Here is a 57,671-nt window from a genome sequence, read left to right on the forward strand (position 1 = left end):
CACTGCGAAGCAAAAGCTCAACCGATTCTCGTTTGAACTCAGCAGTATATTGCCTGCGTATAGTTTCTGTTACCATCTTGACTACCTCCTCGGACAATGTATGTCTTCTCGCTCTGTCCACTAAAATGTAGCAACTTCAAGCGAGCTTTGCTCTCGTCTTACTTCGTTTCGAATCCTCGCCTGGCAATTGCATCCCAAGTGTGCTTCATGTCGCGTCATCTCGAGCGGCCTGCAGGGGCGAAGCGCCCTCGGTGCGTAGACCTGAGTCGAGAGATAAATTTCTTCATAAACATTATCTTAAATTTGCCTCACCACATTAGGGCATGTTTTTACTCGTATGCATTGCCCATCGACTCCGCTCTGCGTGAAATCCGAGGAATCTCAAACAACAATTCAACAGGCAGTTTCTCGACAATTTTGTCGAATTCGACGTTTTATGTCGAACAGTATCACAATTCAACCATTCAACTCATGGCACGTAATTACAATAATAACAGTAATATAAATTGCATTATGAATGATCTGTGATTGCTGGCACAGAGATTGGACTATAGAGGGCAGCTTTTTAATGACAGAAACGTTAACAAAGGAGAAACGAATATGAAAAAGCAACTCTTAACGGTGATGATGATGGCAGTAGCCATCAGCTTGTTCGCCATTGCCAGCCCAGTGTATGCCCAGGGTGGTCAGTGGGGACATGGTCATGGAGATTTCGGTGGCGGGGGCAATGGACCTGGTGAGTTCATCGATGAAGATGGTGATGGGTATAATGACAATGCACCAGATGATGATGGTGACGGAATTCCCAACTATGCTGATGAAGACTATGTGAGACCAGAAGATGGCCAGGGCAATGGTAATGGTAACGGACCTGGCGAATTCATCGATGAAGATGGCGATGGATACAATGATCTTGCACCAGATGATGATGGTGATGGCATCCCCAATTACGCTGATGAGGATTTTGTACGTCCCCATGATGGTGAAGGACGTGGTCACGGTGGTCGTCGGCCTGGTTTTGGTGGAGGAAACGGCCCCGGAACAGGCGATTGTCTTCCTGATCCTGCTGCCCGCCAAAAATCTGCAGGAAAAGTTAAAAGCTCTAATTAGTTCTGGTTAAGAGGGGGAGGAGAAATCCTCCTCCTCTTGAACGAACACACCGCAATTATGCTAACAAAAATTCCAGAAAACGAAGTGATTGGATTATCTTCCCAACAACGATTCAAGTTCCCGGGAGATTCTCAGGAAGGAAGCAGGAGGCAATTAAGTATGCAGATTCAATATGAGAAGATGATCTCATCTATTGCTGCCACTATCGCTACCATATGTCTATTGTTTTCCTTCAGTACAATCAGGGCCAGTGAAATCACTTACACCTTTGATAATGCTCTGGGTAGTGCAGACTACCTGTTAGGCAGTAAACTGGTACCGGATGCTTCTTACAGCTCAAGTGCATTCTCTCTCAGTTCAATTCTCTCAGACAATTCCAGAGCTTATATTGATGTCTCACACTCACAGATATATCCCCATGCTGAATACTCCAATTCAAACGCCGAGCTTGGTCTTCAACTTCGCTATTTTGAAATCAAAGATAATCAGATTTTTGCGGGTCTATTTGCGTATTTAAACAGATACCATGATACCTATAGCTATTACAACAGCAGCGGATTTGGAATGTATTTGAAATGGAAGTATTATTTCAAAGCTTCACAACTGATCATTGGCGGCTATGATTTGAACTTCAATCGTTTTGAGGAAGTTTCCGAGGCTTCAAATACAGATCATGAGATCTACTTAACCTACAACCAGTCTTTCCAGACTAAGACTTCGGTGAATATCCGAACCTCTATGGCGTATCAGAATTTTTGGCCGCAGACGGTGGTTAGTGATCAGTTGCCAGGTAGATTTGCCCGTACCATCGAAGTAGATTCAATACCTGATAATTATCTTTTTATCTCAGAAATAAGATTGAGTCAGGCACTTGGACCTAAGCTGGGCGCAACCCTTTGGATGGATTTTCAATCACTGATTAGTGATGAGACCAACACGCTGGCACTACAGGATGGGATGAACAACCCATTTATAGACCGGTTCAGGAGTGAAGGTCCTTCGGCTTCCTTCCGTTTACTTTATAGATTTAGTTTGCGACAGAAGCTCAAAGTCTATTTCCTAATGGATGAGAAAAACTATAGAGATGTTCCAGTGTATGCGTTTGACTTCGATAGTCAGAATTATGTCATTGAGAATGATGACTATGTTGATCTAGGGTTTGGCCGTTCAGATAAAAAGCAAAAGGTTCAATTGAGCTGGGCTCTGGATTTGGCTCAGGATCATAACAACTGGTTTTCAGGGATTGAATTGCTGGTGAATACAGGTTGGACCCAAAATAAATCAAATGATCCTCTATATGACTACGAGAGTATGAACTATGGGATCACCCTTAATATTAATAACTAATGGAGAACGATCATGAAACAAAAAATATTTATACTTATTTTGCTTTCATTGACAATTGCAATGGCCCAGGGTCGCCGCGGTGGTGGCTCTCGTCTAACCTGGGATGAAAGCTTGAATTTGACCACAGAACAAATGCAGCAAATCACAGAACTTCGTGAGAGTATGCAACCTGCCATGCAGGAAATTCGTCAAACCACGCGTTCGCTGGAACAGGAGCTCAGACTCCTCAATAACAGTGAAAATGCTGATGCTGATAGAATTGCTGAACTTGAGGCAGCCATTGAAGCCAACCGAACAGCTATGGATGCTTTGATGTCAACGCATCGCACTCAGATCAGATCTCTGTTGACACCAGATCAACAATTGATTTTTGATCAGCATGAATTTGGCCCCCGTGAAGGTCGACGTGGACCTCGAGGACCTCGTGGTGGCAATGATGATATGGGCGGTGGTCACCGTGGGAATCGTCCGGGAAGAGGGAATAGGCCATAAGCTAGTAAACGTTGTCCTCTCTTGAGGACTTCCTCCCTGTACACGAGCCCCGATTTCTCTGGGGCTCGTGTTTTTAATTACCTATAAATGGAATACTTTAGCAAGACCGTAGCTAAAATCGAGAGTGTATGCATCTATTCAATAAAATCATAATTCTGTCAGTATCTGTTTCTGGTTTAATCGCCCAATCATTGCCAACAGAAACCAGCTCCCTGTTTTCGGGCTCAGGGTCTTGTGCTGTGTGCCATACACAGGCAGGTCCCAATACTGCGGCCTTACAAGACAGCCATGGAAAAGATGTATCTCAAACTACCTACTGGCGATCCACCATGATGGCGAATGCAGCCATTGATCCACTCTGGCGGGCCAAAGTGCAGGCAGAAATAGCTTCTAACCCTCACTTGCAAAGCGTTATTGAAGACAAATGCACAAGCTGCCACGCCCCCATGGGTAATACCCAGGCAGGCTATGATGGACAGTCAGACTATACCATTGCTGAAATGCTGGATAATCCCCTGGCCATGGATGGGGTGAGCTGTGCAGTCTGTCACCAGATACAGGATCAAGACCTGGGAGAAGGGGAGAGCTTTTCAGGTCATTTTACCATGGATGATAGTCGGCTGATTTATGGTCCTTTTAGTAATCCTGTTGTGGGACCCATGGTCAGTATGGTGAATTACACCCCAACTATGAGTCCTCATATCTCCAGCTCCGAGATTTGTGCAACCTGCCACACCCTTTTTACACCCTATGTGAATGATGAGGGTGAAGTTGTTGGGGAAGCTCCTGAACAGGTACCTTATCTGGAATGGTTAAATAGTGATTATCCTGAATTGGGAATTGAATGCCAGACCTGTCACATGCCAGCTATTGAAGAAAATATCATATTGTCAAATCGGCCACAATGGTTGGGATCTCGTAGCCCGCTTCATACACACGAATTTGTGGGCGGAAATGTGTTTATGTTGAAAATGCTGAGAAATTTTGGGGATGAGCTAGGTGTCAGGGCCTCAGCGGCTCATTTTGATTCAACTATCGATAGAAGTATAAGACTTCTGGAGCGACAATCAGTGCGATTAAATCTTACCGCTGTCTGGAATAGCATGGCGGATTCATTAACTATCGAAGTTGGTGTTGAAAATCTTTCCGGTCATAAATTTCCTACTGCTTATCCCAGCAGAAGAGCCTGGTTGGAGCTTAAGATTGAGGATCAATCCGGAAATATTGTATTTCATTCAGGTGCCTGGGATACTACTGGCGAAATTGTTGGACTGGATCCGGGCTACGAACCCCATCACCAGACTATCACTCAACAGGATCAGGTACAAATATATCAGAACATACCCAGGGATGTGAATAGTGACAAAACCTATACACTCCTGAGAATCGCTGGATATTTAAAGGACAATAGAATCCCTCCTGCAGGATATCTATCAGATGGTGTAGCAGCGGATTCTACAAGAATTGAAGGGCTGGCGACCCAAGACCCCGATTTTAATCGGAATGGCCTTGAGGAGGGTACAGGAGGCGATAAAGTACACTATAGCGTGAGTGGTCTCAGTCCAGATGCATCTTATTACATCAGTGCCACCATGAATTATCAGACTATCGCTCCACGCTTTGCACAGGATCTATTTGACTACGATTTACCTGAGGTTGAAGTATTTCAGTCCTATTATGAGCAAATGGATCTATCGCCCATCACCATTGCTAGTGTTGAACAGACAATTTCAACTAGTGGGATAAAAGCTCACACCCCTGAATCTCAGCTGATGGTGCAAGTATACCCAAACCCATTTAATCCAGAAACGAATATTCAGGTTTCACTTCCAGAAGATGGTAATATTAAATTGAGCATCCACGATTTGCAGGGTAAGCAAAGGATAGAGATCCAACGAATCAATCAAAGTAGAGGGATGCAAGAATACAGCTGGGATGGAAAAGATTCACAGGGGCTGAATCTTGAAGCTGGAATTTATGTGGTACAGATAGAATTCAGGGCGACGGGCTCACCAATTGCCTCGCGTGCAAATTCTAAGATAGTATATTTGAAGTAGTTTAAGGCGTGGCGTAGCGATTAACCCAATCAGCGCTGCAATTCTCGCATTCTCAGTAAGGATTATTCTCTCGCGTGTCGTATGATCCTACTGGAACTGAAGGCACCAAAGACACCAAAACCACCCTCAATACCAAATCCCTCACCGATGCCCCCTTCTCCGATTAATATATTAGAGATATCCTGGGGATCACCACCACCCTGAACAAAATATTTATCATAGTTTTCATCAACAAAACGAACTCTGATATCCATTTCCGTGACCAGATCAGGGTTGCTAAATTCCTCAAAACAGTAAGGATCTGTACTGGATGTCCAGGTTGTATCACCTGGCTCAACCGCACTTTGCTGCTCCATCCCACACAAGTAAAAATCATAGTTATGATCATTGGAATACCCTGTGGCAACAACGGTTGTATAATCACCTGCAAAAGCCCAACTGACCTGGAAAGGCTGTCTCATTGAAACGGTATCTATGGTTGTAGATTCATATATAACTGGACGAGGTGGTGTAGTCAGGCTACCAGTGACAGCCAATCCATCTGGGGTGTTGATTGTGAGTGTATATTGGGTGTTAATCTGGGGAGTAAACTGACCAGTTGTATCAACATAGCGCGCAAGATCAGATAGATAGTCATCTCGCCAGTATGAGTATTCGTTGACTAGATGTGGGGGTTGACGACGGAACTCAAAATTCTGAGTTCCATCTGAAATGATTACAGTAGCATCTTTAACGATATAAAGCGGTTCAGTAATAGTTTGTATCCAGGGTTCCTCGAACCAATGGGTATCACTTTCAAACATCCCAGTATCTTCATTGTACCATTCATAGACATTATAATAAATCGTATCCATCCCAATGGCTCTTTCATCAGGACCTGATGTATCCAAAGTCTTATGTACGACAACAAAACTTTCCAAGGAATCATCAAGACTGATTAATCCAAAAATATTGAGCTTCTCCTCGTTATCCGTATCAATGGATTCCCATCCCCAATTTCCACAGGAAATAAGCACAAAGAGTAAAAAGAGAGTAATTGTAACGACTAAAACACTATGCTCTTTGTGCGGCGCTACTCGTTGTATTTTATTAGAATTCATATTTCACCCCAAAACTTGGAAAGAAAGGGAACATGGGGATACCCGCTCTCTGTACCCCTTTGTTTTCATATTGACCAGTACGATAGTTATAGTCGCCACGATTCTGATATATATAGGAGAAAATATTTAAATGATTGCTTACATTCAGAATCTGGAAATACCATTCCCTGGTTCCATAACGCCATGGCTTTCTCTTTTTCAAGCTGACATCCACACGGAAATACCCTGGATATCGTTCACTATGCCGCTCACCATATAAAAAGGTATTGTCTGCCCAGAAATCATCTCCCAATCCCCAGGACTGCTCATACCATGCTTCACTCCTGCCAATAACGGGTGTATAGGGGTTCCCTGTGGAGTAGGTAACTGCAGTACTAAAGTGTAAAGCTGATGAAAGTGCCCAGTCAGCCACGACGTTTACCGTATGTGTACGATCAAATTTGGGGTAATACCAGTCCTGGTTCTCAAATTTACGTTCAGTGACTGCATAGGTATAACCCAGCCAACCTCTAACCCGACCGGAAAGTTTTTTTACCAAAATTTCAAGTCCCTGAGCATAGGCATCTGTATCCCAGAATTCATTAAACTCATCTATCCGTAAACCTCCCTCTTCATCGATTTGCAGGAGATCACCAGGTTTAAGAGTCAACAGGTTGTCAAATGATTTGTAATAGGCTTCTGTACGAAAGAGGAGGTCCGTATCTGATAAGAATTCCAGCCCAAGTATATAATGATCAGAACTGGGAGCTTCATATTCCTCAGGGACACCATACCAGATATCCAGAAATCGCAGGTTTTCATCGGGAGGATTGGCAACCGTCAAAAATTGGTGATAGCGACCAAAGGAACCTTTCAATGAAACCTGCTCGGATAACATATATTTTAGACCCAGACGGGGATCCATATATAGCTTCGAATGGGGTGAATATTTAGACAGTCTCAAACCAGATTGAACGGATAGTAATGGATTAACACGCCATTTATCCTGAATAAATACAGCCGACTCTATGGGTGTGTTGTCCATCCACATCAAGGTGTCGAGATATTTCTCAGTCACACCATCATAGGTATCATCAAATCCAATCATCATGCCCAGATTGAAATTCACTTTTTTCAATTGAAATCCACTGGTGATGGTATGATCATCACTCATTAACCAGGTCAGATTGCTCTCAATACTGTGGTCGTTGATGCGGTCAAATAAATCAAACCAGTACCTTGAATTCCAGCTCGCTGTGTCATAGGCATCCCGGTAATAACCCTCTTCCTCATAATCAATATTGATTTCAAACCTAAAACGACTATTGGCGATGGCAGTTTTGGCAATCAGCTTGGGAGTTATAATCCAACGCCACTGCAGACTGTTGGTGAAATTACCCCAACGCCAATCCATTAAGGTCTTATCCGTACTTGAGTAGTCTTCTTGAAAGCTCTCATCATAGGCATAATAGTCATCTGAATATGTGTAGGTATTCTTAAAATAGAGTACATCATCGCCGTAGAAAGAGCTCCAGGTTAGTCGATGATTATTGCCAATATCCAGATTGACCTTGCCCTGGAAATCATAAAAATAGTAGGGGATGATATTGTCGGGAGCACTCTCTGCTTCCCAATCACTCAGGTTTGGCTTGACCAGGTATTTCCAGGCGGTATTGGCAATCAAATCAAAATAAGTTCTGCGCCCGGCCAGCATCCAGGACCCTCGTATGAATTCAGACTCGCCGGTGGGTAGAGGACCTTCCATCAATATTTTACTGGAAATAAGCGAGATGTTGGCATTCCCACTAAATTCCTCAGTGTTTCCCTCACGGTTCACTATATTCAGGATGGATCCGAGCCGTCCACCATATTGGGCAGGAAAACCCCCGGCATGGAAATCAGCTTCTTTTATGGCATCTGTGTTAAAAGTTGAAAAAATACCACCAAGATGCATAGGATTATAGACCGTGATACCATCCAGCATAATCAGGTTTTGATCTGGTGTAGAACCACGGACATAGAGCGCCGAGGAAAAATCATTGAGAGATTGCACACCCGGCAGCAATTGCAGGGCTCTGAATACATCGGCCTCTACGAAGGAAGGAGCCACTTCAATGGCCCGGCGATCTAAGGTTACCGTACTGGTGGTGACCAGCTCCTTGAATTTTTCTCTCTCAGCACTGACTTCAATTGTTTGACCCTCGATAATGACCTGATCCAATCGAATATCCAGACGAAGATTCAGATCTGCAGGCAGGTCGATGGTCTGCTCATATTTTGAATAACCAATGATGGAAACAATGAGTGTATGGGTCCCAACGGGAAGATCGCTGACTACAAAATAGCCCTCTACATTGGATGTTGCACCGCGATTTAATGCTGGCAGAATCACATTGGCATAGGGCAGTGGCTCTCCAGTCTCATTTTCACGGACAAATCCGTGAATGCTTTGCCTGGCATATGTCAGCGAAAACAGAGACAACAGCAACAAGGTGTGAAGGAGTAGTCGCGTTGATTTCATACATCGAATATGGGAGTGATATTTACAGATTCAATGCAAAGTTGAGGGAGTGACCAATTTGTTTTGAATCATTGATACCCTGCCCAGATCAAAAAATTAGATCTCTGGACAAATTCGTCAAATCTCCCATTTTTTCCTTTTCTCTTCACAAGGTTTAGAGTGCATATTATTGCAGTTCAAAAATCGAGGGAACATGTCACCTGTAGCACAACGATTAAGGGAATTTCGAGCAGCTGTTGGTCTCACCCAACGTGAAGTTGCCAGCCTCTGTGGGCTTGGAAAAAGGACTATCATTTATTGGGAAATGGGTGAAAGGGAAATCAAGTGCACCAAACTTGTGCCCCTCTCAGAAGAGTATGATCTTGATTTTAATTGGCTGATTCTTGGGAAAGGCAGCATGTTTAATGAGATGACTGATCCTGCAGTCGCTGAACATGAGGAAGAGGATGAGGGGATTGAAGACTCACCCGAACCAGTCACTGAGCCAGTTGAGCAGCAATGGGTAGATACCTCCCAACCATTTCAGAAAGAACAGGAAGATGTGCTTCCACTGATCCAACGACTACGCAGGAAGTAACCACGCCAATACGTACTAAGTTTTAAAAGTTTCTCCCCCTAACTCAAATGTCCGTTATTGATGTGCCCTTTTCGGGGTTTACATTGCCTCGATTTTAACAATGGAGCGAGCATGCGACTGAAACGAACAATGACCTGTGGTCAAGTTACAGCTGAAAATGTAAACGAAGAAGTCATCCTCAATGGATGGATTGCCAAAAACAGGGATCATGGTGGTGTGATTTTTCTGGATCTTCGTGATAGGTATGGTAAAACACAGGTAACTTTTAATCCAGATCTGGATGCAGAACTTGCTGCCGAAGCCAAGCGGCTCGGTATGGAGGATGTTGTTGCTGTTCGAGGCACTGTCCGCCTCCGTCCTGACGGCAATGTGAATCCCAATATGCCCACAGGCACCATCGAAGTCGTCGCAACACAGCTTGAAGTATTGAATGAAGCCCAACCTCTCCCATTTTTGGTCTCAGACCGTGAAAGTGGCAGTGAGGATCTCCGTCTTGAGTATCGCTATCTGGAATTACGTACTGCTGAGCTGCAGAAATTAATGGCCACCAGATCCAAAACGTATCAGAGCGCGCGCAGCAGATTAAATGCTGAAGGTTTTATGGAGTTTGAAACTCCCGTTCTCATGAAATCCACCCCTGAGGGCGCCAGGGATTACCTTGTACCCAGTCGTATTCACAAGGGTAAGTTTTATGCCCTTCCTCAATCTCCGCAGACCTATAAACAATTGCTCATGATTTCTGGATTTGATAAATACTTCCAAATCGTGAAATGTTTCAGGGATGAAGATTTGCGAGCAGATCGTCAACCAGAATTCACCCAGATAGATATAGAAATGTCCTTTGTTGACCAGGATGATGTTCTGGGTGTAGCCACCCGCCTCGCTCGCGGCATATTTAAGGATATTCTTGATTACGATTTGCCTGAAGTATTTCCCACAATGAAATACAAAGATGCCATGGAAATGTATGGCAGTGACAAACCAGATATTCGCTTTGATTTACCTCTGGTAGAGTTTGCTGACTACGCAGAAAAAACCGAGTTTGGCGTGTTCAAGGACAATCTGGCAGCCGGTGGACGGGTCAAAGCATTGGTCTTGAAAAATGCAGCTGATAAATATTCACGCAAGGCAACGGATGGTCTCACTGACTGGTTACGTACCTATTATGGGCTAAAGGGATTGGCTTTAGTAAAAATGGACCAGACTGCATTTAGTGCAGGTATCAGCAAGTTTTTCCCCGAAGCACTGCAGCAGGAGGTAATCAATGATCTCAAGCTGGAACACAATGATATCCTGTTCTTCGTGTCTGACACGGAAGCCAGAACGCTCCAGTCTCTGGGTGCCCTTCGCATTGAGTTGGCTAAACGTGAAAATCTGATTCCAGAAGGGCTTATCAAGCCGCTCTTCATTCTGGATTTCCCCTTGTTGGACTGGGACGAGGACAGCAAACGCTATATCGCCATGCATCATCCCTTCACATCACCCAATCCTGAGGATGTTGAATTAATGCAGACTGCCCCAGGAGATGTGAGAGCCCAGGCCTATGATCTGGTGATTAATGGCTATGAAGTGGCAGGGGGATCAATCAGAATTCACACCCGCGAAATGCAGAGCCGGATGTTCCAGCTCATCGGTATGGATGAAGCAGAAGCTCAAGCCAGATTTGGATTTCTCCTCAAAGCCTTTAAGTATGGTGCGCCACCTCATGGTGGGATCGCCTTTGGGTTTGATCGCCTGATAATGTTGCTGGCTGGCACAGAGAATATCCGTGATGTCATCGCCTTTCCCAAGACGACTTCGGCATCTTCATTGATGGATGAAGCGCCTTCGCTGGTAGATGCTCAACAACTCAAGGAACTTCATATCAAATTGGTAGAGTAATTCGACTGAGTTGAACCAGCTTTATAGTTCCATAAAATTGTTTGATTATGTATAACATTTCAGGTTGGTATTGAATAGATTCCTCAATCACTGACATGAAATGCCATATTATTTACTTATTGATGATCAAGGGATAGTTCAATGAGACGGAAATCCATCCAGCTGATTCTATTTCTGGCAGTCCTAACTGTACCACTCTTGGGTGAATACTGGCAGCAATATGTCGAGTATAATATGGATATATACTTAGACTCAGAACAGAAAACACTCAAAGCAACTTCTGAATTACTCTACGCGAATCATTCGCCTGATACGCTTGATCAGATTCTCATGCATCTCTACCCCAATGCCTTCAATACGGGTACCATTGCGGAACAAGTGTGGAGTGGGTATGGTCAATCATTTGACGATGAAAAGGGCTGGACGGGTATCCGCATTCAAAAAGCAGCCAGTGATTCAGTAGATCTTTCGTTTCTCATTCGAGATGATACTATTTTAGAAATAGAACTTAATCAGCACCTAATTCCAGGGGATACACTTGTATTCAACCTGGACTGGTTATTCATTATCCATCCCCATATCGATCGTGCTGGTTGGGAAGCCAACCAATTTGATTTCGCCCAATGGTATCCAAAATTTGTGGTCTACGATGAGCATGGATGGCACGATGATCCTTTTGGGGATTGGGGAGAGTTTTATGGTGAGTTTGGAAAATATATAGTCAATCTGAATGTTCCAGCCGCGCAAATAGTTGCATCAACCGGAGTCGTCATAGATGGCGACCCAGGCTGGGATTCTGTGAGAGTTGATACTTCACAAGTATGGGAGGATTGGGTCGAAACATTCAAAGAGAAAAGAGATACTTACCTGACAGACATGGATAGCACCGAGCGACGCCAGGTAAGCTTTCTGGCAGAAAATGTACATGATTTCGCCTGGTCCTGTTCCCAGGATTATGTGTATGAGCACGGCATGTGGAATGGGATTGATGTCCATGTGTTATTCGACCTTGAAGGTGGTGAAGACTGGACAAAAGATGTGGTGAGATGGGGTCAAAACTCACTGGAGTGGCTATCTGGAAAGTTTGGTATGTATACATGGCCCCAGATTACCCTTATCCAGGCTTTGCTCAGTGGTGGCATGGAATATCCCATGCTGATCATGGATGGGTCAGACAGTGAGAGTCTTGCAGTACATGAGATTGGCCATAATTGGTTTTATGGAATTTTTGGAAATGATGAATTAGATGATCCATGGCTGGACGAAGGATTCACCACATTTCAAACTCGCTGGTACATGGAACATTATTATCCAGAAAATGGATATGAACTTTCACGCGAATATATCACATCATTTGAGTCAGATCATTTACATCGCGAGATGTATGAAGAGGCAGAGCTAAAACCGGCTATTAGATATATCCTGTCCACGGCCAATGAGCCCATGGCAACCCAAAGCTTCAATTATTCATATTATGGTTCTTATAGCAGTAACTCCTACGACAAGGCCTCAATAATGCTGGCTATGCTGAAAAATTATTTAGGAGAAGAACGCTTTTTAGCTGGTATGAGACTTTACTTCTCTCGCTGGGCACTCAAGCATGTAAATGAAGACCGATTTGTCAAAGCCATGGAGGATGGTTGTGGGGAAGAATTGGATTGGTTCTTTGATCAATGGCTACGCACCACCACTTTTGTGGACTATAAATTGGTTGATTGGTCTGTGGAGACCCATGATCAGGATCATTTTACAACAGAAATAAATGTCGATAATATGGGCGGTATGTTTGTTCCCATCACAGCAACGATTTACAGCGAAGCAGGTGAGACCGTCTCTGCTCCATTAACCAATTTTCGGCATCGCTCAACCGGTACAATTATTGTGGAATCCAATTTTCGCCCGGTTCGAGTCTATCTTGATGCTGAAAATACCTTCTTCGACCTTGACCGACGCAACAATGATAGTCAGCGCAAGCGTGCTTTTCGTTATGATTATAAAGGCTGGGATGCCTACCCCGATGATAGAAATCTCTATCTCTGGAAACCAATTTTTGGTTATAACGACACTGCTGGACCTGGTTTAGGTATAAACATTAAAAGAGTCTATAGAAATACGGGAAATTTTACACAATTGGCCCTTGATTATAATTTGGAGTCGGGCAATCCTGATGTCTCCTTAAACTTCAGTCAACTTCAAGTCGGTCTTCCTTTCCAGGCAACCTGGTCTGGTACAGCAAAAATCTGGCGCTCCATGGTTTTCAGCTCTTTGGCCTACGAAATGAACTGGGCTAAGAAATACTGGAGGAACCCGATCCACTTTGTAACGCTTAAAATTGAAACAACTGATGCTAAACACGCTGAACTAGCTTCATCCGACCAGATCGGACTGACAAGACTGGGTTTACAGTATGAATTACAGAAAGTTATGTTCTCCGGAGACTATGGCTTTAGTGTGAGTTTCTTTACTTCCCCGGCTAGTTTGGGGAGTTATGGAAAGGATTTTAATCAACTAAACTTCATGAGTAGCTGGAGTAAGAGTTTTACATATTTCCACTTTAATAATCGCTCAAATTTTTTGGCTAATTCAAGGGCAACTCCGAATCTCATCAAGAGTCGGGTTGCATCACAGGATTTACGATCTGTCTATTTGGATAGGGGAGCTACCAGTCTTTATGGGATAGAAGATGCCGAGATGATTGGCTCTCATTATTATCTCAGAGGTGGCGGGCGAATGAGAGCTTACACTGACTCTTTGGATCAACCCAAGAATTTTATCTGGTCAAACAATTTGGATCTAACCTTCAAAAGCATACCCCATATGCCAAAATCATTGGATGTGGGGATATTTTTTGATCTGGGACAAATTACCGACGATGCCAGGGACTGGGATAATGTTGGTGATGTGGGGTTTGCACTCACCTATGGGCCGAAATGGAAACGCACAAGTTGGATTTCGACATGGTTTCGTCCCTTTCATATGAAATTTGAACTGAGTATTTTAAGATATGAAGATACTGGCTGGGTTAGCACACTCAATTCAAATCAATGGCTTTTTACCATTTCCAATTAAAGAAAAATACGGAACCACAGATGATTAAAAATTTATACACACTCCTCTTCTTCCTATTTGCAGTCCAAACTGGAGTCGCTCAGGAAACCTATGATAAAATCAGAATTTGGTCTGACGATACCCCTGAAATTATCTCTACCCTCCTTAGACAAGGCGTGGACCCTGAAGGCCTGGATGTTCGACCTGGTGTGTATGTTGACGCTATTGTAAATCAGGTTGAAAAGCTGGATGTGGAAAGTCAGGGATTGGTTGTAGAGGATTTGATCCTGGATATTAGTGCTTATTATGCCTCTCGTTTGAGTCAGGGAGCTTCAAGGGAACTGGGTTATGGGAGCATGGGCGGTTACTTAACTTTTGAAGAGATAGTGGCCAGTATGGATTCACTTCATTCAAGTTTCCCGGAGATCGTCTCGGCCAAGCAAAGCATCGGGCTTAGTCTTGAAGGACGGGATATATGGGCTTTCCAGATATCAGATACTCCTGATTCAACAAATGGTGACCCGGAAGTTTTCTTCAATTCCCTCATTCATGCACGTGAACCGGCTGCCATGATGACTCTGATGCATTTTGCCTGGTCTCTGGCAGAGCAATACAATCTGGACCCAGCCCTGTCATATCTGGTGAATGAAAGAGAAATATGGTTCGTACCTGTCGTCAATCCAGATGGGTACACCTATAATCAACTAACCAATCCAAATGGTGGAGGAATGCACCGCAAAAACCGACGTCCAGGATGTACCAGCTCACCAGGTGTCGATTTAAATAGAAACTGGGGCTTCCAGTGGGGTTTTGATGATGAGGGCTCCAGTCCTGACCCATGTGGAGCTACCTATCGGGGAGATGATCCTTTCTCTGAACCCGAGACCCAAGTTGTGAGAGATTTTGTCCTCGGACATGATTTTCAGACCGTATTCAATTACCATAGCTATGGCAATTTACTCATTAAACCCTTTGGCTACGATGAATCGGTGGCATTACCCACACCAGACGGCGAGATATATGCCCAAATGGGCCCAGATCTTGTCAGAGAAAATAATTATCTGTTTGGAACCGGCACAGAGACAGTCGGCTACATAGTGAATGGTGATGCTGTAGATTACATGTATGGTGAATTGGGCATTATTAACTTCACCCCGGAGGTCGGCGCTGGATCAGAGGGAGGCTTTTGGCCACCTACAGGGCTGATATTTGAACTGGCTGAGGACAATATTGGTATGAATGTTCATCTCGCTGGGTGTGCCGGTAGCTGGATAGAAGTGAAAAATTTTGAGTTTCTCACTCACAGTCCTCTGGAATATGGTGATATTGTGAACTGTGAACTCAGCGTCATGAACAAGGGCCTCGGCTCGGAAAATACTACGGCTATGCTATACATAAGCTCGCCAGACAACAGCATTATCCCATCACATAATTCCATTGATGTTTCAGGCCTATCATCTCAGGCCATGCATGACTATGGAACCGACAGTTTAAGCTTCGAGATCAACGCCCAATCTGGTGAAATTGCTCAGCTTGTATTATCCATTGAAATGGCTGGTTATGAGATCGGGGTAGATACACTTCAGTGGATCATTGGGCGTCCTGATACGATATTTTTTGACGATTTCGAAACAGATGCCTCAAATTGGATCTCTGAAACCTGGGGGATTGAAATCGGAGCTGATGGGCTGAGGCGATATATGACAGATTCTCCATCAGGTTTTTACGATGCGGAAACCACCTCAGATATCATTCTCAGTGACCCCCTGGATCTTAGAGGATATAGTAATCCAGTCCTTCAATTTGATGCCAGTTGGGATATAGAATTCGGCTGGGATTTTTGTCAAGTATTGGCCTCGGCTGATGGGGGCATAAACTGGTCAGCCCTGCGTGGTGAGTTCACGACTCCTGGAAATGGAAGTTCTGTCCAGCCGCTGGGAGAACATGGGTATCATGGAACTCAGGGATGGATTGAAGACCAGCTCTCACTATCCCAATTTGAAGGAACCCCCTCTCTCACATTGGCCTTTCAATTGGTAAGTGATACGTATTTTGAGGGTGATGGATTTAAAGTCGACAACCTGGCTGTACTGGGTTGGGGATCTGGTTTTGTTTTAGGTGATGTTACCAGGGATGGTGAAATCAATGTATCTGATGCTGTTTTTCTATTAGAAGCCATCATATCAAACCTTGAACTAGATGACGAGCTTCAAGAATTAGCTGACACCAATAGGGATACCTTCATTGACATCAGAGACTTGGTTATTCTGGTTGAATTGATACTGGAGCAATAAGTGAAACATCGTTTTTGGACCCTGGCATTTCCCCTGATATAAGCTTTACATAATAAAACTAGAATTGTTTAAACAGCATTTGTAATAGTTGAGTATTGCAAGCTATATTTGGCCGTTTTTCAGGAGGGGGGGTAATTACAATGGGGAAGGCTATATCGCTTTGCGACAATTTGTTTTTATATTTTTATCAACCATTTTAATCTCTTGCTCCTCAACTGATATTCCTGCAATACCTGACACAGCATTCCCAGTAGAAATCAATATTGAAAATGCCGATAGCCTCTGGTTATTGAGGGCTGACAAAGCAAATGCGGAATATGCTCTAGAACTTTTTCGGCAGCTATCAGAATCTGACTCAACATCTATTCAGCTCTGGGCAAAACTTTCCAAAGCCTATTATTTTCGTGGCCAATATTTGACTGAATCGCCACTGAAAAGAGATAGTCTTTTCCTGAGGGGTTATGAAGTCAGCCAGACAGTTCTCAGGCAGAATAGTGACTACCGAAATCTTCTCTTTTCAACGGGTGAAGAGAGTATGGCGGTACGTGGACTCGACAAAAACTCCCTTGAAGCGCTTTATTGGGGTTTGGCCAACTATGGACAATGGCTGGCCACAAAAAGTAGTTTGGTTAGAATGGGACAGCGAGAGCACATATGGGCAACCCTGGAGCATATCCATGACCTGGATTCGACGTTTTACTACGGAGCATACTATCGCTATAAAGGTGCTTTATTGGGACGAGATCCAGAAACAGAAAATGATACAACTGGTATGCGGAAAGCTTTTGATGAAGCAATCAGAGTTTCACCCAACTATCTGGGGAACTATACACTCATGGCTCAATACTACTGTCCCAAGACCCAGGATAAAAATCTCTTTTACAACCTCTTAACGAGGGTAATAACAACGACACCCAACCCAGACCTCCCATATTATCCTGAAAATCTCTATGAGAAGGTGCTGGCTGAAAGATTAATGATCAAAGCAGAAAAGGAAAACTGGTTTACTCAATGAAATCATTTCGAGGGGAAAAACAAAAGGAAAGTGCATCAGTTCAAATCATCATTACTGTACTGGCGTTGTTAACAACCATCCTGTTGGCAAACTTTATGCGGGGTGATACCAAGGGGAATAGCTCCCAAATCAAAAAGACCACCTGGGAATCTTCAGTAATTCAATTGCCCTGATTTTCAAGTGGTAGATTAAAACTGAAACGGAGGCTTTTCCATTTTAGAAAGGGCATTCCGCAATTTTTCTTCGTCCAGGGCGAAGACTCTCTCCTGCTTCAAACTCTGGGCAATACTTGTGTATTCATCTGATTTAAAATATTGCTTCAAGTGACTCTGGATGGGAATGATTTGTCGACGGGGTTCCCATATTTGCGGTTGACCTGTTTCAATATTGATGATGCTATCAGTGGCACTGGCCCATGCGATTACAGCCAGTCGATATTTTTTCCATAAATCCTGAGCAATTTGGTAAACCAGAGCTTGAACATAGGGGCTTAAAAATACGAAGCGTTTGCTGAAGATGAGGCCGGTGTGAAAATACTCTGGAACATTGATAATTCCATCAACCTGAAGATGACGCCCCATAAGGGTAAACAGGGCCATCAATTGATCTCCAAGCCCTAAACCTGGATAGCTTTGACCAGGAAGCGGGTGTCTCCGATTGGAAAATATGGCCTTTGGGTTCTGTAACAGGAGCCACTCTATGGTTAGAACTTTTAGCTGAAGGCCATACTCATTTTCTGCATCGATGTCCTTGGGAACCAGATGCTGGTACCTGGCGACAAAATCCATGACCATGTGATGGCGATCGCGGGTTCGTCCATTGTAGATGGTTAACCTGTGTCGGAAGGGATCCTTTGTGTCCACCACAACATCAAGGTGCCTGATCCCACGATGGCGGGCCTGCCGATCCAGTCCAAAGCGTTCGATGACAAATTTGATTCCATCTTTAGAATACTTCCCAAGGAAGAGTGAGTTTGAGTTTCTACTTGATCTATCAGTAAAAAAATTATCCCAGCTTAAATCTTCCTGCGAAAAATTGCTGGTCAGATCCAGCGGTGATATTCGCTGGGCGATTTTCTTATATTTGCGATCAAACTTATTCATTTATTGGTATAATATCCTAAAAACTATAGCTGAGTCCTAGGCTTAGATTTGAAAAATCCTCCAGCTGTTTAAAGCGATTTCCCTCTTCATCCCCGCCAATGAAGTAGCCCAGAGAGGTCTCCAGATTGAGTCCTTCCATGAGTGAATAGGTCGATCCGATATTGGCCATGTAACCAGTCTCCTCGAGATTAACCATGAACATTCCCCTTAATTCCAGTGAGTTATCAAGGAGGGTAACCATGGAGGATAGAATAATGACCTGATCTGCGATCAAGGCGAAGGGTGTACCCATTCCTGAGGAGAATTCAGGGATACCCATTTGTGAAAACTGCGCCCGAAGTGGATCGAGGGCGTGGTTGCTGGTGTCTTGAAGCATAAACTCAATGGTTTGAAAATTGCCATCCTTTTCCATGGCAGATTCAATTTTCTGGGTATTGTTGCTAATAAATTGTGCCATGAGTTGCACCGTGTTGGGGAAGGCATATTCGACCTGAATTACAGATTGGAGATACTCTGCATCATAGGTGAATTTAGACATGCTGTAATCAATATCCGGGGTTTGGGTACGAAAATAAGCCAGCTCACTTCTCAGTGTCCAATTGCCGGGAAAAATGACTGCATCCAGACCAAAAGCGTCTGTTTCTCTGTAGGTTAAATGGCTGGTAAATTCTGGTGCACCACCGCTGAATAGAGGTGCCAGATTGATTTCCAATCCTGCTGGTGAGAAGGATCGATCGTTGCCTTTAAAATATGAGGCGGAAAGATCTCCGATTCCCATGGCGTACTGTATACGCCCACCAATTTCAAACTCATTTTCTGGATAAAAATATTGAGCCCCTTCTGGAATGGGAATACTAATGGGAAAATCAGGCTCATTAAGGGGAAAGCGATTTGCCTCAAACGCTGGTAATGCAACCACTTCTATTTGAAAATCACTGATATATGTTTTTGCAGCCAGACTCATGGATCCCAGTTTCCTGTCGGTTCCAGTCAGAAACATATAGTAATAGTCATAGGGGCTTAGATTGTCTGTGGGGTTGTTAGCATCAGCCGCGCCCCAGGCATGGATTATTTTGCCCAGTTTTACTTCACCAAAAGCAGGATACCACAGGAGATAAGCTTCTCTAAGTTTAAACATATCCTCGTTAATTTCAGGATCTTTCCAGCGTGTTTCCAGGGCAGTGACAGTCTTCAATTCAAAATCTCCATAGGCATAATCGACTGAGATGTTTCCCAGACGGAAGGGGAGATCAATGAGGGAAGCATCACTTATTCTCAACATACCCGAAGGTGTCACATCACCTGAAATATTGAATTGAGCAAAGGTGGCCAGGGGGACCAGCACCAGTATTGCGAGGGCAGATATTAGGTTTTTCATCGCTTGATCCTATTTGGGCATGCGTTTTAAATTCTTTTCTTGAAAGAGATCTTCCTCAACACCAGTATCTACTTCCTGGCTGCTAAAAACCAGACGCGTATTGGTGCCCTTCTGAACATTTTCTACAAAGATTTCAATAGGTAGGTCATAGCCTTTTTCTTTACGATATTTCATCACCCGACGCTTTAGCAGACTATCGCGTGTATCATAAGCCTCATCCAATATGGAGACCAGATCCGCCTTACTAACGCACGTGACAAATCTTTTATAGGTGCGTGTGACCCCTTCTTTCGGTGTGCTCTCCAGAATATGACAGTCAATCCCATCCACCACTTTCTCACCCAGGATTTCATAGGTGTACTCATCCAGTTCCCGAGAAGTCATATCTTCATAACTTAGATCGGAGCCCATAAAGGAATCGGCTTTTTTCTTGGATGAAATGCGCCGAACTTTCTTAAATGCAGGGAGCCAGAGTCGCATTTCATCATCTTTCTGGGCATGTTCAATTTTCAAAAAGGCAACACCCTCGTCATCAGCTGGAGCCAGAAACCAGATGATCTGTTTTTTGTTGTCGTCGGCAGTAATGGAACGAATGGTTGATTCCCTGGTTTTGCCTTGTTTGTTGGTCAGAACCATAGTCATATTTGATTTCATGTCTGCGGGAGCAGCCTTGTCTTCCATGGCTTTGGCTAACTCATATCCGGTCTGTGCAAACAGCAACAAGGGCAAAGTGATGAGCAATGTGGTAATCAGACTTCTTGATAATAGTTTCATGTTTCTAATCCTTTTGTTCAAAAATTAAGATTGAGCTGTAATCCGGACACCTTCCACCCGTGCCAGATAATATTTACTTACTTCCAATAGCACAGCCAATAATGTCAACGTTGCCACCGATGTGGAAATCATGGCGAAAACCATGAGACCACCCATATGCATCATGGGTACAAACTCGGAAAACAAGAGTGCTCCGAAAGCCATGTTTGATGCGGCATCCAGAATAACGGGGAATCCAACATCGCGCATGGTTTCGGCACTGAGGTTTCCTTCAACACCATGCCGATGCAAATGAGTCCTAAACTGACTGATATAGTGAATGGCAAAATCTACGCCGACTCCAATGATGATGGCTGACAGTAACGCCGTCACGTGGTTTAAATCAATACCAAAGATGCCCATGAGACCGAAGTTGAGGACTACAGCAGAACTTAAGGGGACAACAGCTAGCAAACCCCAAATCCAGTGCTTAAAGAAGTAGGAAGCAATCAGCGCAATGATAAGAATAGAGGCGAAAATACTGATGAATGAACTCCGGATAATCAGTCCTACCAGATCTCTGAACACAATCAGCATACCGGTGATAGTTATATTGAGATCACTGTAATGATCCTGCTGGAGGAAAGCTTCAATTTCGTCAACCAGTTTAACTACTTCCCTGGTGGAAATTGCCCGCATCATGGAGGTGGCGAGACCCTTTTTATAGTCATAATCAACCAGGCTGCTAAAATCATCAGGATCGCCAGACATGGAATACATGGTAAACAGGTTATTTACCTTGTCCCGAGAGTCAGGTATGGTTTCGAATGCCGGATCGTTGTCATTGATCATGCGGTGCATCTGTTTAATGATATCGGCAATCGAAATGGAAAGACTTACAGAGGGATGCTTTTCCATGAACAGCTGAATACTTTCTATTTTTTTAAGCACCTCAGGAGATTTTAAGTCCGCATTGATCAGCAGTTGTAGATCCATGGTCCCAGTCATCTCACTATCCATAAAATCTAGGCTTTGACGTATGGGGTTCTCTGGTTTAAAAAATGATTTCACATTGACTTCAATATTTAGTTTGAATATGCCAAGAGCTCCAATGATCACCACCACGGCACCACCGATCAATATTGCTTTGGGGCGCTTGATGACGTGTTCTCCAAAAGCGATGACAAATCTTTCAAAATGACTGGCATTGGAAACGGCACTGGATTTTGGGTTCCATTTTTTTAATACCAGAATGGAGGGGAGAAATAGAGTGGAAAGAATCAAGGCCCAGACGATTCCTGCTGAAATGGAAATGCCGTAACCCAGCAGGGATTCCAGTGGAGCAAATACCATACAAAGGAATGCCGCGACCGTGGTTGTTGCAGCCAGAAAGATGGGAAGTAAAAGGGCACTGACACTAGCCTCTACAGCGGCTTTAGCATCCTTGTTGCTACGCATTTTTCTAAAAAACTTGGTGATAACGTGTACGCCGTATGAATTGGCAATTGTTAAGAGAATAATGGGCATTGATGTGTTCAAAATACCAAATAGAAAAGAATCCGATCCTGTGAGGTAGAACATCCACCCGTTGAAGCCAATCATAAATATCATGGACATGAGAATAGTAATGAGCACAGAAAACACAGCTGAGACATTGCGAAAACTAAACAGGAGGATAAGGAGCATTCCGATCAAGCCTGCGCGCATGAGACTCATGACATCTACTCTGATCAGGGCAGGTAGGGTCCCCGTGATATATGCCTGTCCACCCCAATGGACATCATAGTCATCAAGATATTTATCAGCCACTTTTTTGAGGTTGCTTACCAGAAGATCGCCTTTTGTCCCAACCATTGGACGGACAATGACATTAAAATAATCGCCTTTTTCGCTTAAGCTCCGGGTCTTTATTTTTGGGTTCTCACCCAGATATTTTTTTAAATCAGCAATTTCGTTATCATCCAGATCTCGATATTCCTGCAGGGAGGAGACTTCCAGAAATCCATCAAGACTCTCCATTTTATCAGCGGTTGAGATACACATGATTTCATCAACACCTTCGATTTCCTCCAATTCATGGGTAAGGTCCCATAGTGTTGAGAGACTTTTAGGGTTTAGCGCGTCGACGCCACGATTCCCAAATCCCAGAAACATGAGTTCGGTGCTTCCGAACTCGTCTTTGAGGTCATTCCAGGTAACCATAGATGGTATATCCTGGGGCAGCATTTTCATAAAATCGTCTTCGATTACAAAATGTTGAATTCCTGTTCCCATGAGCAGGGTGATTAATACTGACAGAATGGTACTGCGCCAGGGGTGTTCAACAGACTGATTCACATACCACTGTTTCATTTGCTCTCCTCCAAGTGCTTAAGGCCTTTTTCGGTCATGAGTCCCCGCAAAAATATATCCAGGAAGGTCTCGGCTACATGAGCCGGTGTAACCCGGTTGTTTAGAAAGAATTCTGGTTGAAAAACTGAATTGATAATATTCATAAATAGGGTGGCAGTAAGCTCGACTTCCAAGGATTTTCTTATATATCCCTGGTTTTGGGCATCCTGAAGGAGGATGAGGAAATCATCGCGTCGATCCAACCTGAATTGCTCTATCTCTCGCCATAGAGCAGGGTGTCTCGCTTTAATATCAGAAAAGCGTGTAGGGCTAACTAATGTGAGATTTTTGGTAATAGTAAGGACTAACTCTTGGAATTTCTCGATAGGGTTAGCATCCCTATTCACCAACTCTTGTATCCATCGAGTGACTCGGCCTGAGACAAATAAGAAGATTTCTCGAAGCAACCGTTCCTTCGTAGGGAAGTATTTATAGATGGTTTTTTTGCTCATAGCCAATTCCCTAGCCAGAGATTCAACAGTAAAGCCTCGCACGCCTTCATTAATAATAGAGCGCAACCCATGGGCTAAGATGTGCTCTTCAGGGGTGTTGGTGGCAGGTTCCGATGGAAACGTTTTCAGTGTCATACGTTTCCAATCTAGGCAAAATTATTCTCTACGCAAGCAAGATTTATGCATTTTATCTGCTAAAAATAAATTTTGGACGAGTGAGAATGAGCACCAATGGAAGGAGGGTAAGCGCTGCAATCAAACACATAAAAATGGAAACTGAAATTAGCCAGCCAAAGAAAAAGATGGGAATAAAAGTAGATAGCATACAAACCGCAAAGCCCATCATCACAGAAAAACCATTAATAATGATGCCCTGGCCTGTCGTACTCAGAGTTTTAACAATGGCTTCTTCGTCACCCAGGCCATTCCGAATCTCCGTCCTGAAACGGAACAAGAAGTGAATCGTATAATCAATACCAATTCCAATCATGATGGAACTGAGCATGGATGTTGCCGTATTTAAGTAGATACCCAAATATCCCATCAATCCGAAGACACCTGTTATGGCGAATGCCAGCGGCATGGCACTGATAAGGGCCGCTGATAATGATCTAAATACGAGACCCGTCACTAGAGCTGCCAGGATTACTGATAATACCAGACTACGTATCTGACCTTTCACCATCATGGGCATCAGATTCCCCAGAAGTACGGCATACCCCTCACTCTTGGGCTTGTTGTCAACACGGATGTTCTGGTTGAGGAATTGATTGAGTTCCTCTTGAAGGTCTACCATGTAATACACATCCATGGTATTTAGTCGAATCACGATTTGGGCAGTGCGATAATCATAGTCCACATAAGAATCAAGATAGCCATCGCTGGATTCCCACGAGTACAATAATAAATATTGAGAAACCAGTTGACGGGAATCTGGAATGGTATAGAAGGCTGGATCACCGCCATTCATGGACTGGTTCATTAGTTTTACAAAATCTGTGATGGCAAGTGTGTAGCCGACACCCTCACGACCTTCTAGAAATTTTTGAATTTGATCAATCTGATTCAGCACCTCAGGAGATTTTATATCTCCTTCAACCACCACCGACATGGTGGTACTTCCACCAAAACGTTCTTCTATGATATTGTTGATCACTCGGACATCTGAATCTAGACCATAATAATTGAGTGGATTGCTGTCTAGCTCGACCTTTGGAATGCCAATGGCCGCTATGATGGTAATCACGGTAAAGGCAGAAAATATGACTGTGCGATGATGGAAAACCAGACGCCCTATTCTTACCAATATCCTTGAAAGTAATCGATTCGCTGTGTTCTTATCCTGTCTGTCAGAGCTTGGTTTTTGAGTCAATACCAACACAGCAGGGATAAAGGTAATCGAGATAGCGAATGCCAATGCCACACCGAAAGCGGTTAATACACCGACTTCACGGGAAGCAGGCAAAATGTGGGATAGCAGGGATAGAAATCCAATTACTGTAGTAAGACCTGCCAGAAACAAGGGCCTCAGCATATGCTCAATCACACTGGTAACAATCTCTTTGCTATCTGCATCATCTGGAAGCACAGCACAATCTTCAAAATAGCGAGTAATAATATGAATGCCGTAAGCGCTGGCCACGGCAATAAGCATGATGGGCATAATACTTGAAATCACGGATAGCATGAGCCCAAGCCAGGCCATTAGTCCCAGCGTCCCCAAAATAGATAGCAGAACGACTAACAGGGGCAGTGCCACGCCACGGCGGGATCTAAAACTAAAATAAAGTAAAACCGCAATCAGGAGCATGCCTGCGGGAATAAAGGTGCTGGTGTCGTGACCAATATCATCAGATATTTGTGCTCGGATGACTGGCATTCCACCCAATCTCAGATCATGCTTCTCTTTTTGATAGGGAATCAGAAGATTCTGTATCGCACTTACTGTTGTGACTTCATCAGTATCTGGATTTGGATAAATGATAATAGCGGTATATTCACGATCGGCAGATACAAGAAGACGACCCAGCATGGGATCTGCAATAGCACATTGAGCCAGGGAGTCACTCTCATGTTGACTGCTTGGAAATTCTTGTATGAATTTATCCACTGTCATGGATTCATCATCGCTGAGGATAGATTCATAATTGGTCAGACTAATAATGTGATCGATTTCTGGGAGCCCTTCAAGATCATAGCTCAGATTTTCGATCATCTCCAGTCCCTCGCGTGAAAAGACATCTTCTGAATGGTAACTGATCAGAATGACATCCAAACCACCAAATTCTTCTTCAAGTTCTTCCATACGGATGACATCCGGGTCATCAGATGGAATCAGTGCCTGCAGATCTGGGTTAATGTGAATCTTGTATATGGGTAGGGCTAATAATGTAATCACCAGCAGATTGATGAATATAATGGTCTTTGGATAGTGAGTAATGAGAGTGGTGAATTTTTTCATGGGCGGCAATGTATTGTGGTGTCGAGTATGATGAAAGGAAAACGAAGGATTCAGCTTTCTTGAAGAAAATATTTTAGGGGTTTAAAAAATACTATGCAGGCCATAATTGGCGGATATATTAAGCGTAACTAAGAAGTGAGACACGCTAATGAATGACAATCTACTCCCCGCTCTAAAATCATTCGGATTTACATCCAACGAAGCTAAAACATATCTAAGCCTTTTACAGAATAATCCTGCCACAGGTTATGAGATAAGTGGCAAATCTGGAATCCCTAGATCTGCAATTTATGAGATTTTAAAGCGCTTGGAGACCACGGGTATGGTGAGTTGCGTGGACTCCAATCCAACCAGGTATATCCCTTTGCCTCCCGATCATCTATTTGATGTTTTGGAGAATAATTTTACCACCAATCTGGATACGCTCAAAGATTCGCTAAAAAATGTCAATACTGATCTTGAGGTCGGTGACCTGTGGAATATTCGTGGCTATGACAGCATGATTGACCGTGCGAGACATATGATTAAAAATGCAGAAAAATCAGTATACTTATCCATTTGGATCACCGAGTATAGTAAGCTGCATGCCGATCTGGTTGCTGCTGAAAAACGTGGTGTGGATATTGTCATCTTCTCTTTTTGCGATATCCCTGTAGATGTAGGGACTGTTTTTGCCTACAATCTGGATAGTAAACGTTTGGAAGATGTATGGAGCAGCAAGATTCTCCTGGTGGTTGATCATGATTCAGCCCTCCTGGGAGGTGTTGAAATGTTACCTACCAATAAGGTTGCCTGGACACGAAATTCAGCCATCGTTTCAATCGCTCTTAATTATATCATTCTGGATCTCACTCTCTTCGGCCAACGCTACAAGCTAGATATGAATCCGGTGATTACCGGAATGCTGCATGGGGAAATTTACAACCTGGACGATCTTCTTAGTGAGGATCACGAAGCAATTATACACTTAAAGCAGAATTGATCATTGAAAATATATATAACCTTTAACAATCGCTCCCACCTGAAAAGGGATCGAAATGGAGGCACGTTCTATGAGTAAGATTAGAGTCGGGCTAATGGGATTTGGCGAGATCGGTAGAGATGTCTACCGTTTAAGCCTGGATCAGCCTGAAATGCAAGTTGTTGCAATTAGTGATATTGGTCGCTCCGATATTCTTCACTATTTGCTAAAAAATGATGGAAGAGATCCTGTAGACGCACAGCTTGAAGGAAACTACCTTGTTGTTGGCGATCAAAAGGCGCGTCTCATCCATGGTGTGGCACCCAAAGATGTCCCTTGGGATGCTTTTGATGTTGATATCGTAATTGATTCAACCCACAAATACCGCACACGCGAGGCCATGCAGGCTCACCTGGATTCAGGTGCCAAGCGGGTTATCCTTGGTTCACTTCCCCATGATGATATTGATCGAGTCATCGTAATGGGCGTGAATGATGACAGCATGAAAGCTAGTGATAAACTCGTTTCTGCAGCATCTGCCACTACAAACGCCCTGGCTTTGATGCTGGATATTCTTGACAAAGCATTTGGTATTGAATATGCCATGATGACCACTATCCATGCCTACACAAGTGACCAGCCATTACGCGATACAGCTGGTTCAGATTTCAGACGTAGTCGTTCAGCTGCTGAAAACATCATTCCTAATGTCAATATCAGCCCCTATTGGATGGAGCATATTTTACCTCGTTTTAAGGGGAAAATTGAAGGTTCAGCCCTGAATGTTCCTGTGCCTATGGGATCACTTCTTGACCTGACTTGTGTCCTCACTAAGGGTGAGACCACTGTTGAACAGGTTAATGATGCCATGCGTACAGCCGCTAAAACATTGGGTGGATATATCGAAATTACTGAAGATCCTATCGTATCAAGCGATGTGATAGGAAATGCCCACTCCTTGCTTTTTGACACCAAGGGTACTATGAAATCAAGTAAGCGAATGGTGAAGACTCTTAGTTGGTATGATAACAGTCTTGGCCAGGCAGGACGTCTAGTCGATCTAGCTCTTGCTTATGGCAAGCTCGGCGTAAAAGGAGGTGCTGCATGAGAGTAGCAATTAATGGATTCGGTCGTATCGGTCGTTCCGTATTTCGGATTTTAGATAAACGTAAAGACATCAACGTCGTCGCCATCAATGATCTATTCGAGCGTGAAGCTCTGGTTTATCTCCTTAAATATGATACTGTCATGGGTGGTTTTGGGGACGCAACAGTTCATTTAGAAGGTGATGTATTGCATACTGCAAATGACACCGTAAAAATGATCAGCGAACGTAATCCTGCTGATTTACCATGGAAAGAGCTGGATATTGATGTTGTCATCGAGGCAACAGGTGTCTTTAGAACTAAAGAATCCTTGACCCAACATTTAACAGCCGGTGCAAAACGAGTGATCTTGACAGTTCCTGCAAAGGATGATGTGGATTACACGGTTGTTCTAGGTGTCAATGAAGATGGTTTAAAACCTGAGCACAAAATCGTATCCAATGCCAGTTGTACAACCAACTGTTTAGCCCCAATGGCTAAAGTCCTCAATGATGCTTTTGGAATCGTTGAAGGTGTGATGACAACCACACATGCCTACACCAATGATCAGCGTCTTGCTGATGTTCCTCACTCAGATTGGCGTCGTAGCCGTGCTGCCGCTGAGAACATCATTCCTACTACAACAGGCGCAGCCCGTGCAGTAGGTAAAGTACTTCCTGAACTCAAAGGTAAGCTTGATGGTATTGCAGCTCGTGTTCCTGTAGCTGATGGTTCCGTTGTGGATCTCATTGTTGAATTGAATCGCAATGTGACGGTTGAAGATATCAATGCCGCTGTTCTGGCCGCATCCAAGACTGATCGAATGAAGAATGTACTCCAGTACAGTGAAGATCATTTGGTTTCTTCTGATGTTATTGGAAATCCATACTCCTCCATATATGATGCAGCATATACAAGGGTTGTGGGAAACCGTTTTGTTAAGACATTGAACTGGTACGACAACGAATGGGGTTATTCAAACCGCGTTGTTGACTTGATCAACTTGTTTAAGGGTATGTAAACAAATATCCATTTCAGACAATTGGAGCCGGTTGTTTTTACGACCGGCTCTATTGTCTAAAAAAGCAATAATTCAATCTGCATAGCGGGAATTGTAAAGAATGAAAAGAGTCCAATTCATATTTGGAATACATAACCACCAACCCGTGGGAAATTTTGACAACGTCTTTCATGATGCTTGTGATCGTTCCTACTTGCCATTTCTACAAGTCCTTGAAAATTTTCCAGATATCAGCATGGCCTTCCATTTCAGTGGATCTCTCATTGAGTGGCTTGAAGGACATCGCCCTGACGTGTTGGAGCTTTTCAAGAAGTTGGTAGATCGAGGAAATATTGAAGTTTTGGGCAGTGGATTTTATGAACCTATCCTGGCCATGATTCCAGAAGCAGATCAAGTCGGTCAAATTAAGAAAATGAACGACTGGGCTCTGGAGCAAATGAATTATGAAATTAAAGGTAACTGGCTCACCGAGCGCGTGTGGGAACCACACCTCGCACAGAGTTTACACAAAGCTGATATTGAATACATGGTTGTAGATGACTACCACTTTCTGACCACAGGTGCTGACCCCAAAAATTTGAACGGATATTATTTCACAGAGCAGGAAGGCAAAGTCCTCAGTGTCTTTCCCATCAGTCAGAAAATGCGCTATGCCATGCCCTTTGAAGATCCTCAGGTCGCCATAGATATATTAAAGAGTTATGCCTCAGAAGATGGTAATAGCCTGGTGGTTATGGCAGATGATGGCGAAAAATTCGGCATATGGCCTGGAACCTGGGAAACCGTGTATGGCCAGAAATGGCTGGAAAGATTTTTTACTTTGTTAAGTGAAAATTCAGAATGGATCACCACTACCACATTTAAAGCGTATCATTCAAATCATATCCCTCGGGATCTGGTGTATATACCCACCTCCTCATATTTCGAGATGTCCCAATGGACATTACAAACAGATCTGGGCCGACAGATGGATCATTTTATTCATGAGATGGAAGATCAGGGCAAGTCTGATGAGAGCAGACCCTTTATAAAGGGGGGTATGTGGCGTAATTTCTTCACAAAATATCCTGAGTCCAACTGGATGCAAAAGCGTGTACAGTTTCTTTCACTCAATATGAAGCAACTGGAGAGCAAAGGGGGCATACCCTCAGACCTCAGGGATGACCTGTACCGGGCACAATGCAATTGTGCTTACTGGCACGGTGTCTTTGGTGGGCTCTACCTTCCACATCTACGTCACGCCATCTATGAACATTTACTCAAGGCCGAAGAAAGGTTTCTGGCTTCAGGAGGCAGCTTCCCTGGCTTGGTTGATATTGATAGTGATGGGGTGAAAGAATACCGTTTACGATCAGATACTGTACAACTATTCATTTCCGCCGATAAAGGTCACATCCGTGAGATAGACTGGCTGCCAGCTTATTTCAATGTCACAAATTACCTCCAACGCTACTCTGAGCATTATCATGAGAAATTGGCCCAGGCCAGCAATGACCCAAATGCAAGTGGGTCCATTCACGATATTGTACTGACCAAAGAAGAGGGGCTGCAGGATAAATTGTTTGTCGATAGCTATAAGCGACATGGCCTCATCGACCATATTTTTAACTCTGATCAATCCCAGAATGCCCACTATACTGGAGCTTTGCAGAAGAACTATTCCAGGGTTGCGAGTACCGTTACACAGCGAGAAGCTGGTGTACAGATTAACACTTCAGGATTTGTTGATCAGTCTCAAATCAAAATTGAAAAACAAGTAGAACTTCATCATAATGATGTATCAATAAAAATTGCTATTTCCAATCAGGGAGAGGTCAGCATTAATCAGCACTATGGCCTTGAATTGAATTTTGGGCTTCTGGGAGGGAACAGTCCCGACCGGTACTATCTGGTGAATGGCAATAATGTTGGACCCTTGAATTCTCAAGGTGATGAGGCTGATGTACAAACGGCTGCACTGATAAATGAGTGGGATAATTTTAAAATAAACATAAAATTTTCAGAGAAATGTCAATTATGGCGTTCTCCCATTGAAACTGTCTCCATGTCTGAAGCAGGATTTGAACGAGTCTACCAGGCTTCGGCACTATTGCCACATTGGAAATTAAACCTTAGCCCGGGAGAGTCTCTTGAACTGGAGCTACTCCTGAGCATAAATATATTTAAATAAACAAGAGGAATAAATGTCAAATAATCAAGCCACTGTAGCCTATTTCAGTGCAGAAATCGGGATTTCTCCAAGTCTGCACACTTATAGTGGGGGACTTGGAATATTAGCAGGTGACCATATTAAGGCTGCCGCAGATTTAGACGTAAACATGGTTGCTGTAACCCTGATGTACAAAGAGGGCTATTTCAAGCAAAGAATGGATGAGGAAGGGAATCAGACGGAGAATTATCCTCGTTTTGAGCCCGATCCACTTCTGGAAAAACTGGATGGAACGATCACCTTGCCCCTCCGGGGTCGTGAAGTTCATGTCCAGGTTTGGAAATATACTTTTGTAGGGATAAATGGTACACCAATTGATATTCTGTTGCTGGATACGGATGTGGATGGCAATAATGAAGAAGATCGAACCATCACCTTAAGACTTTACGCAGGTGGCAAGGATCATCGGATTCTTCAAGAGGCAGTCCTGGGATTTGCTGGTATTCGTGCGCTGCGCAATTTGGGATATCAAGATTTTTCAACCTACCACATGAATGAGGGTCATTGTTCGTTTCTTACTCTGGAGCTTTTGAAGGAATTTAATGGCGATGAAGAAGAAGTCAGGAAACGTTGCCACTTCACAACCCATACTCCTGTCGCCGCCGGTCATGATCACTTTGCCTCGGATCGGGTCAAGCGGCTGATAGGTGATCTTCTTCCTGAAAAACTGAATTTGCCCTCAATGGTACTCAATAGTCGTGTCCATATGACGGAACTAGGACTTTATTTCAGTCGCAGCGCTAATGGCGTATCCGAACTGCATGGTGAAGTTGCCCGGCAACAGTTTCCAAATTTTAATATTGGTCATGTAACCAATGGTGTATTTCACAGATATTGGGTTGGGAAAATTTTCAGAGAAGTGTTTGATCGAAATCTACCTGGTTGGCGTCAGGATCCGACTCGTTTACTGGAGATTGATTCTGTTCCAGATGAGGAACTACTGTTTGCCAGCCGCGGTCAGAAGAAATTTCTTCTGGATTATGCAAATTCCCAAACACAACGAGCACTCTCCGAGAAGCGACTGACCATTGGTTTTGCCAGAAGAGCTGCAGAATACAAACGCGCCCGGCTGATTTTTCATGATAAAGAACGATTGATTCGTCTGGCCAAGGGGAAAGTGCAATTCATTTTTGCCGGGAAAGCCCATCCTCGTGATGACCACGGCAAAGAGATTCTCAAAGATATTGTACTCCAGGCCAAGGAGTTGCTGGGAGATGTGAAGATCGTGTTTCTTGAAAATTATAACATGTGGCTAGGCAACCTGATTACTGCAGGTGTCGATGTTTGGTTGAATACACCTCTGAGACCCAACGAGGCCTCTGGTACTTCAGGTATGAAAGCCACACTCAACGGAGTGCCCAATCTATCGATCCAGGATGGCTGGTGGGCTGAAGGCTGTAGGGATGGCATCAATGGCTGGGCTATTGGAGATGTAAACAATGCTAATGATGCCGCTGATGCAGACCACTTATATCGACTACTGGAAGAACAGGTAATTCCAACCTACTACAATGATCAGACAAAATGGCTGAGCCTCATGCGCGAATCGATTAAGACCGGCGTTCAGTTTACTGGTACACGTATGGTTCAGGATTATTTGAAAGAATACTATAGATAAAGCACTTTAGAAGTTCAGTTAGGAGTTAGGAGTTAGGAGTTAGAAGTTATACTCCCCTATACCTTCGACCTTCGACTTTCGACCTTTGACCTTTGACAAAAAGAGGCTGGATCACTCCAACCTCTTTTTATTAAGCCAGTATGCCAGGTATATGGACAGGTTAATGTCGTTCACTCATCTTCTCAAATTTGGAAGCCAATTTTTCCCGCTGCGAGTCATCGAGACTGGCGTGAAATTCAGCATAATCAGAGATCATGGCCTTGCGAAAAGCGCTAAATTCTGATTCAATCTCATCGAACTGTGTGTTTAGCACATCAACATCCAATTGGGCTGCCCTGAAATTTTCATTCAGTGAACCTCTTAGCTCTGTGTGATTTGCCAGCATACCAGCTTTGAAGGTTGACGCATTTTCAAGGACTACCTGAAGTTTTCCCTGCTGCATCTCGTTCAGATCGAGTTTCCTGGTAATCCGTTTCATCATTTTGGCTTGATCCATGTGATGTGGACCACGATGGGTGCCACAGGCTGCAATACCCAGAACAAGTGCTAAAATGAGTAGACCCAGTCCCATTCTTTTATTCAGTTTTACTTTTTTCATATCCTTATTCCTTTTCCAATTCAACAGATTCTGAGGGTGTTGCCTCGTCTGTCTGAACTTCTTGATTGTGTTTTAACTCAATTTTCTCTCTCAGATGAGATTTCCAGGGACCATTATTGTGGTATTTGCTATGGCGACTTCCACCATGACCGCTGGAAAATAAAATTTTCGAGAGCAGGATGAGACCCAGGGCCTGCCAATATGTTATGACGGGACCACTGAACAGGGTTGGTATCAACCAATTCCATAGCAGCATGGTAACTGCTGGAAACACAATGATTGCAGCGACTACAAAAAAACCGATTCCAATCATTTTTCCTATTGATGGTTTACACATGATATCTTCCTTTCAAATTATACATATAAATCATTTAACCTTTTACGCAAAGCCAGGACAGCGTAGCGCTTTCTGGAGAGTAGCGTGTTCTGTGAATCTCCAGTGAGTTCGGCAATTTCTTTAAAACTCAGACCCTCAATTTCATGCCAGATAAATACTTCCCGCTGCAGTTCGGGGAGTGATTCGATAGCTGCCTCAAGTCGTTCCTGAAGCTGAGACTGATCGAGGAGAGAAGCAGGTTGCAGCTCTGGATCATGAAGCAGGTTCTCTAAAAATTGCCCTTCTTCAATATCACCGGATTGAACTGCGCTGTGGCTTCCCTCAAGGGTTCTGGCGCGTTTACGATAAAAATCACTCACCTTGTTCCTGGCCGTTTTATACAACCAGGCAGAGGTTGCTTCCAGGGAGCGGAGCTCATCAAAAGCACCAATAAACTGGTGGAAGACATCCTGAACAATATCTTCAGCATCTTCATAACGAGGCACCATCCCAGAGACTGAATTGAGCAGCCATTCACGGGCTTCAAGGACAATCGTACCCTTTCGACGCGCATTATTCTGGCGTGGTGATTCAGCTTTTTGTGATCTTTGGCTTTGCATGTCACCTATATAGACGATGAATCGTGAGAAATATTGTATACTATTTTGATTTCTTGACATAATTAAAACCAAAAAGTAACCTTGCGAGGTGTTGGAACCTGCACAAGGTTAAAAGCACAATAACCTGTAGATTGTTAAAACTCTAGCGTAATCCCACCAATAGGAAAAGTCTTGAATTGTAAGGCGATATCTTTGGTCCCATCTTCATTGTAAACATAGTCCCAGGGGTTATCTCGGTTGAAGACATTCATGATATCCCAGAAGGCAACCAGGTTCAGCTTCTCAAAATAGAACCGCTGGAGCAACATGATATCGAAGCGATAATATTCACCCATACGTTTGGTATTCCAATCATCTGAACTGTTGGTGTACCATTTCCTGTAATTGTGATTATAGGTTTTGGGTGTATAAGGCTTTCCACCGGCATATCTTAGCCTAAAGCTAATCTCAAATTCATCAGCAGGGGCCATGGGCAACCATGAGGTTACTGATGCAAACAACGTTTCCTTATACCTGTTATACCAGTCATAATCCATATAGCGGATCTTATAGCCTCCAACCAGGCTTACCACATCACGGTAGTCATAATCCCAGGGATAGTAGATGGTCTCCGCTTTTCTGGGATCGATACCTTCTGACACCGAATGGCTGTAGCTGAAAGTACAGTACCAGTTTTTTGAAAATTTCTTTTGAATAAAGAACTCGATCCCTTCAGATCGACCTGCGCCGATGTTACGAAAGTCTCCCAAACTATCTGCCCCGTTTCGATCCACAAGAATCTCCTCCATGGGCATGTCTTTGAATTCTTTTTGATAATACTCCAGGGTAATGCGGGTATCCTCGAAGGGGAGGTACTCCATTCCCAGGGCGATTTGATCGGCATGATAGAAGTCCAGGGCCTTGGTATCTTCACCACCAAAGATCAGCATGGCGTTAAATGGTGCCTGGAAATAACGTCCCGCAGCGATGTTTGCTTTGAGATTATGAGTGAATTGATAATTGATGTTGAGCCGGGGAGAGAGATTTGACTTTTCAATATAGGCATTGTATTCCAGACGAACTCCTGCAGTGAGTTCCAATCTTGCAGTGGGATTATACTTCACCTGTCCATATACACCAAAGCTATTATAGATCTGCTTATACGTTGTATCAGTTCCAGAATAGGTAGCAATGGTGTCAAAGGGCATGATAACGGCTGTTGTATCTCCGAAGAATTGACTGTAAAAAACATCTCTTGAGACCGGTAGGGCCGGAGAAAGAGAATCAGCAGCGTAGCCATAGAGAATTAATTCGTCACTAAAGGACATGAGATCCCAGGTGTTGGGGGCTATCTTCAATTTTAACCCCAGACTCCCCTCAATTTTCTTATTGAACTTGTGCACCATATCAGCTTTAAAGATGATTTCCTGCTCTACGGTGATCCCCTCATAGAAAGTGTCGTGACTCTCTTCATCAGTTACCCGAAAGGCATCGATATTTATGGTGACATAATTCTGACCAATGGAAGCCAGAAGATAGCCTTTACGGGAGTAGAGGTTCTTATAAGTCAGACCCAATGTGTGCTGTTGACTGGCATAGTCGACGTTTTCAGCACCGCGGTTCTGGGGGCTGTCTTCGCCAACAATATTGATGCCATCAATTCCACCGAGATAGTTAAGACTCAACTTTTCTTTGGGACTAAGATCATAAACCAATTTGCTCTGGAAGGTCCAATAGGTGGGAATTGCCTGGAGTCCACTCTGCTGGATAACAAAGTCCAGGAAAGACCGTTTTACTGAGAAGAGATACGAGCTTTTTGGGGTCATTGGTCCCTCAAGGCTAGCTCCAAACCCGGCCATATCGAAACTTACCTTCGATTCATGACTTTCCCGATTTCCCTCCCTCACAGTCACATCCATGACTGAGGAGAGTTTATCCCCGTAGCGGGCAGGGAAAGAACCTGCGAAGAAATCGATTCTTTCGATAAAATCCGTATTCACCATGGTGACAGGTCCACCGCCTGCTCCCTGTTCGGGGTAATGCACGGGGTAGGGGACATCAAGATGATCCATAACAAAGAGATTCTCACCAGGCGCACCACCACGCACGATGATCTCGTTGGTTTGATCTGCACCTGAAACTACCGAAGGGAGCGATTGCATCATGCTGAGAATATCATAGGCACCCACTGGGTCAGAGCGGATTTCTTCGAAATCAACGCTACGAACACTGGTGGCGGCGTCCTTGACTTTTTCAAAATAACCAGCGGTGACCACGATGTCTGAACCAGTAAGTACAGTTGGCTCCAGAGCCACATTTATCACACCAGGGCGGTTGGCTAAGGAGTGGACATTGGCTCTAGCCTGTGATTTGTATCCAATCATGTGGACTCGTATGGAATAGCTGCCAACGGGGACACCTCTTATCTCAAATCGTCCATTGAGGTCTGTGGCTGCACCCATTTCGGTTCCTTCAAGGATCACATTTGCCCCAGGGAGGGGATGCTTGGTGTCACGGTCGGTGATGGTTCCGGTTAATGTACCTGAAGGTGCATTCGCCAGGAGTGTCATGGCACTTACCCCGATTATTATTATGAGGAATATCTTGTTCATTTTAGTCACCTGTTCCTTTCAGGGGGAGCATGTTCTCCAGGTATAGGATGTATGCTTTTAGAGCTGCTTTACCCGATGTTGTGAGACTGTAAACACTCACAGGTTTACGTTTAACAAAGGATTTCTCAACTTCAAGATATCCGGCATCTTCAAGTTTGCGCATATGTACACTGAGATTTCCGTCTGTGGCCCCCACTGATTTCTTTATCATTGAAAAACTGGCGGAACCCATTGTATGCAGCGCTGCAATAACCGCCAGACGTATCCGTGAATGGATCAGGTCATCAATCTGTTGATAGTCAAAATCAGTCATGATTAATCCTCAGAAAAATGAGATTTCCATTGTCGATTAAAGATAATTCCAGGTACGATTTGCAAGCCTATCATCATGAGGATCATCAGTGTGATGGCTGCAGGACCCTCAATGAAGAACAAGATGATGGAGCCACCCCACCACGCCAGACCCAAATTACGGACCCACATTTTCCCGGTGATGACTCCCTGGAGAAAGTAGGCAGTCCCTAACACGGTATACATGACGGCTGACATGTAGTCTAAATTTATGGCACCACTGGCGCCACCGACAAAACCCAGAATGGTCATTGACAGTAATACGGCGATCCAAATGGAACCAATAACCTTCCTGATGAGGGGATTTCCTATAGTTTGTTTTTCCCGTTTTCTATCATAGGACATCATATATATCCATCCGAGACTGACTATAAATACATAAGCCCAACCTACGTATTGTGACATCTGGAACTGGTCCAGGATGAAGGAAAGCAAGCCAGCCAGCAGAATCAGAATGCCCCAGACGATGAATCCCATCCCGTTGTCAGCCAATACTTTCTGGCTATCATCCATGATTGATTTTATAAAATCGAGTTGTGCTTGTGGATCCTGTGCATTCTTTTTGATCATATACTCCTCGCTTGTTGATAAAGTACTTTAAAAAACAAAGTAAGATATAATTTATTCTCCAGATGTCAACATTTTGATAATATTTCTTGCTTCGCAGTTTCTAGATGAGCAGGTTATGGGAAAGGAGTTCCGACATATGTTTCAAAATGATCTACTCAAGGGAAAAACTATTTTTATCACAGGTGGAGGAACGGGTCTGGGGAAATCCATGGCTCTCCGATTCCTTGAACTGGGAGCCAATGTTGTTATTGCCAGCCGTAGATTAGAAGTCCTGGAAGCTGCAGCACGCGAGCTGATGTTGGCTACTGGAGGTGAAGTCCTTCCCATTGCCCTGGATGTCCGTGACTACAAAGCCGTGGAATCTGCTCTGGAACAATCCCTGAAACACTTTGGATCCATTGATATCCTTCTGAATAATGCTGCTGGAAATTTTGTGAGTCCCACGGAAGCTTTGAGTCACAAAGCTTTCGATGTTATCACTGATATTGTATTAAAAGGATCATACAATACCACTCTGGCTTTTGGTAAACACTGGATCATGTCCAGACAACCCGCCCGGGTATTGAATATCGTCACGACCTACGCCACAACAGGTTCAGGCTACGTGGTACCATCCGCTATTGCCAAAGCAGGCGTTCAAACCTTGACGAAAAGTTTGGCTGTGGAGTGGGCCAAGTATGGGATTACCATGAATGCCATTGCTCCAGGGCCATTTCCTACTGAGGGGGCCTGGGATCGACTCCTTCCACCAGGTCTGGAAGCGACGTTCATAGATCGAATACCTCTGAAGCGCGTTGGTGAACATATTGAGTTGGCCAATCTGGCAGCCTATCTGGTTTCAGATCAGTCTCAATATATCAATGGTGAGGTCATTACCATTGATGGCGGAGAATGGCTAAAAGGAGCAGGTGAATTCAACTTTCTTGATGTACTTTCTCCTGCTGAGTGGAAGGCTATGGAATTGCAGGTCAGAAAAGCCAATAAGAAGTAATAATAATTTTGTGGAGGGAAATCATGAATTCATTTTTGAAAATTGCTGTAACCGTATCGATGATAATCCTGTTTCTAGGCTGCGCAGTGACCTATAGACCCATGAATGCCAGTGGGGGGTATAGTGAAAATAAAATTAATGAAAATACTTTTGAAGTCACCTTCGAAGGAAACCAATACAATGATCTCGATGAAGTGCGGACATATTTGACCTTCCGCTGTGCAGAGCTTACGCTTGAGCAGGGGCTCTCCCATTTTCTCATCATCCAGGATGAAAGTTATGAAGAAGTACCAGAAAAAGAGTTTTCAGAGGCGGACCTGACAATTGAGACCCATACCTCTATGTCAGGGGGTACGAACAATAGTGTGCGGAGTACATTCGGTGCTGAAGCTGTGACGTCCAACCCTATTGGCAAATTTATTATTATGATGCGCCAGGGACCTGATCCTGTGCACCCCACAGCCAGTATGGATGCACAGCAATTTATTGAGACTAACACCCATTTAATCAAGCGTTAAGTTCGAATCTCAATCGCTTCACAAGTTATACTTCAATCCAAATGGGGGAGGAAACATAAATCCCTGGCCAACGAGATCCATGGCTGCTGATTTCCAGACGCAAATAGGATTTGCCTGGAATGATGAAATTCTGAGTAATCTCAAATCCATCTAATACCTCTGAATCGTGAAAGAGGAGCGTCTCCTCCCGGGCCTCAAGGTCTCCAGCGTATAGCGTAACATCCATTGCTACCCCAAACTCCTCCGTACTGAGACCACGATAGCATATTGTGAGGGTCTCATTTTTCTTTGCATTGATTGTGTCACCAATTCCATAAGCACTTCCCCCTGATGTGATAGTAAGATCTCCCATGGGACCTGTTGACAGGGCAGTACGACGGTGCTTCATGGCATCCACAATGGCTGACGCGTCTAAACTATCGCTCCTGACGATGGTTCTGGATTGAGCAAAAATCTGATCCTCATGGGTCCCCAGTGACCACATAGGTAGAGTAACATGCCAATTTCTGTTGAAGTTTCCATGACCATCACTCCCGCCATAGACACCCAGTTTGTGACCTCTTAGCAGCGCATCAATCCAGAGTTGTCTTGAAGTATGAAATGCTGAATAGGCTGGCGTGCCGCATAAAATTTGCACACCATCAAGCTCAGGGTTGTTATGGTCCTGAGATTCCCAGAACCCACGCTTCAGGAGCACTCGCTGGAACCAGGGGAACTTATAGGCAGTGTGGGCACCTACGGAAACCGTTTGCGGGGAGCGTTGCGCCAACACATCATCGATGCTCAACTGAGACTTGAGCTGAGGCCAGTCTTCACCACTGTCGCCACTTCCTGGGAAATAGACCGGATCATTAAAATGCAGGAAGTGAACCGTAGCACCTCTGGCGTTGGCGACACTGATCTCTTCTCCAGGGATAATGGTGAGCTGGTTTTCTTTATTTAATGTTGTGATATGTTCACGACTTTGATTCCATTTTTCCAACTCAGGATCATTCTTTAAATAGTCATCAGGTTGATCATCAAGATCGTAGGAGTGATCGGTAGCGGTGATGAAATTCAATCCCAATAGCTGGGCTGCTTTTCGGGTCTGTTCCAGTGATGCCCCAAATTCTATCTGATCATTGGTCAGCGAACTGTGGAGATGGGTATCACCTGCTTGCCAACCAGTTAGTTTTGGTAAACCCTCCTTGGCGATGGTAACTCGAAGCGGTGTCTTTTTTGTTCCTCGGTAATTATCTAACTGAAGTCGGCGTTGCTTTCCCGAAATGGAGTAGGTCAATGTGGGATTTATTTCGACTTCACCGCAGGGAAGATCGCAGTCGCTGAAGGAAAATTCAAAATCAATCTGTCTATCCTTGGAGTTTTGGTCCAGGGTCCAGTTCCTGGTGTAAAGTATTCGATTATTTTGAGAAACCTCGATCTCAACAGATCCCAGGTGGACGGGATAGAGGTGGGCATCCTTGACCACCAGAAAAATGCATAGATTTTGACCTGGTTCCAGCCGCCAGGGAGTATCAAAAATAAGCTCAGGCTCCTGTTTGAAATAGCGACTAAAGGGAATTCTAAATCTAAAGTGTGTTTCGGCATATAAACCGATAAGGGGTACCATTTCCAGTAATTTATCAGAGATGATATTGTAAGTATTTTCCATTGACTATTAATAGGAATCATAACGCAGGAAGGCAAGGGGAAAAGAATTATGAATGGTGAATTATGAATGGTGGGTGATGTGTGGTGAAAGAGTAAGGATTTGGTGGGGAATGTGGGGAGATAGAAGGGGATTAGATTTTTCTGAGGGGAGTCGGTTCCGATAAAAAGTTTGCCATGATTTCAGCCCCCGGTTAACTTCGCGCCACTTAAGAAGGAGTCTGGTAACTTATTATGGGTAGTACATCCGATATAAAAAACAATCTGGTAATGGAATTCAATGGCAATCTTTGGAAAGTAGTTGAATTTCTTCATGTTAAACCTGGCAAGGGTAATGCTTTTGTCAGAACGAAATTAAAGAAAATACCAGGCGGCCAAGTCATTGAACAGACCTTTCGATCAGGTGAAAAAATAGACGATGTCAAATTGCTGGCCAATGAAATGACCTATCTATATTCTGATGAATCTCACTACCATATCATGGATAATGAGACCTATGAACAAATCGCCATTGACGCTGAGTTGATGGAATCAGTCAAAGACTATCTAAAAGAAAATGACATCATCAAGGTCTTGTTTAGAGATGATACTCCTGTTGATGTTGAAGTTGCTCCCCATGTAGTTCTTGAAATCAAGGAGACTGATCCTGGTCTGCGAGGGGATACAGCTACAGGTGGTTCTAAACCGGCTTTTCTTGAGACAGGTTTGAAAGTAACAGTACCACTCTTTCTAAATATTGGCGACAAAGTCAAAGTTGACACTCGCACGGGGGATTATCTGGAACGCGTGAGGGCTTAGGAGAAAATTTATTTTGAATACTAAAGACATAGAACAACTCATCGAATTGCTGGAAAAATCTACCATATCAGAAATTGAAGTTGGCAGATGGGGCAACAAAATTCGCGTTTCCAGGCAGGGTGGGAATATGGTGGTTCAAAACTCTGGGATGGCACAGGCACCTATACAATCCGTCGCTGATGCACAGGCTCCCGATGACTCAACAGATAGTGAGAGCTCACTCCAGGGCGTGGCGATTAAGTCCCCCATGGTAGGTACTTTTTATCGGTCTCCTTCGCCTGATGTAGACGCCTTTGTCAAAGTTGGCGATCATGTCAAAAAAGGCGATACGCTGTGTATCATTGAAGCCATGAAAATCATGAATGAGGTGGAAGCGGAAATATCTGGCGTTATTCTTGATGTCCAGATTGAAAATGCCCAACCCGTTGAATATGGCCAGACTCTTTTTCTCATAGAACCTTGATAAAAAATTATGTATAAAAAAATACTCATCGCCAACCGTGGTGAAATAGCACTACGCGTGATTCGAGCCTGTCGCGAAATGGGCATTAAAAGCGTGGCTGTTTATTCAGAAGCTGATGAACTCTCCCTCCACACAAAATTTGCTGATGAGGCCGTATGTATTGGTCCAGGACCTTCAAATCTTAGTTATTTGAATACCCAGGCCATTCTCACTGCTGCGGAAGTAACCAATGCTGATGCTATTCATCCTGGATATGGTTTCCTTGCTGAAAGCGCTGATTTTGCCAATATGTGCAAGAAACACAATATCGATTTTATCGGGCCAGATGGCGATATGATCAACGCCATGGGTGATAAGGCCTCTGCCAAAGAGACCATGAAAGCTGCTGGAGTTCCTGTAATTCCCGGGAGCGAGGGAATCTTAAGCTCTGCCGGCGAAGCTCGAGATTTGGCTGATGAAATGGGCTATCCTGTTATCCTCAAGGCCACAGCTGGTGGTGGCGGTCGTGGAATGCGGGTGGTCTACAGATCTGAAGATGTTGCTAAATTTTATGGGATGGCTCAGGCAGAATCTGGCACTGCATTTGGCAACGATGGATTATATCTGGAAAAATATATTGAAAATCCACGTCATATTGAGGTCCAGCTCCTAGGTGATTCACATGGCAATGTGTATTCCCTGGGTGAACGAGAATGCTCTATCCAAAGACGGCATCAAAAATTAATGGAAGAATCTCCATCACCTGTGGTCTCTGAAGCATTACGACGGGAAATGGGTGAAGCTGCCGTAGCTGGTGCAAAACGTGTAAACTACATAGGTGCTGGCACCATTGAATTTTTGCTGGATAAGCATGGTAAATTTTATTTTATGGAAATGAACACCCGAATCCAGGTTGAACATACTGTTTCAGAAGAAGTGACGGGGATTGACATCGTCAAAGAGCAAATCGCCTGCCATGCTGGTGGGAAATTACCAGACTTCCTGAAGACCATGAAATTGAGGGGACACTCCATTGAGTGTCGCATTAATGCTGAAGACCCAGCCATGAATTTCAGGCCGTCTCCCTTATTAATAAAAAGTGTTCACTTCCCAGGTGGTCGTGGAATTCGTGTAGACAGCCACATTTATAGCGGGTATCAGATTCCACCTCATTATGATTCCATGCTGGCGAAGTTGGTGGTTCACGGGCGCGATCGAAAAGAAGCAATTGAGCGAATGATTGGAGCCCTGAAAGAATTCATTATTGAAGGTCCCAAGACAACCATCCCTTTCCACATTCAATTACTGGAGAATGACCGGATTCGGGAAGGTAATTTTGACACACACTTTCTGGAGTCATTTAAGTTTGATCCGAGTCGTGAGCATTGACTTTGAATCACGAATTTATCTAGATATTATTGTCCCGTCTTGAATCATAGATTCGGCGGGATTTTTGCTGTTTAGGCAGGGCCAGTTAATTTTGAAAAGTTTTATAGGATTATTATGATCGAGGAGAGACAGATATGAATGTACCAGCAGAACTCAAATACACCAGCGACCACGAATGGATTCGTGTTGAAGGTGATTCTGCCACAATTGGTATAACAGACTATGCCCAGGGCGAGCTTGGTGATGTTGTTTTTGTTGAACTACCAGGTGTTGACGAAGAATATGAAAAGGGCGATGTGGCTGCAACCATCGAAGCTGTAAAAACGGTGGCTGATGTGTTTCTACCGCTTGGTGGGAGTATTGAGGCTGTGAATGAGAAGCTTGATGACACCTCTGAATTGATTAATCAGGATGCTTATGGAGAGGGTTGGATTCTCAAAATTAAGATGAATGATACCTCCCAATTAGATGGCTGTATGACAGCTGAGGAATACATCGCCAGTATTTCCTGATAGGACGAATATGCACCACTATATACCCAACACGGAAGAAGAACAGCTAAAGATGCTGAAAGAGGTGGGTATCGCCTCCTTTGAAGAGCTTTTAGATGCTATTCCCAAAGCCCTGCGTTTCAAAGGTGATCTTCCATTACCTCCAGCAAAATCTGAAATTGAACATAAAAAAGATGTGCTGCAGATTCTCTCGCAAGATGCAAGTACGGCTTCCCATGTTTCGTTTCTGGGGGGTGGTAGCTATGATCACTTTATTCCCCATGTTGTAGATGTTCTCATCAGTCGCTCAGAGTTTTACACAGCTTATACACCCTACCAGGCAGAAGTATCTCAGGGTACCCTGCAGGCTATGTATGAATATCAATCCATGATCTGTGAACTTACAGGCATGGATTTGGCTAATTCCTCAATGTATGATGGTGCAAGTGCCATGGCTGAGGCCTGTCTATTAGCTGCCCGTCATACCCGGCGTAAAAAAATCTTGATCTCAAAAAGTGTGAATCCGGTTTACATCGATGTAGCAATAACCTACGCCCACTATCAAGGACTGGAATTCGAGTTTGTGGATATGGATGAAGGTGTAACTTCTCTTCAATCACTGTCTGCTCAACTGAATGCTGATATTGCAGGTGTTGTGATTCAGAATCCCAATTTTTATGGTGGACTGGAAGATCTGGCAGCCATCAAGGATAGCATTGAGGATAAAAAGATTCAGCTTATTGCAGTGGTTAATCCCATCAGTCTGAATCTCCTGGAAGCTCCTGGAAAGCAGGGGGTTGATATTGCAGTGGGTGAGGGACAATCTCTGGGCAATCACCTCAGTTTTGGTGGTCCATATCTGGGGTTTATGGCTGTGAAGGAACCCCTTATTCGCAAGGTCCCTGGTCGTATTGCTGGTGAAAGTGTAGATGTTCACGGAAATCGTGCCTTTGTCATGGTGCTCCGTACCAGAGAGCAGGATATCCGCCGCGAAAAAGCCACTTCAAATATTTGTACGAACCAAGGATTGAATGCCCTGGCAGCCTGTATCTACATGTCCACTCTGGGTAAAAATGGAATGAAGAGAGTCGCTGAGCTCAGCACACAGAAAGCCCACTATCTGGCTGAAGCAATCAATGATCTTGATGGCTATTCACTCAAGACAAAATACTTTTTTAATGAATTTGTCATCGAGGTCCCCGGGACTGCCAGGGCTTTGGTCTCGGCAGCTACAAAAGCTGGATTTTTTCCAGGAATTGCTTTGAGTCAATTTGAAAAGAATTCAGAGGACCAACTGCTCGTGGCCGTAACAGAAAAACGCAGCAAGTCTGAAATGGATAATTTGATAACCTTCTTGAAAGGATACTCAGTTTGAGCGTCTATGAACAAATGCTCGCCATCAGGGACTCAAAAGGGGCAGGCTATCTTGTGCTTGTTGATCCTGATCGTTGGGCTTTAGATGAAGTAGAAGTTTTTATAAAGAAGATTAATGATTCCGGTGCAGATGGTATCATGGTGGGCAGTTCGCTTATTCTCGGTGAAGGTGCTCAGCGCAAAATGAAACGGATTCAGGAAACTGCCACTTTGCCTGTTATTCTCTTTCCCGGCAATGTCAACCAACTGACGCCCCACGTGGATGCAGTATTTTTTCTATCGGTTATCAGTGGTCGTAATCCTCAGTTCCTTATTGGGGACCAGGTTCAGGCAGCACCTGTGGTGCGAGAACTTGGTATTGAACCCATGGCGACCGCCTATATGCTAATTGAGAGCGGTAGCGTCACCACGGCTGAGTTTGTCAGCGGCTCGATTCCCATCCCCAGAGATAAGGATGAGATTGCCATCGCTCATGCCCTGGCAGCTGACTATCTGGGATTCAAATTCATCTATCTGGAGGCGGGAAGTGGTGCCCAATATTCCATAACCCCTCGTATGGTAAAAGCTGTCAGCAGTTATACCAATGTCCCTGTTATTGTAGGTGGGGGTATCCACACGCCAGAAGTCGCAGGAGCGCTTGTGAAAGCTGGTGCTTCATTTGTGGTCACAGGCAATGTGCTTGAAGACCCCAAAAAATCGCATCTCATGAAAGCCTTCGCCCAAGCCATACATAATAGCTAGTTTAGCTCACTTTTGTGACATGATGAGGTGATCCATACCTGTCATCGCGAGTCCGACAGTACGCGGCGATCTCGGTTCATTCTTAAAAGACTACCGTTGAGATTGCCCGCCTTCCGCAAGTAGCTAGCTACAGTGGACAGTCTTCGGTCATACCTCCCAATGACATCTATTCAATAACTCCAACCAAGTTTCAAGTTTCAAGTTTCAAGTTTGTCTTATATTCCTCCATGGCCAGCTCTGAGAAATTCCTTCAAGATTTTCTGAACTATCTCCGGATTGAACGTAATCTGGCTAAAAACACTCAAGCAGCATATATTGATGATCTCACAGATTTCTGGGAGTTTTTAACCTCCCGGAATATTAGTTCACCTGGGAAAGTGGATCATCAAATACTCACTGACTATGCCCGTGTCTTAAAGAAACGAGCCATGGCTGAAACCAGTGTGGCCCGTCATTTTTCATCTCTAAGAGCCTATTACAAATTTTTGGTTATGGAAGGACACCTCGCTGAAGATCCCACACAGTTCCTGGATTCACCAAAACTGCCAGCCAGTCTACCCAAAATTCTGAATCTTGAAGATATTGAACTTCTCCTGGAGACCATCGACATTGATACCGCCCTGGGGTTAAGGGACAGAGCCATGTTTGAACTCATGTATGCAGCTGGAATGCGGGTCTCGGAAGTATGCGATATGACCATGGAGCAGATTCTCATCGATGATGACCTCATCCTTATTCGTGGAAAGGGGAATAAAGAAAGAATCGTGCCCCTGGGTGGTGAGGCCAAAAAATGGCTCATTGAGTACATAGAACATGGTCGACCCTCGTTGGAAAAGGGATACTTCAATGAAGGTATTCTCTTTTTGAACAACAAGGGTAAACAACTTCAGCGTAAGGGTATCTGGTTTATTCTTAAAAAGCTGGCTGAAAAGGCAGATCTTCATAAACCAGTAAGTCCGCATACCTTCCGGCACTCCTTTGCCACCCATTTACTGGAAGGTGGAGCTGATCTAAGAATTGTCCAGGAAATGCTGGGTCATGTGGACATCTCAACAACTCAAATATACACCCATCTTGACAGTACCTATCTCAAGGAAGTCCACAGCAGTTTCCATCCCAGAGCACGCCGTAAATAATCTGAATTACCTGCAAATATTCATTCTCCCACCCGTTTCGGAATCGCTAATCCATTGGTAGCTGCCAGATTCTCGATTAATTTGATTCTATGATCTTGAAAAATACTTTCTACACAGATTGGGATTGTGAATCTATGGGAGAACGACACCTCCCCGAAAATGAATATCGTAATGCCTTTGAAATAGATCGCGACCGGGTGATTCATTCCACGGCCTTTCGTCGTCTCCAGGGGAAAACCCAGGTATATGTCACAGGACAATCTGACCAGTATAGAACCCGCTTAACCCATTCAATCGAAGTGGCTCAGATTGGTCGATCCGTTGTAAATTATCTCAATAGAAGTTCAGATGTGCTTGGTGCGGAGTATGAGATTGACTCGGCCCTGGTTGAAGCCGCCTGTCTGGCCCATGATCTGGGGAATCCACCCATCGGTCATAAGGGTGAGTCTCGTTTAAACGAGCTTATGGACCCCTGGGGTGGTTTTGAGGGCAATGCCCAATCACTACGTATCCTGACGGATATTGTAAGGGGTGACCAACGATCGTATGCCAATGCCGGTATGCAAGCAACCCGAGCCTGTTTGGATGGCATTATGAAGTACAAAATCGTGGGCAAGGAAAATACCACGCATGGTGCAAAATTCCTCTATCCTGATCAGCAGGATATCCTGTCCTGGGTCCATAATGACCCCCGCCTGGATGAGTTGGCTCAATCTGGGATCCAGGTTCGATCTATTGAATGCGCTATCATGGATCTATCCGATGATATAGCCTATACGACATCAGATTTATTCGATGGTGTTAAGCAGAGTTTGTTGACACCTGAACAGGTTCAGGAATTTTGGAATAATCAGTATCTTAATGTAAACCCAAAAATCAGAGAAGATGTGGATCAGGTATTAAAAAATCAGTTCCCCATGTCGCGCTTCATAGCTGGTCTCATCGGTCGCTGGATATATTCCATATCCATTGAAACTACAGAGAAATCCTTTATTGATATCCCTCGATATAAATACAGTCTAAAAATGGATGAAGAATCTCATTCTGAACTCATGGCATTGAGATCATTAAACTATAATTTGATTTATAATTCAGAGTATGTGAAAGTTCCAGAATCAAAGGGTGTAGAGATACTGGAGGAACTATTTCTCTATTATCGGGATGTGATTTTTGAGGAGCGAGCTGCCCTGGAAACCTTGCCATTGCCAGCCGGTATATCAGATGATTTTGATGAAAATCAAAAAATGCGCATGATCTGTGATTTTGTTGCAGGAATGACCGACAATCATGCCATTCGGCTCCATTCCTATCTCAAAGCTTAAGCTCCCGGTAAAAAATATCCACTTTAGCTAATAGTTCAATCAAGGTACCATCATTATCGATGACATAGTCGGCTCTGCGGATTTTCTCCTCTATGGGCATTTGGAGGGCATCGCGTCGCTCAAAATCAACTTTGGATATGCTACTACGACGCTCCACGCGGCCTTCTCTGAACATGCGGTCTGCAACGATAACTAAAACTCCGTCAGTTATGCTATCAGCATGGGCTTCAAAGAGTAGCGGAGCATCTACCACAAATAAAAGTTTTCCCTGAGATCGAGCGATCTCAATCCGGTCCAGGGTAATTCTGCGCACTTCGGGGTGGATGAGATGGTTCAGGAAGAGTTGGTCATCCCTGGTGCTAAAAGCTCTCTCAGCTAAAATATGTTTTTGAAGCACACCAGCTTCATTGAGGATATCAGTACCGAATCTCTGAACCAGACTGGCTAGTATCTCGGGATCGTTTTGTAGGATTTCTTTGGCCAGGGGATCAGAGTGGGAAACGACGGCACCGTGATGAGCAAGACGATCGCTGACCGTGCTTTTTCCCGAACCGATATTACCGGTAATCCCGAGGACGTACATATTTACTTCAACACAGCAAGGATACGTTGATAAATATCCTGCATATCTCCTGTACCATCGATATGTCTCACAACTCCTTGAGGTTGGTAGTGATCAATCAGTGGCTTGGTCTGCTTTTTATAGACTTCAAGACGGTTTACGACGGTCTCCTCTGTATCATCTGAACGATGAATCAAAGGACTCCCATCATGATCACAAATCCCCTTTACTGCAGGTGGATTAAACACCATATTGTAAATGTGACCACACTTGGAGCAACTCCTTCTGGCAGTAAGTCGACGCACCAATTCTGAATCAGGAACTTCCAGAACAAGTACATGGTCCAGAGCGAGTCCTCTGTCAATTAGAAGCTGATCCAGACCTTCAGCCTGGGGACAGGTTCTGGGAAAACCATCCAGTATATATCCTGAATTGAGCTCAGGTTTTTGAAATTCTTCTGCTACCATACCTAGGATCACTTCATCTGGCACCAGATTGCCACCATCCATATACTTTTGTGCTGCCTGGCCTAATTTTGTATCCTGACGACGATGTTCCCGCAATAAATCGCCAGTTGAGAGCTGTATGATGTGGAAATCTTTTACAATGAGTTTGGCCTGAGTTCCCTTACCAGCTCCGGGAGGTCCTACAATGATGATTCGCATGTTAGTGTTTTCTCCAGTTTATATATACGCTAACAAATTTTGTGCCTGAATTGTCCAGAGCCCGCGTTCCTTAGATCATTATTCCAGCTATAGTTGCCGTTAACCAGGAAGCCAGTGCGCCACCGATCATTGCTTTAAAGGCAACCTTGGACAGATCACCACGTCGTTCAGGAGCCAGGGCGCCAATTCCACCAATCTGGATACCGATTGAGGAAAAATTAGCAAATCCACAGAGGGCATAGGAACTAATGATCATAGATTTTTCATCTATCTGTCCCATGACATCCTGCAAATGGCTATAAGCGATGAGTTCCGTGAGAACAATCTTTTCACCCATGAGTTGTCCAACCAGAGTTACATCTGCCAAGGGGACACCCATGAGGAATGCCAGGGGGGAAAATACCCAGCCCAGTATCTGTTGAATACTGAGGCCGACCATGCCAAGCGCAAAATTTGCAGCTGCTACCAGGGCCACAATGGCTATGAGCATAGCACCTACATTGGCAGCCAGTCGCATGCCATCTGAGGTACCATTGGCAATGGATTCCATGACATTACCATCAGCTTTTGGGATATCCACCATTTTATCACCTGCTGTTGGGGATTCCTCAACCTCAGGATAAATGATTTTAGCCAGAACCAAAGCTGCTGGAGCACTCATAACTGAGGCAGCCATAAGGTGTCCGGCAATATTTGGGATATCTGTGAGCCATTTGGCATAGATCGCCAAGACTCCACCAGCCATGGTGGCAAAGCCACCAGTCATGACAGCCATATATTCACTTTTGGTCATGGTTTTTATAAATGGGCGAATCAAGAGCGGGGCTTCGGTTTGACCTACAAAAATATTACCAGAGGCAGAGAGCGTTTCAGAACCACTGGTCCCCATAGTTTTCTGCATAGCCCGAGCAATGTATTTCACGACCAATTGCATGATCCCGAAGTGATACAGGATGGCCATGAAAGCCGAGAAGAAAATAATGGTGGGGAGAATCTGGAACGCAAAAAAGAATCCCAAACTGTTCTCTTGGCCAGGACTGATAGCCAGAGCCCCAAAGAGGAACTCCGCCCCTGCATCTGAAAACGATAGTAGTTTATTGATGCCCCTATCCAGAAACATGAAGACTGGTTTGCCTATAGGTGTTGCCAGAATGAAGATGGCAAAAGCGATCTGGAGACCCAGGCCCCAGTAAACTACACGATAATTGATGGCCTTGCGATTGTTTGACATGAGGAAGGCGATACCCAGAATGGCTGCAATGCCCAGAAATCCTATAAGTCTATGCATGGTCTATTCCTTTGGTTCTTCATAACAGTTTCGACATCTTGCTTCATAAGCCTCGGTTTCACCAACCAGAATTTGATCGCCAGTATTGCTCAAGCGCTGGGTGAATCCTGCAGGGTTGCCACAGATGACACAGATAGCCAGATTCTTAGTCACATACTCGGCATCAATAATAAGTTCGGGCATGGGTCCAAAGGATTTGGCCCTATAATCCTTTTCAAGACCGGCAACAATTACACGTTTTTTTTGTTTGGCCAGAATTCGGCAGACCTCGACAATTTCATCATCGAAAAATTGAGCCTCATCAATACCCACAACTTGAACATGTTTAGCTAGCGGTAATATTTCTTTAGCAGACTTTACCCTGGTTGATTCCAGCTGTTGCTGGCTATGAGAAACAATATGATCCTCGCTAAATCGATTATCAATATCTGGCTTAAATATAGCCACATGTTGGCGTGCAATCTGTGCTCGTCTGAGTCTTCTGATGAGCTCTTCTGTTTTGCCGCTGAACATGGATCCAGTAATGACTTCAATCCAACCGCTGTGATGGGGCGTCAAATGCTCCATATCCTATAATCTCCTGAATAATTTGTTTGAATCAGGTTAAACCCAGATCCTTTTGACCAAAAGCCCGGGGTAATAATTCGGAAGAAGTTGTTTCCGTACAAGTTCCCGATTCATCGACCAATGTGATGGGTATATCCCCACACAATTCCCAGATAACCTGGCGACAGGCACCGCAGGGGCTGACCCCATTTTCAGTAGCTACTACCAGATGTATGAAATCCTTTTCACCAGCTGCGATAGCGGAAAACAACGCAGTACGCTCAGCGCAAATGGTCAGGCTGTAGCTGGCATTTTCTATATTGCATCCTGGATATATTTTCCCGCTCGATGATTCCAGAGCTGCCCCGACATGAAAATTCGAATATGTCGCATAGGCTCTTTTTCGAGCGGTCTGTGCGACTTGAATAAGTTTACTGTGCATTATGAGTTCCTGCCTAGTCGATACTTGTGGTATATACTGTAAGTTACCAGCCCAATGACAAATCCACCGATGTGTGCAATATAAGCGGTTGTACCCTGAGGTGTCAGTATTTGAATTAAAAATTGTGTGGCAATCCAAATACCGATAAACCAGGCTGCACGAATTTTAAGAAATAGAATAAATAGAGTCCAGGTCAGAATCTTCGCCCTTGGGAAACGGAGGGCATAGCTGGCCAGAACACCAGAAATAGAACCAGACGCACCGATGAGTAAACCGGGACCATTTGCACCAAAATAGGGATCGAAATAAACTTCAAACATGGCAGCACCAGCCCCACAACTTAGATAGAAGATGAGGAAGAATTTGCGACCCAGGGACCCCTCCATATTGTCACCAAAGATATAAAGGAAGAGCATATTGAAGATCAGGTGGCTCCAACTCCCATGGAGAAACTGGTGGGTAAAGAGACTGGGGACGGCTTGAATCGGATGAGCCAGAAACAATTGCTTGGAGAAAACCAACCCTTCAAAGCTGAAGACATAGCTGAGGAGATACATCGCCACATTAGAAATGATTAGACCATAGGTGATGTAGGGTCTCCGTAAGGCAGGATTTGTATCTGAAATGGGAATAAACATATCAGGAGGTCACAGTGAAGGTATGTTTAAACTCCCTTACATTCCCAGATTTATCCCCAATGGAAAACTCGAAGATATGTTGACCAGATCCTAATCTGGTGGGGATGTGGAAGGAAAGCTCGTCTCTGAGGGGATTATAATCTGGAAAAAAGAGTGAACCATCCAATGTTGCCCGTATCCCAGACCTTGGATAAGCAATCACGCCAGTGTCATCCTTTATCTTGAAAACAAGGCGTTCTCCACGACGAACTTGTGTAAAGGATTTGATAGGAATTATTGTTGGGGGAGTATCATCCCTCAAAAGAAAGAATGAGCCACTTTCCCTGACCTCAATTTCAAACTGTTCAGATGAATCTGGGGAAATTTTACGTTCCCAGGCTTTCTTTTTCCCCGGTGAGAAGATGGCCAGTGTAGAGTCCTGACGATACTGGGAGAAGGAAAGTCTCCCAGAGAATTGGCTCTCCTGTGTTTCAATGAAGTTCACATTAAGTCCAACAACAGATTGATTATTGTATTCAGCCACCGCCGTATCTATCTGCAGATATAACTCGGAAGTACCTGTATTCTGAACTGCCAATTCTGCACCAATCATTTCCGATGCAAAAGTCTGACGCATACTGCCTGGAAGTAATTCCATGGGGCTCAGGGGCAAGGAAAACACCTGGAGTGATCCAGATAGAAATTCAATGCTATCTGCCAGTACCGCCAAGTCCAGAGAGATGATATCTGACTCAACGCTTGTTGGAGTCGTCTGGATTAATTCTCCCAAAATTTGTTTGTTGTTTCCAGCCAGAGAATAGGCCAAAGGGAAAACATACGGATCACTACTTTCGATGAGAAGAACCATCCCTTGACCCTTGTTCCTCCAGCTATGCGTCAGATCTGGGATTAGCTGATTTGCAGGAGGGATAATCCATTTAATTTTTCCGCCGGCTGATCCCAGGGCTCTGACCCCGGAGCTAACATCTTTTTCCCCCAACACCCAGGTTGTGGAGTTCAATCGATAGAGGGTCTCGGTAATGGGGATGTAGGAATTATCGCCTGTATAGAATTGAATATTCTCATAGCCATTGTCTGAAAATTTGCGGGTAATGATGTATGTATCACCCCCACCTTTTACAGCCCAACTGGCAGGCGCTGTTTCATGGAAGATGAAACTCTCAGTCACTTGATTGCCACTATGATCTGTCACCACAACTTGCAGGTGGGATAGACCTGCAGGAGAAATTATACCAGTTTTTGATTCACTGGCAAAGGGCGCTGGTTCCTGCAAATTGTTGTTGAACATGGACATGAATCGCCAACCTCGTTTACCCTTTATTCCAGGATACACCTGATCAACCTCATCAGTGAGTGACAGGGCGGTATGATCAAATTCTCTGGTAAAAACCAGGGAGTCGTTGACCAGTACCCTGGCGCTATAAATATTATATTTATTGTAGGTGCCATTGGCACGATCATGGGTGTTTATGGCAACTTGAAAAGGACCTGTGGTTGATACAGTTTTAATCTCGGTCTGCATGTCCAAAATAACAGGGAAACGGCTGCCATTTACCTGACTGTCCAAGCCAAGGGGAAGGAGCAGGATTTCATCCAGGATTGGCGCTTTTGTATCCTTGATACCTGGATAAAATAGTTGGGGGTTGTGGACCTGCCGTAGGGTATCCCTTATTTCAAAGTGCAAATGAGGATGTTCTGTCCCAGAGGTACCGCTATAGCCGATGACCTCACCAGCTTTTACGGGAAACTCATGTGGGGCAAATTCCAGGCGCATTGAATACCTTTTGCGCTGTGATTGCTCAGAGCGCACCAGGGCTTCAATGACGGGAGTAAATTGCTCGAGATGGCCGTAGACGGCAACATTCCCATCATTCAGTCTCAGCCATATCCCTCTGCCGTAGCCATTGTAGCCAATTGCGATGCGCTCTATATACCCATCAGCGATGGCGAGGCAGGGGACTTCCATTTCTCCCCAGGTTTTTATATCTACTCCAGCATGCAGATGACCTGACCGGTATTCGGAGAAAGTAGCTGATAGACTCTGGGAAGCCCTGATTGGCCAGCGGTAACTCTGACCCGAAAGGAGAGAGCTCACTAAGAGAGTGGAAAGGACGATTCGGAACATGGTGCATAAATTCATTTTTCTCCTAGACGATGCAATGATTTTAAAGCGTGTAGTGGAATTAATAAATAGGTCATTGATTCTGAAGGAGATTTCAGTTAAATCAATGATATTATGAGACTACTTAAATCAAAACAGGCACCAGCTGAAATTCCTTATAGTTTTCAGGATAGATTCCAGAATATTCAGCGAATTGCCATTATTTATCCCCACAAAGAAACCTGGCTCAGAATCGCCCGTTATGCTCTCCAGCGCATGTACAATTTACCTGAGAAATTCAACTACATGTTATTGGTCCCAAATGCCTCCAAGGAGCAATCCCTGAACATTCAACATCAATATTTCAATATGAATTATGATCCACGAGTTGATGATCGAATTGGCATCCAAAATAGTATTGTAGCTTTTAACCCAGATATACTTCTTCAACTGGAACCACAACCTGGCGTCCGGCTAATTAAAATGATCAAGCAGTTGAATATTTCCCTGAAAATTGGGTTTGGGGATGAGAAGTCAGACTTAAATGTTATCTACTCTCAGAGTGAGAGTGGCTTCTACGAAAAAAATATTTTAAATCTAATTGCTCTATTAGAGATGAAGTAGAGGGGTGATTTAGCGCACTTACTGATTGTGGTTGCGCTGATTCTGAGTCTCTTTGCACGAGACATGGTACTTAGCGATTGGAGCTGCCATTAAACGACCTTCTTCAATCAAATCCCCACAAATGATACATACACCGTAGGTCTCTACATCGACACGATCGAGAGCTTCATCAACATCACTTAAGTATTTGGCCTGGCGATGGGCGAACAAACTGGTCTTTTCTCTTTCAGCCATATCTGTCCCAACATCAGCCATGTGGTAGGTGGCAGACGACAATTCACCAGCGCCTTCTGTAATCGTTTTATTGAGTTCACTTTTTTGATAACTAAGATCCTCAGCGATACGATTGCGCTCATCCATAAGGAGTTCTCTGAACTTCTTAAGAGTGGTTTTGTTGTACTTTTTAACTGCCATTATTTCCCTTTAAACATTGCTTCAATTGTTGCAATATATAGTCTAACGATGATTATCCTAGCAAATTTAGCGCATTTAAAAACCTCTTGGCACCCCCTATGTGGCCGACTACATTTGCGCGCTTTTATGAACAGACAATTAACCATATTATTAAGGGTGAGGGTATAATGGAAGATATTGTATGCCCGAATTGTGGCGAGGAACTTTCAGAAGAGAAACTAGCTAAATCTCTAATCTGTCCGCACTGCGCGACAAATCTAAAAAATAAAAAATATATGGACTTCTTAGAATTCCTTATGGTCTCAGAAATTGTACAGGATATCGATTTTTTTGATGAATCGGTTTACGGTGATGAGTACCTAAGATTTGAAGAATCCGGTTTTGATGATCAGGATCTGCCCGATACTCAGGCAGCCGAGATTGATTGGGATAAAGACCCCGATCACACAGAGGAAGAATGGGGCGAAGACAATCCCAATCTTTCCAGTAACAAGCCCTGGCAGTCATAAGTCAGAGCCAAACCCTGGGAAGGATCTCAAATGGAACCAAAGAATAAACCAGCTCAACAGATTCAAATCCAAGTCAACGAGAAAGTAGCTGATGGAGAATACGCCAATCTGGCAATTATTACCCATTCTGCTGCTGAATTTGTTATGGATTTTGTCAGAGTCATGCCTGGTTCCCCCAAGGCCAATGTTCAATCACGCATTATTATGACTCCCAGTCATGCAAAAGCGTTACTACGCGCCTTGGAGCAGAATATCAGCAAGTACGAAACAGAACATGGTGAGATTCGAATGCCGGATCCCATGGCTTTTCCGGGAATGCCCCCCAAAACAGGGAACATGCCCAACTAGTCACTCAATCATAGTATTATTAAAAGAGGCTGTCCCAGAACGGGTAGCCTCTTTTTTTTTGGTACTGGGGTATAAGGGTAATTATACTTGCCTATATGACTGTAGATGATATAGTTGTATACAAGGGGTTAACTCCCTTTTAGTTAGCATAAAAGATTTGGCCATTGAGCATGCGGACAAGGCCAAAGTGTTAATCCATTTTACTATCACAATGAATCTATCTACGCCCTATGGGTTTCCATAGACAAGCCTGCCGAAGATCACGAATCTACATAAGACTATTCATTCTTTTCGTATTGTTTGTGGTAAAAGAATGGGAGTTAAGTTTTTAAGCTCGGAGAGCTTGATAAGGTGAAGATTGAGTTTGGGTTGGTTGCTATTGCTAATACTCTGGTGAAAAGATGGCCGAAGGCAGTCGGGGGAACAGGAAAGAGTCGTTTAGCTGTCTCTGGTGAGTTGCTGTTAGCCTTTTAGGGTTGAAAAATAGCTTTAAGAATGGATTTTACATAAATTTGTGAATATCCGTGTGAATCCGTGGCTAAAAAGTAATAAACTGCCTCAGATTCTGGGACAGCCTTTTATTTTTATATCTCTCGGAAATACCTTCTACTCTTCAGCAGCAGGGTGTTGGTGACAACTGATACTGAAGAAAAAGCCATAGCCATTCCAGCAAACATGGGATTCAGCAGCGTGCCTGTAAAGGGGTAGAGGAGACCCATGGCAATTGGAATACCTGCCAGGTTATATATGAAAGCCCAGAACAGATTCTGATGAATTTTTGAAATG

At 44.0% G+C, this 57,671-nt stretch carries 52 protein-coding genes (1 of these 52 running past the window's edge); 28 read left to right on the plus strand and 24 right to left on the minus strand.

The genetic code is table 11. The features are described 5' to 3' along the window. The first annotated feature begins 600 nt into the window (after positions 1-600). From ISR87_03060 to ISR87_03075, 4 genes are all read left to right on the plus strand, one after another. Complete coding sequence (locus ISR87_03060; protein ID MBL7024408.1) at positions 601-1,110, plus strand: hypothetical protein; 510 nt, start codon at positions 601-603, stop codon at positions 1,108-1,110. Between the two features lie 36 nt (positions 1,111-1,146). Beyond that, on the plus strand, positions 1,147-2,457 hold the full coding sequence (locus ISR87_03065) for a hypothetical protein (protein ID MBL7024409.1): 1,311 nt from the start codon (positions 1,147-1,149) through the stop codon (positions 2,455-2,457). A 12-nt stretch (positions 2,458-2,469) separates the two neighbouring features. Further along, positions 2,470-2,949, plus strand: a complete 480-nt coding sequence (locus tag ISR87_03070) for a Spy/CpxP family protein refolding chaperone (protein ID MBL7024410.1) — start codon at positions 2,470-2,472, stop codon at positions 2,947-2,949. Between the two features lie 128 nt (positions 2,950-3,077). After that, complete coding sequence (locus ISR87_03075; protein MBL7024411.1) at positions 3,078-5,006, plus strand: T9SS type A sorting domain-containing protein; 1,929 nt, start codon at positions 3,078-3,080, stop codon at positions 5,004-5,006. 62 nt (positions 5,007-5,068) lie between these two features. Here the strand turns inward: ISR87_03075 and ISR87_03080 are convergent, their stop codons facing one another. After that, entirely contained in the window at positions 5,069-6,106 is a 1,038-nt protein-coding gene (locus tag ISR87_03080) for a DUF4249 family protein (protein ID MBL7024412.1), read from the minus strand. Further along, the gene (locus tag ISR87_03085; protein MBL7024413.1) at positions 6,096-8,606 is read right to left on the minus strand and encodes a TonB-dependent receptor; all 2,511 of its coding nucleotides are present in this window, start codon (positions 8,604-8,606) and stop codon (positions 6,096-6,098) included. Before ISR87_03085 ends, ISR87_03080 begins: the two co-directional genes overlap by 11 nt. Positions 8,607-8,799: 193 nt before the next feature. Between ISR87_03085 and ISR87_03090 the strand changes: the two genes are divergently transcribed. The 6 genes from ISR87_03090 to ISR87_03115 all read left to right on the plus strand — a co-directional run bounded on the left by ISR87_03090 (position 8,800) and on the right by ISR87_03115 (position 17,594). Further along, positions 8,800-9,183 carry a helix-turn-helix transcriptional regulator gene (locus ISR87_03090; protein ID MBL7024414.1) on the plus strand — a complete coding sequence of 128 codons (384 nt, stop codon included), beginning with the start codon at positions 8,800-8,802 and terminating at the stop codon, positions 9,181-9,183. A 111-nt stretch (positions 9,184-9,294) separates the two neighbouring features. After that, on the plus strand, positions 9,295-11,064 hold the full coding sequence (aspS, locus tag ISR87_03095) for an aspartate--tRNA ligase (GenBank protein MBL7024415.1): 1,770 nt from the start codon (positions 9,295-9,297) through the stop codon (positions 11,062-11,064). A 141-nt stretch (positions 11,065-11,205) separates the two neighbouring features. After that, entirely contained in the window at positions 11,206-14,133 is a 2,928-nt protein-coding gene (locus ISR87_03100) for a M1 family metallopeptidase (protein MBL7024416.1), read from the plus strand. 20 nt (positions 14,134-14,153) lie between these two features. Next, entirely contained in the window at positions 14,154-16,406 is a 2,253-nt protein-coding gene (locus ISR87_03105; protein ID MBL7024417.1) for an immune inhibitor A, read from the plus strand. A gap of 160 nt (positions 16,407-16,566) precedes the next feature. Then, on the plus strand, positions 16,567-17,421 hold the full coding sequence (locus tag ISR87_03110; protein ID MBL7024418.1) for a hypothetical protein: 855 nt from the start codon (positions 16,567-16,569) through the stop codon (positions 17,419-17,421). Then, entirely contained in the window at positions 17,418-17,594 is a 177-nt protein-coding gene (locus ISR87_03115; protein MBL7024419.1) for a hypothetical protein, read from the plus strand. The genes ISR87_03110 and ISR87_03115 overlap by 4 nt, the downstream gene beginning before the upstream one ends. Before the next feature lie 15 nt (positions 17,595-17,609). Here the strand turns inward: ISR87_03115 and ISR87_03120 are convergent, their stop codons facing one another. The 6 genes from ISR87_03120 to ISR87_03145 are packed head-to-tail and all read right to left on the minus strand — an operon-like array spanning position 17,610 to position 25,959. Then, entirely contained in the window at positions 17,610-18,524 is a 915-nt protein-coding gene (locus ISR87_03120; protein MBL7024420.1) for a hypothetical protein, read from the minus strand. A 16-nt stretch (positions 18,525-18,540) separates the two neighbouring features. Then, complete coding sequence (locus tag ISR87_03125; GenBank protein ID MBL7024421.1) at positions 18,541-19,902, minus strand: hypothetical protein; 1,362 nt, start codon at positions 19,900-19,902, stop codon at positions 18,541-18,543. 9 nt (positions 19,903-19,911) lie between these two features. Continuing rightward, the gene (locus ISR87_03130) at positions 19,912-20,676 is read right to left on the minus strand and encodes an outer membrane lipoprotein-sorting protein (GenBank protein ID MBL7024422.1); all 765 of its coding nucleotides are present in this window, start codon (positions 20,674-20,676) and stop codon (positions 19,912-19,914) included. 24 nt (positions 20,677-20,700) lie between these two features. After that, positions 20,701-23,007: an MMPL family transporter gene (locus ISR87_03135; GenBank protein MBL7024423.1), complete on the minus strand. Its 2,307-nt coding sequence runs from the start codon at positions 23,005-23,007 to the stop codon at positions 20,701-20,703. Next, a complete protein-coding gene (locus ISR87_03140; protein ID MBL7024424.1) occupies positions 23,004-23,633 on the minus strand; it encodes a TetR/AcrR family transcriptional regulator in 630 nt (209 codons plus the stop codon). The genes ISR87_03135 and ISR87_03140 overlap by 4 nt, the downstream gene beginning before the upstream one ends. A gap of 52 nt (positions 23,634-23,685) precedes the next feature. After that, positions 23,686-25,959, minus strand: coding sequence for an RND family transporter (locus tag ISR87_03145; protein MBL7024425.1), 2,274 nt, complete (start codon positions 25,957-25,959; stop codon positions 23,686-23,688). 148 nt (positions 25,960-26,107) lie between these two features. On the opposite strand from ISR87_03145, the gene ISR87_03150 reads away from it, so the two are divergent. The 5 genes from ISR87_03150 (at position 26,108) to glgP (ending at position 32,853) form a co-directional block, all read left to right on the plus strand. Beyond that, positions 26,108-26,941 carry a TrmB family transcriptional regulator gene (locus ISR87_03150; protein MBL7024426.1) on the plus strand — a complete coding sequence of 278 codons (834 nt, stop codon included), beginning with the start codon at positions 26,108-26,110 and terminating at the stop codon, positions 26,939-26,941. A gap of 70 nt (positions 26,942-27,011) precedes the next feature. Continuing rightward, entirely contained in the window at positions 27,012-28,028 is a 1,017-nt protein-coding gene (locus tag ISR87_03155) for a glyceraldehyde-3-phosphate dehydrogenase (GenBank protein ID MBL7024427.1), read from the plus strand. Next, on the plus strand, positions 28,025-29,026 hold the full coding sequence (gap, locus tag ISR87_03160; GenBank protein ID MBL7024428.1) for a type I glyceraldehyde-3-phosphate dehydrogenase: 1,002 nt from the start codon (positions 28,025-28,027) through the stop codon (positions 29,024-29,026). Before ISR87_03155 ends, gap begins: the two co-directional genes overlap by 4 nt. Positions 29,027-29,126: 100 nt before the next feature. Then, a complete protein-coding gene (locus ISR87_03165) occupies positions 29,127-31,196 on the plus strand; it encodes a DUF1926 domain-containing protein (protein ID MBL7024429.1) in 2,070 nt (689 codons plus the stop codon). A 13-nt stretch (positions 31,197-31,209) separates the two neighbouring features. Beyond that, positions 31,210-32,853 carry an alpha-glucan family phosphorylase gene (glgP, locus tag ISR87_03170; protein MBL7024430.1) on the plus strand — a complete coding sequence of 548 codons (1,644 nt, stop codon included), beginning with the start codon at positions 31,210-31,212 and terminating at the stop codon, positions 32,851-32,853. A 160-nt stretch (positions 32,854-33,013) separates the two neighbouring features. Here the strand turns inward: glgP and ISR87_03175 are convergent, their stop codons facing one another. The 6 genes from ISR87_03175 to ISR87_03200 form a co-directional block, all read right to left on the minus strand. Further along, positions 33,014-33,451 carry a periplasmic heavy metal sensor gene (locus ISR87_03175; protein MBL7024431.1) on the minus strand — a complete coding sequence of 146 codons (438 nt, stop codon included), beginning with the start codon at positions 33,449-33,451 and terminating at the stop codon, positions 33,014-33,016. 4 nt (positions 33,452-33,455) lie between these two features. Further along, positions 33,456-33,788, minus strand: a complete 333-nt coding sequence (locus ISR87_03180; protein ID MBL7024432.1) for a hypothetical protein — start codon at positions 33,786-33,788, stop codon at positions 33,456-33,458. Between the two features lie 17 nt (positions 33,789-33,805). Next, positions 33,806-34,447, minus strand: a complete 642-nt coding sequence (locus ISR87_03185) for a sigma-70 family RNA polymerase sigma factor (GenBank protein ID MBL7024433.1) — start codon at positions 34,445-34,447, stop codon at positions 33,806-33,808. A 74-nt stretch (positions 34,448-34,521) separates the two neighbouring features. Next, a complete protein-coding gene (locus tag ISR87_03190; GenBank protein MBL7024434.1) occupies positions 34,522-36,978 on the minus strand; it encodes a TonB-dependent receptor in 2,457 nt (818 codons plus the stop codon). A 1-nt stretch (position 36,979) separates the two neighbouring features. Further along, the gene (locus ISR87_03195) at positions 36,980-37,291 is read right to left on the minus strand and encodes a transcriptional regulator (GenBank protein MBL7024435.1); all 312 of its coding nucleotides are present in this window, start codon (positions 37,289-37,291) and stop codon (positions 36,980-36,982) included. Positions 37,292-37,293: 2 nt separating this feature from the next. After that, positions 37,294-37,899 (minus strand): hypothetical protein, encoded by a 606-nt coding sequence (locus tag ISR87_03200; GenBank protein MBL7024436.1) that lies wholly within the window; start codon positions 37,897-37,899, stop codon positions 37,294-37,296. A 136-nt stretch (positions 37,900-38,035) separates the two neighbouring features. Here ISR87_03200 and ISR87_03205 point away from each other — a divergent pair, with 136 nt between their 5' ends. Continuing rightward, positions 38,036-38,890 (plus strand): SDR family oxidoreductase, encoded by an 855-nt coding sequence (locus tag ISR87_03205; protein ID MBL7024437.1) that lies wholly within the window; start codon positions 38,036-38,038, stop codon positions 38,888-38,890. Between the two features lie 23 nt (positions 38,891-38,913). Further along, complete coding sequence (locus ISR87_03210) at positions 38,914-39,408, plus strand: hypothetical protein (protein ID MBL7024438.1); 495 nt, start codon at positions 38,914-38,916, stop codon at positions 39,406-39,408. Between the two features lie 25 nt (positions 39,409-39,433). On the opposite strand, the gene ISR87_03215 is transcribed toward ISR87_03210, so the two are convergent. Continuing rightward, entirely contained in the window at positions 39,434-41,059 is a 1,626-nt protein-coding gene (locus tag ISR87_03215) for a CehA/McbA family metallohydrolase (GenBank protein MBL7024439.1), read from the minus strand. Positions 41,060-41,289: 230 nt separating this feature from the next. Here ISR87_03215 and efp point away from each other — a divergent pair, with 230 nt between their 5' ends. The 8 genes from efp (at position 41,290) to dgt (ending at position 48,748) form a co-directional block, all read left to right on the plus strand. Beyond that, on the plus strand, positions 41,290-41,853 hold the full coding sequence (efp, locus tag ISR87_03220; GenBank protein ID MBL7024440.1) for an elongation factor P: 564 nt from the start codon (positions 41,290-41,292) through the stop codon (positions 41,851-41,853). A gap of 13 nt (positions 41,854-41,866) precedes the next feature. Continuing rightward, the gene (gene accB, locus ISR87_03225; GenBank protein MBL7024441.1) at positions 41,867-42,316 is read left to right on the plus strand and encodes an acetyl-CoA carboxylase biotin carboxyl carrier protein; all 450 of its coding nucleotides are present in this window, start codon (positions 41,867-41,869) and stop codon (positions 42,314-42,316) included. 9 nt (positions 42,317-42,325) lie between these two features. After that, on the plus strand, positions 42,326-43,684 hold the full coding sequence (gene accC, locus ISR87_03230; GenBank protein ID MBL7024442.1) for an acetyl-CoA carboxylase biotin carboxylase subunit: 1,359 nt from the start codon (positions 42,326-42,328) through the stop codon (positions 43,682-43,684). 134 nt (positions 43,685-43,818) lie between these two features. Continuing rightward, positions 43,819-44,196 (plus strand): glycine cleavage system protein GcvH, encoded by a 378-nt coding sequence (gcvH, locus tag ISR87_03235; protein MBL7024443.1) that lies wholly within the window; start codon positions 43,819-43,821, stop codon positions 44,194-44,196. 10 nt (positions 44,197-44,206) lie between these two features. Continuing rightward, positions 44,207-45,550 (plus strand): aminomethyl-transferring glycine dehydrogenase subunit GcvPA, encoded by a 1,344-nt coding sequence (gene gcvPA / locus ISR87_03240; GenBank protein MBL7024444.1) that lies wholly within the window; start codon positions 44,207-44,209, stop codon positions 45,548-45,550. Next, entirely contained in the window at positions 45,547-46,290 is a 744-nt protein-coding gene (locus ISR87_03245; GenBank protein MBL7024445.1) for a geranylgeranylglyceryl/heptaprenylglyceryl phosphate synthase, read from the plus strand. The genes gcvPA and ISR87_03245 overlap by 4 nt, the downstream gene beginning before the upstream one ends. 227 nt (positions 46,291-46,517) lie before the next feature. Further along, entirely contained in the window at positions 46,518-47,426 is a 909-nt protein-coding gene (gene xerD / locus ISR87_03250) for a site-specific tyrosine recombinase XerD (GenBank protein ID MBL7024446.1), read from the plus strand. A gap of 134 nt (positions 47,427-47,560) precedes the next feature. Continuing rightward, positions 47,561-48,748 (plus strand): dNTP triphosphohydrolase, encoded by a 1,188-nt coding sequence (gene dgt, locus ISR87_03255; protein MBL7024447.1) that lies wholly within the window; start codon positions 47,561-47,563, stop codon positions 48,746-48,748. On the opposite strand, the gene ISR87_03260 is transcribed toward dgt, so the two are convergent. The 7 genes from ISR87_03260 to ISR87_03290 form a co-directional block, all read right to left on the minus strand. Further along, positions 48,738-49,331, minus strand: coding sequence for a dephospho-CoA kinase (locus ISR87_03260; GenBank protein MBL7024448.1), 594 nt, complete (start codon positions 49,329-49,331; stop codon positions 48,738-48,740). The two genes, dgt and ISR87_03260, sit on opposite strands and share 11 nt — an antisense overlap. A gap of 2 nt (positions 49,332-49,333) precedes the next feature. After that, a complete protein-coding gene (locus ISR87_03265) occupies positions 49,334-49,975 on the minus strand; it encodes an adenylate kinase (protein ID MBL7024449.1) in 642 nt (213 codons plus the stop codon). A 70-nt stretch (positions 49,976-50,045) separates the two neighbouring features. Further along, positions 50,046-51,263 carry a NupC/NupG family nucleoside CNT transporter gene (locus ISR87_03270; protein ID MBL7024450.1) on the minus strand — a complete coding sequence of 406 codons (1,218 nt, stop codon included), beginning with the start codon at positions 51,261-51,263 and terminating at the stop codon, positions 50,046-50,048. A gap of 3 nt (positions 51,264-51,266) precedes the next feature. Beyond that, positions 51,267-51,830, minus strand: a complete 564-nt coding sequence (locus ISR87_03275; protein ID MBL7024451.1) for a thymidine kinase — start codon at positions 51,828-51,830, stop codon at positions 51,267-51,269. Between the two features lie 31 nt (positions 51,831-51,861). After that, positions 51,862-52,251: a cytidine deaminase gene (gene cdd / locus ISR87_03280; GenBank protein MBL7024452.1), complete on the minus strand. Its 390-nt coding sequence runs from the start codon at positions 52,249-52,251 to the stop codon at positions 51,862-51,864. Continuing rightward, positions 52,251-52,889: a rhomboid family intramembrane serine protease gene (locus tag ISR87_03285; GenBank protein MBL7024453.1), complete on the minus strand. Its 639-nt coding sequence runs from the start codon at positions 52,887-52,889 to the stop codon at positions 52,251-52,253. Before ISR87_03285 ends, cdd begins: the two co-directional genes overlap by 1 nt. A 1-nt stretch (position 52,890) precedes the next feature. Beyond that, complete coding sequence (locus ISR87_03290; GenBank protein MBL7024454.1) at positions 52,891-55,029, minus strand: M23 family metallopeptidase; 2,139 nt, start codon at positions 55,027-55,029, stop codon at positions 52,891-52,893. Positions 55,030-55,125: 96 nt separating this feature from the next. On the opposite strand from ISR87_03290, the gene ISR87_03295 reads away from it, so the two are divergent. Then, entirely contained in the window at positions 55,126-55,614 is a 489-nt protein-coding gene (locus ISR87_03295) for a hypothetical protein (GenBank protein MBL7024455.1), read from the plus strand. Between the two features lie 18 nt (positions 55,615-55,632). On the opposite strand, the gene ISR87_03300 is transcribed toward ISR87_03295, so the two are convergent. Continuing rightward, on the minus strand, positions 55,633-56,028 hold the full coding sequence (locus tag ISR87_03300; GenBank protein ID MBL7024456.1) for a TraR/DksA C4-type zinc finger protein: 396 nt from the start codon (positions 56,026-56,028) through the stop codon (positions 55,633-55,635). A gap of 167 nt (positions 56,029-56,195) precedes the next feature. Between ISR87_03300 and ISR87_03305 the strand changes: the two genes are divergently transcribed. After that, on the plus strand, positions 56,196-56,537 hold the full coding sequence (locus ISR87_03305; protein ID MBL7024457.1) for a hypothetical protein: 342 nt from the start codon (positions 56,196-56,198) through the stop codon (positions 56,535-56,537). A gap of 30 nt (positions 56,538-56,567) precedes the next feature. Beyond that, a complete protein-coding gene (locus tag ISR87_03310) occupies positions 56,568-56,885 on the plus strand; it encodes a DUF3467 domain-containing protein (GenBank protein ID MBL7024458.1) in 318 nt (105 codons plus the stop codon). A gap of 584 nt (positions 56,886-57,469) precedes the next feature. Here the strand turns inward: ISR87_03310 and ISR87_03315 are convergent. Continuing rightward, positions 57,470-57,671: the 3' portion of a copper-translocating P-type ATPase gene (locus ISR87_03315; GenBank protein ID MBL7024459.1), read on the minus strand. Its footprint extends 2,030 nt past the window's final position; only the last 202 of its 2,232 coding nucleotides appear in the window; its start codon lies beyond the right edge, outside the window; it ends in the stop codon at positions 57,470-57,472.

The sequence above is a fragment of the Candidatus Neomarinimicrobiota bacterium genome, from assembly GCA_016784545.1.
Classification (GTDB): Bacteria; Fidelibacterota; UBA8477; order UBA8477; family JABMPR01; genus JABMPR01.

Coding starts and splice junctions, on each gene's coding strand:
- ISR87_03060 (MBL7024408.1), top strand. CDS start 601: ATGAAAAAGCAACTCTTAACGGTGATGATGATGGCAGTAGCCATCAGC.
- ISR87_03070 (MBL7024410.1), top strand. CDS start 2,470: ATGAAACAAAAAATATTTATACTTATTTTGCTTTCATTGACAATTGCA.
- ISR87_03075 (MBL7024411.1), top strand. CDS start 3,078: ATGCATCTATTCAATAAAATCATAATTCTGTCAGTATCTGTTTCTGGT.
- ISR87_03080 (MBL7024412.1), bottom strand. CDS start 6,106: ATGAATTCTAATAAAATACAACGAGTAGCGCCGCACAAAGAGCATAGT.
- ISR87_03085 (MBL7024413.1), bottom strand. CDS start 8,606: ATGAAATCAACGCGACTACTCCTTCACACCTTGTTGCTGTTGTCTCTG.
- ISR87_03090 (MBL7024414.1), top strand. CDS start 8,800: ATGTCACCTGTAGCACAACGATTAAGGGAATTTCGAGCAGCTGTTGGT.
- aspS (MBL7024415.1), top strand. CDS start 9,295: ATGCGACTGAAACGAACAATGACCTGTGGTCAAGTTACAGCTGAAAAT.
- ISR87_03100 (MBL7024416.1), top strand. CDS start 11,206: ATGAGACGGAAATCCATCCAGCTGATTCTATTTCTGGCAGTCCTAACT.
- ISR87_03105 (MBL7024417.1), top strand. CDS start 14,154: ATGATTAAAAATTTATACACACTCCTCTTCTTCCTATTTGCAGTCCAA.
- ISR87_03115 (MBL7024419.1), top strand. CDS start 17,418: ATGAAATCATTTCGAGGGGAAAAACAAAAGGAAAGTGCATCAGTTCAA.
- ISR87_03120 (MBL7024420.1), bottom strand. CDS start 18,524: ATGAATAAGTTTGATCGCAAATATAAGAAAATCGCCCAGCGAATATCA.
- ISR87_03125 (MBL7024421.1), bottom strand. CDS start 19,902: ATGAAAAACCTAATATCTGCCCTCGCAATACTGGTGCTGGTCCCCCTG.
- ISR87_03130 (MBL7024422.1), bottom strand. CDS start 20,676: ATGAAACTATTATCAAGAAGTCTGATTACCACATTGCTCATCACTTTG.
- ISR87_03135 (MBL7024423.1), bottom strand. CDS start 23,007: ATGAAACAGTGGTATGTGAATCAGTCTGTTGAACACCCCTGGCGCAGT.
- ISR87_03140 (MBL7024424.1), bottom strand. CDS start 23,633: ATGACACTGAAAACGTTTCCATCGGAACCTGCCACCAACACCCCTGAA.
- ISR87_03145 (MBL7024425.1), bottom strand. CDS start 25,959: ATGAAAAAATTCACCACTCTCATTACTCACTATCCAAAGACCATTATA.
- ISR87_03150 (MBL7024426.1), top strand. CDS start 26,108: ATGAATGACAATCTACTCCCCGCTCTAAAATCATTCGGATTTACATCC.
- ISR87_03155 (MBL7024427.1), top strand. CDS start 27,012: ATGAGTAAGATTAGAGTCGGGCTAATGGGATTTGGCGAGATCGGTAGA.
- gap (MBL7024428.1), top strand. CDS start 28,025: ATGAGAGTAGCAATTAATGGATTCGGTCGTATCGGTCGTTCCGTATTT.
- ISR87_03165 (MBL7024429.1), top strand. CDS start 29,127: ATGAAAAGAGTCCAATTCATATTTGGAATACATAACCACCAACCCGTG.
- glgP (MBL7024430.1), top strand. CDS start 31,210: ATGTCAAATAATCAAGCCACTGTAGCCTATTTCAGTGCAGAAATCGGG.
- ISR87_03175 (MBL7024431.1), bottom strand. CDS start 33,451: ATGAAAAAAGTAAAACTGAATAAAAGAATGGGACTGGGTCTACTCATT.
- ISR87_03180 (MBL7024432.1), bottom strand. CDS start 33,788: ATGTGTAAACCATCAATAGGAAAAATGATTGGAATCGGTTTTTTTGTA.
- ISR87_03185 (MBL7024433.1), bottom strand. CDS start 34,447: ATGTCAAGAAATCAAAATAGTATACAATATTTCTCACGATTCATCGTC.
- ISR87_03190 (MBL7024434.1), bottom strand. CDS start 36,978: ATGAACAAGATATTCCTCATAATAATAATCGGGGTAAGTGCCATGACA.
- ISR87_03195 (MBL7024435.1), bottom strand. CDS start 37,291: ATGACTGATTTTGACTATCAACAGATTGATGACCTGATCCATTCACGG.
- ISR87_03200 (MBL7024436.1), bottom strand. CDS start 37,899: ATGATCAAAAAGAATGCACAGGATCCACAAGCACAACTCGATTTTATA.
- ISR87_03205 (MBL7024437.1), top strand. CDS start 38,036: ATGTTTCAAAATGATCTACTCAAGGGAAAAACTATTTTTATCACAGGT.
- ISR87_03210 (MBL7024438.1), top strand. CDS start 38,914: ATGAATTCATTTTTGAAAATTGCTGTAACCGTATCGATGATAATCCTG.
- ISR87_03215 (MBL7024439.1), bottom strand. CDS start 41,059: ATGGAAAATACTTACAATATCATCTCTGATAAATTACTGGAAATGGTA.
- efp (MBL7024440.1), top strand. CDS start 41,290: ATGGGTAGTACATCCGATATAAAAAACAATCTGGTAATGGAATTCAAT.
- accC (MBL7024442.1), top strand. CDS start 42,326: ATGTATAAAAAAATACTCATCGCCAACCGTGGTGAAATAGCACTACGC.
- gcvH (MBL7024443.1), top strand. CDS start 43,819: ATGAATGTACCAGCAGAACTCAAATACACCAGCGACCACGAATGGATT.
- gcvPA (MBL7024444.1), top strand. CDS start 44,207: ATGCACCACTATATACCCAACACGGAAGAAGAACAGCTAAAGATGCTG.
- xerD (MBL7024446.1), top strand. CDS start 46,518: ATGGCCAGCTCTGAGAAATTCCTTCAAGATTTTCTGAACTATCTCCGG.
- dgt (MBL7024447.1), top strand. CDS start 47,561: ATGGGAGAACGACACCTCCCCGAAAATGAATATCGTAATGCCTTTGAA.
- ISR87_03260 (MBL7024448.1), bottom strand. CDS start 49,331: ATGTACGTCCTCGGGATTACCGGTAATATCGGTTCGGGAAAAAGCACG.
- ISR87_03265 (MBL7024449.1), bottom strand. CDS start 49,975: ATGCGAATCATCATTGTAGGACCTCCCGGAGCTGGTAAGGGAACTCAG.
- ISR87_03270 (MBL7024450.1), bottom strand. CDS start 51,263: ATGCATAGACTTATAGGATTTCTGGGCATTGCAGCCATTCTGGGTATC.
- ISR87_03275 (MBL7024451.1), bottom strand. CDS start 51,830: ATGGAGCATTTGACGCCCCATCACAGCGGTTGGATTGAAGTCATTACT.
- cdd (MBL7024452.1), bottom strand. CDS start 52,251: ATGCACAGTAAACTTATTCAAGTCGCACAGACCGCTCGAAAAAGAGCC.
- ISR87_03285 (MBL7024453.1), bottom strand. CDS start 52,889: ATGTTTATTCCCATTTCAGATACAAATCCTGCCTTACGGAGACCCTAC.
- ISR87_03290 (MBL7024454.1), bottom strand. CDS start 55,029: ATGAATTTATGCACCATGTTCCGAATCGTCCTTTCCACTCTCTTAGTG.
- ISR87_03295 (MBL7024455.1), top strand. CDS start 55,126: ATGAGACTACTTAAATCAAAACAGGCACCAGCTGAAATTCCTTATAGT.
- ISR87_03300 (MBL7024456.1), bottom strand. CDS start 56,028: ATGGCAGTTAAAAAGTACAACAAAACCACTCTTAAGAAGTTCAGAGAA.
- ISR87_03305 (MBL7024457.1), top strand. CDS start 56,196: ATGGAAGATATTGTATGCCCGAATTGTGGCGAGGAACTTTCAGAAGAG.
- ISR87_03310 (MBL7024458.1), top strand. CDS start 56,568: ATGGAACCAAAGAATAAACCAGCTCAACAGATTCAAATCCAAGTCAAC.